The organism is Georhizobium sp. MAB10 (assembly GCF_045012825.1).
GTDB classification, from domain to species: domain Bacteria; phylum Pseudomonadota; class Alphaproteobacteria; order Rhizobiales; family Rhizobiaceae; genus Georhizobium; species Georhizobium profundi.
In genome coordinates this window covers 2,371,872-2,427,111 of the sequence record NZ_CP118314.1, presented here as the reverse complement: position 1 = coordinate 2,427,111, position 55,240 = coordinate 2,371,872, and the positions used below count along the sequence as shown (strand labels likewise).

The 55,240-nt window shown below is 61.7% G+C and carries 59 protein-coding genes and 1 tRNA gene (2 of these 60 only partly in view); 5 read left to right on the top strand and 55 right to left on the bottom strand.

The window, feature by feature from the left end:
* Positions 1-2,690, top strand: the 3' portion of a protein-coding gene (locus PU133_RS11395; protein ID WP_404861790.1) for a vitamin B12-dependent ribonucleotide reductase. It extends 1,144 nt beyond the left edge of the window; 2,690 of the gene's 3,834 nt are visible here — the last part of the coding sequence; its start codon lies beyond the left edge, outside the window; its stop codon occupies positions 2,688-2,690.
* Positions 2,691-2,884: 194 nt separating this feature from the next.
* Positions 2,885-3,796 (top strand): NAD-dependent epimerase/dehydratase family protein, encoded by a 912-nt coding sequence (locus PU133_RS11390; protein WP_404861789.1) that lies wholly within the window; start codon positions 2,885-2,887, stop codon positions 3,794-3,796.
* A gap of 88 nt (positions 3,797-3,884) precedes the next feature.
* On the opposite strand, the gene PU133_RS11385 is transcribed toward PU133_RS11390, so the two are convergent.
* On the bottom strand, positions 3,885-5,057 hold the full coding sequence (locus PU133_RS11385; protein ID WP_404861788.1) for a zinc-dependent alcohol dehydrogenase: 1,173 nt from the start codon (positions 5,055-5,057) through the stop codon (positions 3,885-3,887).
* Between the two features lie 296 nt (positions 5,058-5,353).
* On the opposite strand from PU133_RS11385, the gene PU133_RS11380 reads away from it, so the two are divergent.
* On the top strand, positions 5,354-5,980 hold the full coding sequence (locus PU133_RS11380) for a thermonuclease family protein (RefSeq protein ID WP_404861787.1): 627 nt from the start codon (positions 5,354-5,356) through the stop codon (positions 5,978-5,980).
* Between the two features lie 103 nt (positions 5,981-6,083).
* Here PU133_RS11380 and rplQ read toward each other — a convergent pair whose 3' ends face one another.
* The 31 genes from rplQ to rpsL form a co-directional block, all read right to left on the bottom strand.
* The gene (gene rplQ / locus PU133_RS11375; RefSeq protein WP_126010271.1) at positions 6,084-6,509 is read right to left on the bottom strand and encodes a 50S ribosomal protein L17; all 426 of its coding nucleotides are present in this window, start codon (positions 6,507-6,509) and stop codon (positions 6,084-6,086) included.
* A gap of 53 nt (positions 6,510-6,562) precedes the next feature.
* Positions 6,563-7,573, bottom strand: a complete 1,011-nt coding sequence (locus PU133_RS11370; protein WP_126010270.1) for a DNA-directed RNA polymerase subunit alpha — start codon at positions 7,571-7,573, stop codon at positions 6,563-6,565.
* 105 nt (positions 7,574-7,678) lie between these two features.
* Positions 7,679-8,068 (bottom strand): 30S ribosomal protein S11, encoded by a 390-nt coding sequence (gene rpsK, locus PU133_RS11365; protein WP_126010269.1) that lies wholly within the window; start codon positions 8,066-8,068, stop codon positions 7,679-7,681.
* Between the two features lie 124 nt (positions 8,069-8,192).
* Positions 8,193-8,561: a 30S ribosomal protein S13 gene (rpsM, locus tag PU133_RS11360; protein ID WP_126010268.1), complete on the bottom strand. Its 369-nt coding sequence runs from the start codon at positions 8,559-8,561 to the stop codon at positions 8,193-8,195.
* A gap of 248 nt (positions 8,562-8,809) precedes the next feature.
* Complete coding sequence (locus PU133_RS11355) at positions 8,810-9,460, bottom strand: adenylate kinase (RefSeq protein ID WP_404861786.1); 651 nt, start codon at positions 9,458-9,460, stop codon at positions 8,810-8,812.
* Positions 9,457-10,797: a preprotein translocase subunit SecY gene (secY, locus tag PU133_RS11350; protein WP_404861785.1), complete on the bottom strand. Its 1,341-nt coding sequence runs from the start codon at positions 10,795-10,797 to the stop codon at positions 9,457-9,459. The genes PU133_RS11355 and secY overlap by 4 nt, the downstream gene beginning before the upstream one ends.
* 240 nt (positions 10,798-11,037) lie before the next feature.
* Positions 11,038-11,526 (bottom strand): 50S ribosomal protein L15, encoded by a 489-nt coding sequence (gene rplO / locus PU133_RS11345; protein ID WP_126010265.1) that lies wholly within the window; start codon positions 11,524-11,526, stop codon positions 11,038-11,040.
* A 19-nt stretch (positions 11,527-11,545) separates the two neighbouring features.
* The gene (rpmD, locus tag PU133_RS11340; RefSeq protein WP_126010264.1) at positions 11,546-11,746 is read right to left on the bottom strand and encodes a 50S ribosomal protein L30; all 201 of its coding nucleotides are present in this window, start codon (positions 11,744-11,746) and stop codon (positions 11,546-11,548) included.
* Positions 11,747-11,807: 61 nt separating this feature from the next.
* Positions 11,808-12,380, bottom strand: coding sequence for a 30S ribosomal protein S5 (gene rpsE, locus PU133_RS11335; protein ID WP_126010263.1), 573 nt, complete (start codon positions 12,378-12,380; stop codon positions 11,808-11,810).
* Positions 12,381-12,430: 50 nt separating this feature from the next.
* Positions 12,431-12,793 carry a 50S ribosomal protein L18 gene (rplR, locus tag PU133_RS11330; protein WP_126010262.1) on the bottom strand — a complete coding sequence of 121 codons (363 nt, stop codon included), beginning with the start codon at positions 12,791-12,793 and terminating at the stop codon, positions 12,431-12,433.
* A gap of 12 nt (positions 12,794-12,805) precedes the next feature.
* Positions 12,806-13,339, bottom strand: coding sequence for a 50S ribosomal protein L6 (rplF, locus tag PU133_RS11325; protein WP_126010261.1), 534 nt, complete (start codon positions 13,337-13,339; stop codon positions 12,806-12,808).
* Positions 13,340-13,380: 41 nt separating this feature from the next.
* Positions 13,381-13,779 (bottom strand): 30S ribosomal protein S8, encoded by a 399-nt coding sequence (gene rpsH, locus PU133_RS11320; RefSeq protein WP_126010260.1) that lies wholly within the window; start codon positions 13,777-13,779, stop codon positions 13,381-13,383.
* Between the two features lie 12 nt (positions 13,780-13,791).
* A complete protein-coding gene (gene rpsN, locus PU133_RS11315) occupies positions 13,792-14,097 on the bottom strand; it encodes a 30S ribosomal protein S14 (protein ID WP_126010259.1) in 306 nt (101 codons plus the stop codon).
* A gap of 34 nt (positions 14,098-14,131) precedes the next feature.
* Positions 14,132-14,689, bottom strand: a complete 558-nt coding sequence (rplE, locus tag PU133_RS11310; RefSeq protein WP_404861784.1) for a 50S ribosomal protein L5 — start codon at positions 14,687-14,689, stop codon at positions 14,132-14,134.
* Positions 14,682-14,993, bottom strand: a complete 312-nt coding sequence (rplX, locus tag PU133_RS11305; protein WP_126010257.1) for a 50S ribosomal protein L24 — start codon at positions 14,991-14,993, stop codon at positions 14,682-14,684. Before rplX ends, rplE begins: the two co-directional genes overlap by 8 nt.
* A gap of 12 nt (positions 14,994-15,005) precedes the next feature.
* Positions 15,006-15,374, bottom strand: coding sequence for a 50S ribosomal protein L14 (gene rplN, locus PU133_RS11300; protein WP_126010256.1), 369 nt, complete (start codon positions 15,372-15,374; stop codon positions 15,006-15,008).
* Between the two features lie 118 nt (positions 15,375-15,492).
* Positions 15,493-15,732, bottom strand: coding sequence for a 30S ribosomal protein S17 (gene rpsQ, locus PU133_RS11295; protein WP_404861783.1), 240 nt, complete (start codon positions 15,730-15,732; stop codon positions 15,493-15,495).
* Between the two features lie 13 nt (positions 15,733-15,745).
* Positions 15,746-15,949 carry a 50S ribosomal protein L29 gene (rpmC, locus tag PU133_RS11290; RefSeq protein ID WP_126010254.1) on the bottom strand — a complete coding sequence of 68 codons (204 nt, stop codon included), beginning with the start codon at positions 15,947-15,949 and terminating at the stop codon, positions 15,746-15,748.
* A gap of 11 nt (positions 15,950-15,960) precedes the next feature.
* On the bottom strand, positions 15,961-16,374 hold the full coding sequence (gene rplP, locus PU133_RS11285) for a 50S ribosomal protein L16 (RefSeq protein WP_126010253.1): 414 nt from the start codon (positions 16,372-16,374) through the stop codon (positions 15,961-15,963).
* Positions 16,375-16,410: 36 nt separating this feature from the next.
* On the bottom strand, positions 16,411-17,115 hold the full coding sequence (gene rpsC, locus PU133_RS11280; protein WP_126010252.1) for a 30S ribosomal protein S3: 705 nt from the start codon (positions 17,113-17,115) through the stop codon (positions 16,411-16,413).
* Between the two features lie 2 nt (positions 17,116-17,117).
* The gene (rplV, locus tag PU133_RS11275; RefSeq protein WP_126010251.1) at positions 17,118-17,507 is read right to left on the bottom strand and encodes a 50S ribosomal protein L22; all 390 of its coding nucleotides are present in this window, start codon (positions 17,505-17,507) and stop codon (positions 17,118-17,120) included.
* Between the two features lie 2 nt (positions 17,508-17,509).
* Positions 17,510-17,788, bottom strand: a complete 279-nt coding sequence (gene rpsS / locus PU133_RS11270; protein WP_126010250.1) for a 30S ribosomal protein S19 — start codon at positions 17,786-17,788, stop codon at positions 17,510-17,512.
* Between the two features lie 15 nt (positions 17,789-17,803).
* Positions 17,804-18,640 (bottom strand): 50S ribosomal protein L2, encoded by an 837-nt coding sequence (rplB, locus tag PU133_RS11265; RefSeq protein WP_404861782.1) that lies wholly within the window; start codon positions 18,638-18,640, stop codon positions 17,804-17,806.
* 39 nt (positions 18,641-18,679) lie between these two features.
* On the bottom strand, positions 18,680-18,973 hold the full coding sequence (locus tag PU133_RS11260; RefSeq protein ID WP_126010248.1) for a 50S ribosomal protein L23: 294 nt from the start codon (positions 18,971-18,973) through the stop codon (positions 18,680-18,682).
* Positions 18,970-19,590, bottom strand: a complete 621-nt coding sequence (gene rplD, locus PU133_RS11255) for a 50S ribosomal protein L4 (RefSeq protein WP_126010247.1) — start codon at positions 19,588-19,590, stop codon at positions 18,970-18,972. Before rplD ends, PU133_RS11260 begins: the two co-directional genes overlap by 4 nt.
* Positions 19,590-20,309, bottom strand: a complete 720-nt coding sequence (gene rplC / locus PU133_RS11250) for a 50S ribosomal protein L3 (RefSeq protein ID WP_126010246.1) — start codon at positions 20,307-20,309, stop codon at positions 19,590-19,592. Before rplC ends, rplD begins: the two co-directional genes overlap by 1 nt.
* A gap of 73 nt (positions 20,310-20,382) precedes the next feature.
* On the bottom strand, positions 20,383-20,691 hold the full coding sequence (gene rpsJ / locus PU133_RS11245; protein WP_099868158.1) for a 30S ribosomal protein S10: 309 nt from the start codon (positions 20,689-20,691) through the stop codon (positions 20,383-20,385).
* Positions 20,692-20,762: 71 nt separating this feature from the next.
* Positions 20,763-21,938, bottom strand: coding sequence for an elongation factor Tu (gene tuf, locus PU133_RS11240; RefSeq protein WP_126010234.1), 1,176 nt, complete (start codon positions 21,936-21,938; stop codon positions 20,763-20,765).
* Positions 21,939-22,001: 63 nt separating this feature from the next.
* Positions 22,002-24,092 carry an elongation factor G gene (gene fusA, locus PU133_RS11235; RefSeq protein WP_404861781.1) on the bottom strand — a complete coding sequence of 697 codons (2,091 nt, stop codon included), beginning with the start codon at positions 24,090-24,092 and terminating at the stop codon, positions 22,002-22,004.
* 56 nt (positions 24,093-24,148) lie between these two features.
* Positions 24,149-24,619 (bottom strand): 30S ribosomal protein S7, encoded by a 471-nt coding sequence (gene rpsG / locus PU133_RS11230; RefSeq protein ID WP_126010244.1) that lies wholly within the window; start codon positions 24,617-24,619, stop codon positions 24,149-24,151.
* A gap of 68 nt (positions 24,620-24,687) precedes the next feature.
* Entirely contained in the window at positions 24,688-25,059 is a 372-nt protein-coding gene (rpsL, locus tag PU133_RS11225; protein ID WP_047030256.1) for a 30S ribosomal protein S12, read from the bottom strand.
* A 515-nt stretch (positions 25,060-25,574) separates the two neighbouring features.
* Here rpsL and PU133_RS11220 point away from each other — a divergent pair.
* Positions 25,575-25,868 carry a transcriptional regulator gene (locus PU133_RS11220; RefSeq protein WP_126010243.1) on the top strand — a complete coding sequence of 98 codons (294 nt, stop codon included), beginning with the start codon at positions 25,575-25,577 and terminating at the stop codon, positions 25,866-25,868.
* 100 nt (positions 25,869-25,968) lie between these two features.
* Here the strand turns inward: PU133_RS11220 and rpoC are convergent, their stop codons facing one another.
* The 10 genes from rpoC to tuf (PU133_RS11170) form a co-directional block, all read right to left on the bottom strand.
* Complete coding sequence (gene rpoC / locus PU133_RS11215) at positions 25,969-30,189, bottom strand: DNA-directed RNA polymerase subunit beta' (RefSeq protein ID WP_404861780.1); 4,221 nt, start codon at positions 30,187-30,189, stop codon at positions 25,969-25,971.
* Positions 30,190-30,397: 208 nt separating this feature from the next.
* Positions 30,398-34,540, bottom strand: coding sequence for a DNA-directed RNA polymerase subunit beta (gene rpoB, locus PU133_RS11210; protein WP_404861779.1), 4,143 nt, complete (start codon positions 34,538-34,540; stop codon positions 30,398-30,400).
* A gap of 209 nt (positions 34,541-34,749) precedes the next feature.
* Entirely contained in the window at positions 34,750-35,124 is a 375-nt protein-coding gene (gene rplL / locus PU133_RS11205; protein ID WP_126010240.1) for a 50S ribosomal protein L7/L12, read from the bottom strand.
* 56 nt (positions 35,125-35,180) lie between these two features.
* On the bottom strand, positions 35,181-35,741 hold the full coding sequence (gene rplJ, locus PU133_RS11200) for a 50S ribosomal protein L10 (RefSeq protein WP_404861778.1): 561 nt from the start codon (positions 35,739-35,741) through the stop codon (positions 35,181-35,183).
* 317 nt (positions 35,742-36,058) lie between these two features.
* Entirely contained in the window at positions 36,059-36,757 is a 699-nt protein-coding gene (gene rplA / locus PU133_RS11195) for a 50S ribosomal protein L1 (RefSeq protein ID WP_126010238.1), read from the bottom strand.
* Between the two features lie 4 nt (positions 36,758-36,761).
* Positions 36,762-37,190 carry a 50S ribosomal protein L11 gene (gene rplK / locus PU133_RS11190; protein ID WP_126010237.1) on the bottom strand — a complete coding sequence of 143 codons (429 nt, stop codon included), beginning with the start codon at positions 37,188-37,190 and terminating at the stop codon, positions 36,762-36,764.
* A 154-nt stretch (positions 37,191-37,344) separates the two neighbouring features.
* Entirely contained in the window at positions 37,345-37,875 is a 531-nt protein-coding gene (gene nusG / locus PU133_RS11185; protein ID WP_126010236.1) for a transcription termination/antitermination protein NusG, read from the bottom strand.
* Between the two features lie 26 nt (positions 37,876-37,901).
* Positions 37,902-38,102 (bottom strand): preprotein translocase subunit SecE, encoded by a 201-nt coding sequence (gene secE / locus PU133_RS11180; RefSeq protein WP_404861777.1) that lies wholly within the window; start codon positions 38,100-38,102, stop codon positions 37,902-37,904.
* Between the two features lie 170 nt (positions 38,103-38,272).
* Positions 38,273-38,348, bottom strand: a tRNA-Trp gene (locus PU133_RS11175).
* A gap of 226 nt (positions 38,349-38,574) precedes the next feature.
* On the bottom strand, positions 38,575-39,750 hold the full coding sequence (tuf, locus tag PU133_RS11170) for an elongation factor Tu (RefSeq protein ID WP_404861776.1): 1,176 nt from the start codon (positions 39,748-39,750) through the stop codon (positions 38,575-38,577).
* Positions 39,751-40,386: 636 nt separating this feature from the next.
* Here tuf (PU133_RS11170) and PU133_RS11165 point away from each other — a divergent pair.
* Positions 40,387-40,806 (top strand): hypothetical protein, encoded by a 420-nt coding sequence (locus tag PU133_RS11165; protein ID WP_404861775.1) that lies wholly within the window; start codon positions 40,387-40,389, stop codon positions 40,804-40,806.
* 600 nt (positions 40,807-41,406) lie between these two features.
* Here the strand turns inward: PU133_RS11165 and PU133_RS11160 are convergent.
* From PU133_RS11160 to PU133_RS11100, 13 genes are all read right to left on the bottom strand, one after another.
* On the bottom strand, positions 41,407-42,819 hold the full coding sequence (locus PU133_RS11160) for an FAD-dependent oxidoreductase (protein WP_404861774.1): 1,413 nt from the start codon (positions 42,817-42,819) through the stop codon (positions 41,407-41,409).
* Positions 42,816-43,430, bottom strand: coding sequence for a cysteine hydrolase family protein (locus PU133_RS11155; protein WP_404861773.1), 615 nt, complete (start codon positions 43,428-43,430; stop codon positions 42,816-42,818). Before PU133_RS11155 ends, PU133_RS11160 begins: the two co-directional genes overlap by 4 nt.
* 3 nt (positions 43,431-43,433) lie before the next feature.
* A complete protein-coding gene (locus PU133_RS11150) occupies positions 43,434-45,488 on the bottom strand; it encodes a hydantoinase/oxoprolinase family protein (RefSeq protein WP_404864514.1) in 2,055 nt (684 codons plus the stop codon).
* An 8-nt stretch (positions 45,489-45,496) separates the two neighbouring features.
* A complete protein-coding gene (locus PU133_RS11145; RefSeq protein ID WP_404861772.1) occupies positions 45,497-47,188 on the bottom strand; it encodes a hydantoinase B/oxoprolinase family protein in 1,692 nt (563 codons plus the stop codon).
* Positions 47,185-48,060 carry an oxaloacetate decarboxylase gene (locus tag PU133_RS11140; RefSeq protein WP_404861771.1) on the bottom strand — a complete coding sequence of 292 codons (876 nt, stop codon included), beginning with the start codon at positions 48,058-48,060 and terminating at the stop codon, positions 47,185-47,187. The genes PU133_RS11145 and PU133_RS11140 overlap by 4 nt, the downstream gene beginning before the upstream one ends.
* Positions 48,057-48,572, bottom strand: a complete 516-nt coding sequence (locus PU133_RS11135) for a 3-isopropylmalate dehydratase (protein WP_404861770.1) — start codon at positions 48,570-48,572, stop codon at positions 48,057-48,059. Before PU133_RS11135 ends, PU133_RS11140 begins: the two co-directional genes overlap by 4 nt.
* A gap of 2 nt (positions 48,573-48,574) precedes the next feature.
* The gene (locus PU133_RS11130) at positions 48,575-49,840 is read right to left on the bottom strand and encodes a 3-isopropylmalate dehydratase large subunit (protein ID WP_404861769.1); all 1,266 of its coding nucleotides are present in this window, start codon (positions 49,838-49,840) and stop codon (positions 48,575-48,577) included.
* A 3-nt stretch (positions 49,841-49,843) separates the two neighbouring features.
* On the bottom strand, positions 49,844-50,599 hold the full coding sequence (locus PU133_RS11125) for an ABC transporter ATP-binding protein (protein ID WP_404861768.1): 756 nt from the start codon (positions 50,597-50,599) through the stop codon (positions 49,844-49,846).
* Positions 50,592-51,347, bottom strand: coding sequence for an ABC transporter ATP-binding protein (locus tag PU133_RS11120; RefSeq protein ID WP_126010226.1), 756 nt, complete (start codon positions 51,345-51,347; stop codon positions 50,592-50,594). The genes PU133_RS11125 and PU133_RS11120 overlap by 8 nt, the downstream gene beginning before the upstream one ends.
* The gene (locus PU133_RS11115) at positions 51,340-52,317 is read right to left on the bottom strand and encodes a branched-chain amino acid ABC transporter permease (protein ID WP_126010225.1); all 978 of its coding nucleotides are present in this window, start codon (positions 52,315-52,317) and stop codon (positions 51,340-51,342) included. The genes PU133_RS11120 and PU133_RS11115 overlap by 8 nt, the downstream gene beginning before the upstream one ends.
* Positions 52,318-52,323: 6 nt before the next feature.
* On the bottom strand, positions 52,324-53,196 hold the full coding sequence (locus PU133_RS11110) for a branched-chain amino acid ABC transporter permease (RefSeq protein ID WP_404861767.1): 873 nt from the start codon (positions 53,194-53,196) through the stop codon (positions 52,324-52,326).
* 83 nt (positions 53,197-53,279) lie between these two features.
* The gene (locus PU133_RS11105) at positions 53,280-54,521 is read right to left on the bottom strand and encodes an ABC transporter substrate-binding protein (RefSeq protein WP_404861766.1); all 1,242 of its coding nucleotides are present in this window, start codon (positions 54,519-54,521) and stop codon (positions 53,280-53,282) included.
* A gap of 33 nt (positions 54,522-54,554) precedes the next feature.
* Positions 54,555-55,240: the 3' portion of a GntR family transcriptional regulator gene (locus tag PU133_RS11100; RefSeq protein WP_404861765.1), read on the bottom strand. 196 nt of this gene lie beyond the right edge of the window; only the last 686 of its 882 coding nucleotides appear in the window; its start codon lies beyond the right edge, outside the window — the gene reads right to left on this strand; the stop codon is at positions 54,555-54,557.

Here is a 55,240-nt window from a genome sequence, read left to right as displayed (position 1 = left end):
CGGACTGGGATTCCGAGGCCTATCTGACCGTCTCGGGCCAGAACTCCAACAACTCCGTCTCCATCAAGGACGACTTCCTGCGCGCTGTCGAAAGCGACGGCGACTGGAACCTGACCGCCCGCAAGGACGGCCGCGTGATGAAGACGCTGAAGGCGCGCGATCTGTGGGAAAAAATCGGCGAAGCCGCCTGGGCGTCCGCCGATCCGGGCCTGCACTTCAACACGACCATGAACGACTGGCACACCTGCGTGTCGGCCGGTGCGATCCGGGCGTCGAACCCGTGCTCGGAATACATGTTCCTGGACGACACGGCCTGCAACCTCGCCTCGCTGAACCTGTTGCAGTTCAAGGACGCGCAGACCAAGAACATCGACATCGAAGCCTATGAGCACGCCGTGCGGCTCTGGACGATGGTGCTCGAAATCTCGGTCATGATGGCGCAGTTCCCCTCGCGCCAGATCGCCGAGCTCTCCTACAAGTACCGCACGCTCGGCCTCGGCTACGCCAATATCGGCGGCCTGCTGATGACCTCGGGCATTCCTTACGACTCCAAGGAAGGCCGCGCGATCTGCGGCGCGCTGACCGCCATCATGACCGGCGTCGCCTATGCCACTTCGGCCGAAATGGCTGGCGAGCTTGGCCCCTTCCCGGGCTACAAGCCCAACCGCGAGCACATGCTGCGCGTCATGCGCAACCATCGCCGTGCCGCCCGTGGCGAGAGCACCGGCTATGAGAAGCTGTCGGTCAATCCAGTGGCGCTGATCCATGGCGACTGCCCGGACCAGACGCTCGTCACCCATGCGATCGCCGCTTGGGACAAGGCCGTCGAGCTTGGCGAGAAGAACGGCTACCGCAATGCCCAGTCGACCGTGATCGCGCCCACCGGCACGATCGGCCTCGTCATGGATTGCGACACGACCGGCATCGAGCCCGATTTCGCGCTGGTCAAGTTCAAGAAGCTCGCCGGCGGCGGCTACTTCAAGATCATCAACCGCGCCGTGCCGGAAGCGCTGCGCACGCTCGGCTATTCCGAAAGCCAAATCGCCGAGATCGAGGCCTATGCGGTCGGCCACGGCAATTTGAACCAGGCGCCGGCCATCAACCCCGGCTCGCTCAAGGCCAAGGGCTTCTCCGACGAGCAGGTCGAAGCGCTGAACGTCGCACTGAAGAGCGCCTTCGACATCAAGTTTGCCTTCAACCAATGGACGCTCGGTGCTGATTTCCTGAAGGAAAAGCTTGGTGTCACCGATGAGCAGATGAACGATTTCGAGTTCTCGCTGCTTGCCCATCTCGGCTACACCAAGAAGGAAATCGAAGCCGCCAACATCCATGTCTGCGGTGCGATGACGCTGGAAGGCGCGCCGTTCCTGAAAGATGAGCACCTGCCCGTCTTCGATTGCGCCAACCCCTGCGGCAAGATCGGCAAGCGCTATCTGTCGGTGGAAAGCCACATCCTGATGATGGCAGCGGCCCAGCCCTTCATCTCGGGTGCCATCTCCAAGACGATCAACATGCCGAACGAGGCGACCGTCGAGGATTGCAAGAACGCCTACATGCTCTCCTGGAAGCTCGCGCTGAAGGCGAACGCCCTTTACCGCGATGGCTCCAAGCTTTCCCAGCCGCTCAACGCCTCGCTGATCGAGGACGATGCGGACGAGGATGCCGATGAGGCGATCGAAGCGCTGATCGCCCAGCCGGCAGCAGCCCAAGCCGTCACCATCACGGAAAAGGTCGTCGAGCGCGTCATCGAGCGGCTCTACCGCGACCGCGAGAAGCTGCCGAACCGCCGCAAGGGCTACACCCAGAAAGCCGTCGTCGGCGGCCACAAGGTGTATCTGCGCACCGGCGAATTCGACGATGGCCGCTTGGGCGAGATCTTCATCGACATGCACAAGGAAGGCGCTGCCTTCCGCGCGATGATGAACAACTTCGCCATCGCCATCTCGCTCGGCCTGCAATACGGCGTGCCACTGGAAGAATATGTGGAGGCCTTCACCTTCACCAAGTTCGAGCCGGCCGGCATGGTGCAGGGCAACGACGCGATCAAGAACGCCACGTCGATCCTAGACTACGTGTTCCGCGAACTCGCCGTCTCCTATCTGTCGCGCCACGACCTCGCCCATGTGGATACGTCCGATTTCGGCAACACCGCACTCGGCAAGGGCGTGAAGGAAGGCAAGGCGCAGGCGATCTCGTCCGGCCTCACCCGCGGCCACAAGCTCACCATCGTGCAGCCGGAAACGCTGCGTCCGACCGGCGAGCCGAAAGGCGAAGCAACGGGCCCAGCCCCGGCACGCGTCGCCGCACCCACGGCGTCGATCTCCAACGTCACGGCCTTCTCGGGCACCAAGCAGCCGGCACCGCTCGCTGCCTCCCGCTCGACCGTGACGATGACCTCAGGCGCCGGCGCCGCAACCGCCTTCAAGCGCGATTTCGACGAGGCTCCGGAAGACCTCAATGCCGGCGTCATCGACAACGACGCCGCAACCGAGCTCTTCTCCGACAAGGCCGCCGAAGAAGCAGCCCGCGCCAAGGCCGACGCCAAGAAGGTCGAAGCCGACCGCCGCGCCAAATCGCTGATGCAAGGCTACACGGGCAACTCCTGCCCCGAATGCCAGAACTTCACGATGGTCCGGAACGGCACCTGCGAGAAGTGCGACACCTGCGGCGCAACGAGCGGCTGCAGCTGATTGGGCGCCGTGAAAAAGTCAGATCGGATACAAACGTTAGCCCGGCCGAAAGGTCGGGCTAACGCGTATCTGGGCGAAGCCCATTTCGTACGTCTCGTCCGATCGCCCTAGCCTTCGAAACACCCTCGCCCTACGTCAGCAGGCGATAAGCGGAGTTCAGGTCCATTCCCCACACCCCACCCAAAAGGCCCCAAATGAGCAAACGGATCGTTTTCACCGGCGGTAGCGGCAAGGCCGGGCGGCATGCCGTGGCCTATTTGAAGGCGCAGGGCCATACGGTGCTCAATGTCGATCTGAAGCCGCTCGACATCGAAGGCGTCAACACGCTGGAGGCCGACCTGACGGACAGCGGTCAGGTCTTCAATGCGCTTTCGATGCATTTCGGGTTTGACGACTTCGAGACCGGCAAGGGGCCGGCGCCGGTCGATGCCGTGGTGCATTTCGCGGCCATTCCGCGGGTGCTGCTGCAGCCGGACAACGAGACGTTCAAGGCGAACGTCACCTCGACCTACAATGTCATCGAAGCGGCCACCAAACTCGGCATTCGCAAGATCATCATCGCGTCCAGCGAAACCACCTACGGCGTCTGCTTTGCCGAGGGCGACAAGGACTACAAGCAGTTTCCGCTGGACGAGGACTACGACATCGATCCGATGGACAGCTACGGCCTGTCGAAGCTGGTGAACGAAAAGACCGGCAGGGCTTTTGCCGAACGCACGGGCGCCGACATCTACGCGCTGCGCATCGGCAACGTGATCGAACCGGAAGATTATGCCCGCTTCCCGGCCTTCCTCGCCGATCCGCTGTCGCGCAAGCGCAATGCCTGGAGCTACATCGACGCCCGCGATCTCGGCCAGATCGTGAATCTGTGCATCGCCAAGGATGGTCTGGGCTTCCAGGTGTTCAACGCCGTGAACGACGAGATCACGGCCAATGAACAGAGTGCAGAATTCCTCGCCAAATGGGCGCCGAACACGCCGATTACGCAGCCGATGGACGGGTTTGAAGCCCCCATCTCGAACGCGAAGATCCGAAAAGTGCTTGGCTTCAAGGAACAGCACAATTGGCGCCAATACGTGCCGGGCGCCGAACGGCAAGCCCACTAGGCTCACAACGCGGCAAGCCGCAGAAGGACGCCATGCTCGTGGCTCCATCTGCGGCTTGCGCGCCCCGACATTGACGGGTGCAGCGACCTTAAGGCCGCATCACCACCTTCACGCATCCGTCGGTTTTGTCCCGGAACGCCTTGTACATGTCCGGTCCTTCTTCCAGCGTTGCGTGATGCGTGATGACGAAGCTCGGGTCGATCTCGCCCTCCACCACCTTCTGCAGCAGCGGCTCGAGATAGCGGTGCGTGTGCGTCTGGCCCATCTTGAAGGTCAGCGCCTTGTTCATGGCCGGACCAAAGGGCAGATGATCCACCATCCCCACATAGACGCCCGGGATCGACAGCGTACCGCCCTTGCGGCATGAGAAGATCATCTCGCGCAGCACATGCGGCCGGTCGGTGCCGAGCATCAGCGCTGCCTTTGCCTTGTCCAGCATGGAATCGGCGCTGGCGCCCGCATCCGCTTCGGTGCCGACGCAGTCGATGCAGCTGTCAGGCCCGCGCCCGTCGGTCATCTCCATCAGCGCGTCGTAGACATTCACATCCTTGAAATCGAGCGTCTCCGCCTTGCCGTGCGAGCGCGCCATCTCCAGACGCTCCGGCACGGTGTCGATGGCGATGACCCGTCCGGCGCCGAGCATCCAGGCGCTCTGGATGGCGAACTGGCCAACCGGGCCGCAGCCCCAGATCGCGACCGTGTCGCCCGGCTCGATCTGCGCATTTTCAGCCGCCATGTAGCCGGTCGGGAAAATGTCGGAGAGGAACAGCACCTGATCGTCCGGCAGCCCGTCCGGCACCTTGATCGGACCGACATCGGCGAACGGCACGCGCAGAAATTCCGCCTGGCCGCCGGAATAGCCGCCGAGCATGTGCGAATAGCCGAAAAGACCGGAGGGCGAGTGGCCCATCACCTTGCGCGCCATCTCGGCGTTTCGGTTGGAGCGATCGCAGAGCGAGAACAGCTGCTTCTTGCAGAAGTAGCACTGCCCGCACGCCATGTTGAACGGCACGACGACCCGATCGCCCACCTGGAACTTCTTGACCGAGCGGCCGACCTCGATCACCTCGCCCATGGTCTCGTGGCCAAGAACGTCGCCCGATTCCATCGTCGGCATGTAGCCGTCCATCAGGTGGAGATCCGATCCACAGATCGCACAGGACGTCACCTTGATGATGATGTCGCCATCGTCTTCGATCGTCGGATCGTCCACCGAATCGCAGCGAATGTCGCCCTTGCCGTGCCAGCACAGTGCTCTCATCTGATCGTCCCTTCCTATCCATTGCTGGCCCCCGAACAGAGCGCTGCGACCGATGTTCCATTGGCCGGTCGATGGACGGGGACGCCGGCGGGCTCATCCACAGCGAGATCCCTGCATTTGCGGGCTGCCGACGCATTTTCATGGCGGCGTTAATCCCCGGGCAAGCGCTGCGGGCGACACTCACCTCCTTCCATTGCTTGGCGAGGTGTGACATGGCGCGGCGGAATTTTGGCAAAAGACGCAAGACCGCGAAGCGGTCGTTGGGCGGCCAGCTGCTTGCCAGGCTCGGTCAGAGCATGCAGCTTGGTATCGTCGCGCTTGCCGTCGTCGGTGGACACCATCTGCTGACCAGCGAGACCGGCGAGAAGCTCGTGACCGAGCTGGTGACGAAGCCGGCAAGCGAGGTCATCGCCCATGTTGAGACGGCACGCAGGCCCGCTTCGACCCAGCCTGGAATCCAGGCTACGACCTCGGCCAAGCCAAACCCGCCTATGCCGGTCCCTTCCGTTGACCGTCAGGCAACGACCGCTGCGATCGACAGGGACGCCGTTCGTCCCCCTGCCCCGATCCCGGCCGCCGTGCAGATCACCATGTGCGGCTCTGGGGCCCGCATCAACTGCGTGGTCGATGGCGACACGATCTGGCTTGGCGGACAAAACATCCGCATCGCCGATATCGACACGCCGGAAATCTTCAGCCCGCAATGCGCGGCCGAGCGCGAACGGGGCGAGCGGGCGGCCCGGCGCCTGCAGCAGCTCGTCAATGCCGGCCCGATAGAGCTGCGGAGAGGACTTCGCGACGAGGACCGCTATGGCCGCAAGCTGCGCACGCTGCATCGCGGCGGCCGCTCGCTCGGAGATATACTTGTCGCCGAAGGTCTCGCCCGCAAATGGGATGGCGCGAGGCGCGGCTGGTGCGCCTGATCCGCCCGTGACACCCGGCTGAATTTCATCGGTCCGAAGAAAAACCCCGCCCTTCGGTGAAGGACGGGGTTTCTGATAGTCCGGATAACGGAAGCGGCGTGGGTTACGCGGCTTCTGCTTCCCGCTCTTCGGCTTCGACGCGGGCGCGGTCTGCTGCACCCTTGGCGTCGACGTCGCGTTCCACGAACTCGATGACCGCGAGCGGAGCGTTGTCACCGGCGCGGAAGCCAGCCTTCATGATACGCAGATAGCCGCCGTGACGGTCTGCGTAACGCGAAGCGATCGCGTCGAACAGCTTGCGCACTGCGTCCTGGTCCTTGATCTGCGAGAGCGCCTGGCGGCGCGCATGCAGGTCACCGCGCTTGCCGAGCGTAACGAGCTTCTCGACGATCGGGCGGATTTCCTTGGCCTTCGGCAGAGTCGTGACGATCTGCTCATGGACGATCAGGGACACGGCCATGTTGGCGAACATCGCCTTGCGGTGGCTTGCGGTCCGGTTGAGCTTGCGGCCTGCATTGCGATGGCGCATGAGCCTTCTCCTTCAGGGGCGGATGGCACTTCGGCTCATCCGCAGTCTAGGGGTTAATACTGGTCTTCGTAGCGCTTGGCGAGATCGTCGATATTTTCCGGCGGCCAGGCGGGCACTTCCATGCCGAGATGCAGACCCATGGAGGCCAGCACTTCCTTGATTTCGTTCAGCGACTTGCGGCCGAAGTTCGGCGTACGGAGCATCTCCGCTTCGGTCTTCTGGATGAGATCGCCGATATAGACGATGTTGTCGTTCTTCAGGCAGTTCGCCGAACGGACCGAAAGTTCCAGCTCGTCGACCTTCTTGAGGAGCGCCGGGTTGAAAGCAAGTTCGGTGACGGCTTCTTCCTCGGTTTCCTTCTGCGGCTCGTCGAAATTGACGAAGACGCCAAGCTGGTCCTGGATGATGCGAGCGGCAAAAGCCACTGCGTCTTCACCCGTGACCGAACCGTCGGTTTCGATGGTCATGGTCAGCTTGTCGTAGTCGAGAACCTGGCCCTCGCGGGTGTTTTCGACCTTGTACGAAACCTTCTTGACCGGCGAATAGAGGCTGTCGACCGGGATGAGGCCGATCGGCGCGTCTTCGGCGCGGTTGCGGTCGGCAGGCACATAGCCCTTGCCGTTGGCGACCGTGAACTCCATGCGGATCTCCGCGCCCTCGTCGAGGGTGCAGATGACGTGCTCAGGGTTCAGGATTTCGACGTCGCCGACGGTCTGGATGTCACCAGCCTTCACGACACCGGGGCCCTGCTTGCGCACGACCATACGCTTGGTCTCGTCGCCATCCATCTTGATGGCGATTTCCTTGATGTTCAGGACGATGTCGGTGACATCTTCGCGAACGCCCGGGATAGAGGAGAATTCATGCAGCACGCCGTCGATCTGGACTGCCGTGACAGCAGCGCCGCGCAGCGACGACAGAAGCACGCGACGAAGCGCGTTGCCAAGCGTGAGGCCGAAGCCACGCTCGAGCGGCTCGGCGACAAGCGTCGCCTTGGTGCGACCCGAGGAGGAGAACTCCACCTTGTTCGGCTTGATCAGTTCCTGCCAGTTTTTCTGGATCATGGTTTTTCCTTTCGCATCCCGCCACCATCCAATCGTGGCGGGCAAGACGAAGAGCCGCAGAGGACCCGGGCCATCCCGGATCGTGCGGCATCGAAGAAGAGATGCTTAGACGCGGCGCTTCTTGCGCGGGCGGCAGCCATTGTGCGGGATCGGCGTCACATCGCGGATCGACGTGATCGTGAAACCGGCAGCCTGCAGCGCGCGCAGAGCCGACTCACGGCCCGAACCGGGGCCGCAGACTTCGACTTCCAGCGAACGCATTCCGTGTTCCTGCGCCTTCTTGGCGCAATCTTCCGCAGCCATCTGGGCAGCGAACGGCGTCGACTTACGCGAGCCCTTGAAGCCCTTGGCACCAGCAGACGACCAGGCAATAGCATTGCCCTGCGCGTCGGTGATGGTGATCATGGTGTTGTTGAACGTCGAGTTTACGTGAGCAACGCCCGACGAGATGTTCTTGCGTTCGCGACGGCGGACGCGTGCGGCTTCCTTGGCCATGGTCTTCCTTTCAGTCGATCTCTACGCCGCCGTAATACCAGCGGCTCCACCTTGGGGACGGGTAACGATCCGGAGCTGACAGAACGGCAAGCCGCCTCGCCGCCCCGGACGCCAATCCCGAAACTTACTTCTTCTTGCCGGCAATCGCCTTTGCCGGACCCTTGCGGGTGCGGGCATTGGTGTGCGTGCGCTGGCCGCGGACCGGAAGGCCACGACGGTGACGCAGGCCGCGGTAGCAGCCGAGGTCCATGAGACGCTTGATGTTCATCGAGGTCTCGCGGCGCAGGTCACCTTCGACCTGGTAGTCGCGGTCGATTGCCTCGCGGATCGCGAGAACTTCAGCGTCAGAAAGCTGGTTCACGCGGCGCTCTGCCGGAATGTTGTTCTTGGACACGATCTCGGCAGCCAGCTTCGGGCCGATGCCGTGAATGTACTGAAGCGCGATGATGACGCGCTTGTTGGTCGGAATGTTTACGCCTGCAATGCGGGCCATACCCAATTCTCCATGTTGCCCGGAGCGATCCGGTGCCGGCCAAGCCGGCTGTAAAGATTATCCGCGTCCGGTGGAGGCCGGCCCATGCGGATCATGAACTCATCTTCAAAAGGCCAAACGCTCGTCCATCCGGACGAGAGAATCCGACAATCGTGAAGGGATGCGGTGCCGTAGTCGAAAACGGAACCGGCGTCAACCGCCCGGCGCGATTCTCTTTGCAAGAACCGGGCCGAGCAGTCTGGTTTGGATCAGACGTTCGCGAGGATCGCTTCTATCTGGGCAGTCACGTCGTCCATCGGTGCCATACCATCCAGGGACTTCAGCTTGCCCTTGCAGTGGTAGTAGCCGATCAGCGGCGACGTTTCCTTGTAATAAGCCTGGAGGCGCGTCTGAACCGTTTCGGCCTTGTCGTCCGGTCGACGCTTGAACTCCGTCGAGCCGCACTTGTCGCAGACGCCCGGGTTTTTTGGCTGATGGTTCGTGTCGTGATAGCCCGCGCCGCAATTGGCGCAAGTGTAGCGTCCGGCAATGCGGTCAACCAGAAGCTCGTCGTCGACCCGCATCTCGATCACGACAGAAAGATCCAGCCCCTTTGCCGCCAGCATCTGCTCGACGGCATCGGCCTGCACCAGGGTCCGCGGATAACCGTCGAGGATGAAACCCTTGCGGCAATCGTCCTGATCGATCCGGTCGGACACGATCGCATTCACGATGTCGTCGGATACGAGCTTGCCCGCATCCATGACCGCTTTGGCGCGCTTGCCGACTTCAGTCTGGGCGGCGACCGCTGCACGCAGCATGTCGCCAGTTGAAAGTTGGGGAATGCCGTACTTCTCGACCAGCCGTTGAGCTTGTGTCCCCTTGCCCGCTCCCGGCGGTCCTAGAAGTATTAATCTCATCTCTTGCGCTTGCCTCCCCGCAGCTTGGACTTCTTGATGAGCCCCTCATATTGCTGCGCGATGAGATGCCCCTGAACCTGCGCTACCGTGTCGAGCGTCACATTGACGACGATCAGCAGCGATGTACCCCCGAGATAGAACGGAACGCCCGTCCGTGCGATTAGAAATTCGGGTAAGAGACAGACGACGACAAGATAGATAGCGCCGACGACAGTGATGCGAGTCAGCACGTAGTCGATGTAGTCCGCCGTACGCTCACCAGGACGGATGCCCGGGATGAAGCCGCCGTGCTTCTTCAAATTGTCCGCCGTATCCTTCGGATTGAAGACGACAGCCGTGTAGAAGAAGGCGAAGAACGCGATCATTGCAGCGTAGAGCAGCATGTAGAGCGGCTGGCCGTGGCCGAGCGTCGCCAGGATGGTCGTCGCCCATGGCGGCATCGTCGTCGTGTCGGAGAAGCCCGCAACCGTCGCCGGCAGAAGCAGGAGCGACGATGCGAAGATCGGCGGGATGACGCCGGCGGTATTGAGCTTCAGCGGCAGGTGCGACGTGTCGCCCTGGAACATCCGGTTGCCCACCTGGCGCTTCGGATACTGGATCAGAAGGCGGCGCTGCGCACGCTCGACGAAGACGATGAGCGCGATGCAGGCGATGGCGATCAGGATGACGGCGATGATGATGCCCGTCGACAGGGCGCCCGTGCGGCCGAGTTCCAGCGTGCCAGCGATTGCCGTCGGCATGGCGGCGACGATGCCCGCGAAAATGATCAGCGAAATGCCGTTGCCAATGCCGCGTGCCGTGATCTGCTCGCCGAGCCACATCAGGAACATCGTGCCGCCGACAAGCGTGATGACGGTCGAAATGCGGAAGAACCAGCCGGGATCGACGACAATCCCTGCCCCCGACTCAAGCCCGACGGCGATGCCGTAGGCCTGCAGCGTGCCGAGCAGCACGGTACCGTAGCGCGTGTACTGGTTGATGACCTTGCGGCCCTGCTCGCCCTCCTTCTTCAGCTGCTCGAGCGACGGCACGACCGACGTCATGAGCTGCATGATGATGGAGGCGGAAATGTACGGCATGATGCCGAGCGCAAAGATCGCCATGCGTTCGACAGCTCCGCCGGCGAACATGTTGAACAGCCCGAGCACGCCGCCCGCCTGCTGCTGGAAGGCCTGCGCGAAAGCGTCAGGATCCAGGCCCGGCAGCGGAATGAACGTCCCAAGCCGATAGACGAGAAGCGCACCAAGCGTGAACCAGATGCGCTTCTTCAAATCCTCGGCCTTGGCGAAGGCTGCGAAATTGAGATTGGAGGCGAGTTGTTCGGCTGCAGATGCCATGCAAATCTCCGCATGGTCGGCTTGTTTGAAAACCGCGCCGTAGTGCCGGCTGCGGAAAGCACGACCGTTCCACTTGATCGAAAGACCCGTTTATAGACGTACCCATGCCAGGTGAAGGTCGGCAATGAGCGCCGTCAAGGCCTCCGAGCGTCCCATTTGCCGCATGGCGCGAGAGCGCTAGTGGCGGTCGTCATATGGGATGATGGCCGCCCGATTGTAAGAACCGGGCGGCCGATCAAATCACTTGGTGTCGGCGTCGTTTTCAGCAGCGGCGCTCAGGAGCTTGACCGAACCGCCAGCCTTTTCGATCTTTTCGATCGCAGACTTGGAGGCACCGGCAACTTCGAGCGTCAGCTTGGCATTCAGGTCGCCATCGGACAGGACGCGAACGCCATCCTTGGAGCGACGGATGATGCCTGCGGCCTTCAGAGCTTCGACATCGACAGTCTTGCCGGCGTCGAGCTTCTTGGCGTCGACTGCGGCCTGGATACGGCCGAGCGAGACGACATTGAAGTCTTTGGCGAAGATGTTCGTGAAGCCGCGCTTCGGCAGACGACGATAGATCGGCATCTGGCCGCCTTCGAAGCCGTTGATGGCGACGCCCGAACGGGATTTCTGACCCTTGACACCACGGCCAGCGGTCTTGCCGCTGCCCGAGCCGATGCCGCGACCGACGCGCTTGCGCGGCTTGGTGGCGCCATCAACGTCATGCAATTCATTCAGTTTCATGATCTTCCTGCTCCCCGTCTCAGTTTTCTTCGACGACGCGAACGAGGTGAGAGACCGTCCGGATCATGCCACGTACCGACGGAGTGTCGACGAGCGTGCGGCGGCGGTGCATCTTGTTCAGGCCCAGGCCGATCAGCGTTGCACGCTGCTCTGCCGGACGGCGGATGGGGCTGCCGATCTGTTCGATCGTGATCGTCTTGCCCGACTGTGTCTCAGCCATGATGATGGCTCCCTTCAAAGATGGCCGGACGCTCTCCTGAGCGTCGACGGCTCAACCCAACTTATTCCTCGACGGCAGCCGTGCTGCCCGAAGCTTCGGCGCGGCGCGCCTGAAGCGTCGCGAACTTGATGCCACGCTGTGCAGCGATGTCCTTTGGGTGCATCTGCTTCTTCAGCGCGTCGAAGGTGGCGCGAACCATGTTGTACGGGTTCGACGAACCGGTCGACTTGGCGACGACGTCATGCATGCCGAGCGTTTCGAAAACGGCGCGCATCGGACCACCGGCGATGATACCCGTACCGGGCTTTGCTGCACGCAGCAGAACCTTGCCGGCGCCGTGGCGGCCATGCACGTCATGGTGCAGGGTACGGCCCGAACGCAGCGGTACGAAGATAAGATCGCGCTTGGCGCTCTCGGTTGCCTTGCGGATGGCTTCCGGCACTTCGCGTGCCTTGCCATGACCGAAGCCTACGCGGCCCTTCTGGTCGCCGACGACGACGAGGGCTGCGAAACCGAAACGACGGCCGCCCTTGACGACCTTGGCGACGCGGTTGATGTGGACGAGCTTGTCGACGAATTCGCTATCGCGCTCTTCATCGCGACCGCGGTTTTCGCGGCGTGCTTCTCTTGCCATTGTCCTTGTCCTTATTTTTTTGCGGTTTCAATCGGCAGATTGAGTTGAGATTAGAAGCTGAGACCGCCTTCGCGGGCAGCTTCGGCGAGGGCCTTGATGCGGCCGTGGTAAATGAACGAGCCACGGTCGAACACGACTTCCGTGACGCCGGCCTTGGTGGCGCGCTCCGCGAGGAGCTTGCCGACAGCGGCAGCAGCCGCCGTATCCGCACCCGTCTTCAGCGAAGTACGCAGATCCGTATCCAGCGTCGATGCCGATGCGAGGGTGTGACCCTTCGTATCGTCGATCAGCTGGGCATAGATGTTCTTCGACGAACGGTGAACCGACAGCCGCGGACGGCCGTTGGACACCTTCTTCAGCTGGCGGCGGACGCGTGAGGCACGACGCGTAAGGGTTTCTTTCTTGGTAGCCATCTTGGCAGTTCCTTACTTCTTCTTGCCTTCCTTGCGGACGATGCGCTCTTCCGCGTACTTCACGCCCTTGCCCTTGTAGGGCTCCGGCGAGCGGAATTCACGGATCTCCGCGGCGACTTGACCGACGCGCTGCTTGTCGATGCCGCTGATGATGATTTCCGTCGGCTTCGGGCAGGCGATCGAGATGCCTTCGGGCGTCTGATAGATGACGTCATGGCTGTAGCCAAGCGCCAACTGCAGATTCTTGCCCTGCATGGTGGCGCGATAGCCGACGCCGTTGATCTCGAGCTTGCGCTCGTAGCCCTTGGAGACGCCCAGCATGATGTTTTCGACCATCGTGCGGGACATGCCCCACTTCGAACGGGCGTTCTTGCTGTCGTCCATCGGAGTGACGACGACTGCGCCATCTTCCATCTTCACCAGCACTTCGTCGTTTGCAACGAAGCTGAGCTCGCCCTTGGGGCCCTTGGCCTTGACCGTCTGGCCTTCCACCGAGGCAGTGACGCCCGAGGGAACCTGAACGGGTTTCTTACCGATACGAGACATTGTTCAACCTGTCTTTCTCGTGTGGGGTACCTGGCGGCGTCTTAGAAGACGCTGCACAGGACCTCGCCACCGACGTTCTGTTCGCGTGCCTGATGGTCCGCCATCACGCCCTTCGGGGTCGAAAGAATGGTGATGCCGAGGCCGTTTGCGACCTGCGGGATCGACTTGACCGAAACGTAGACGCGACGGCCGGGCTTCGACACGCGAGCGATTTCGCGAATGACGGAACCGCCCTCGTGATACTTCAGCTCGATGGTGATTTCAGACTTGCCGTTGCCGAAGTCGGTCTCGGAATAGCCACGGATGTAGCCTTCCGACTCAAGGACGTCGAGCACGCGTGCGCGCAGCTTCGAAGCCGGCGTCGAGACGCTGGTCTTCTTGCGGCTGGCGCCGTTGCGGATACGGGTGAGCATATCGCCCAGGGGATCTGTCATGGCCATGTGCTCGTCTCCTTACCAGCTCGACTTCACAATGCCCGGCACCTTGCCGAGATTGCCGAGCTCGCGCAGCGCGATACGCGACATGCCGAGCTTGCGATAAAAGGCGCGCGGACGACCCGACACTTCGCACCGGTTACGAATGCGCGTCTTGGAACCGTTACGCGGCAGTTCGGCGAGCTTGAGGGTCGCACGGAAGCGGTCCTCGATCGGCAGTTCCTGGTTCTTCACGATCGCCTTGAGGGCCGCGCGCTTCTTGGCGTCCCGGGCCACCAGCTGACGCCGGCGCTTGTTCTTTTCGACTGCGCTGACTTTCGCCATTTCGCTTATCCTTCTTTACGCTTGCCGTTACGGACTATTGGCGGAACGGGAAGTTGAACTCTTTGAGAAGAGCCCGTGCTTCGTCGTCGTTCTTTGCCGTCGTGCAAACGATGATATCCATGCCCCACATCTGATCGACCTTGTCGTAGTTGATCTCGGGGAACACGATGTGTTCCTTGATGCCCATGGCGAAGTTGCCACGGCTGTCAAAGCTCTTCGGGTTCAGGCCGCGAAAGTCGCGAACGCGCGGCAGAGCCACGGTCACGAGGCGGTCCAGAAACTCATACATGCGGGTGCCGCGCAGCGTCACCTTGGCGCCGATCGGCATGCCTTCGCGGACCTTGAAGCCAGCGATGGACGTGCGTGCGCGGGTGATGACCGGCTTCTGACCTGCGATTGCCGCGAGATCGGCAGCAGCGACCGAAGGCTTCTTGGAATCGCCCGTCGCTTCACCGACGCCCATATTGATCACGATCTTGTCCAGACGCGGGATCATCATGTCGTTCGCGTAAGAGAACTGCTCGCGCAGTGCGGCGCGGATGCGCTCGTTGTAATCGGTCTTGAGCCGCGGCTCGTACTTTGCCTCAGCCATTGATCGTATCTCCGGAACGCTTGGCGACACGAACCTTCTTGTCGCCGTCAATCTTGAAACCAACACGGGTCGCCTTGCCGTCCTTCGGATCGGCAAGCGCCAGGTTCGACAGGTGGATCGAGGCTTCCTTGGTGATGATGCCTGCTTCCTGCGTCTGGGTCTGGCGTTGGTGGCGCTTCACCATGTTGATGCCGCGCACGATTGCGCGATCGTCTTTCGGCATCACCTGGAGGACTTCGCCGGTGCGGCCCTTGTCCTTGCCGGTGATCACAACGACGCTGTCGCCTTTACGGATCTTTTGCATCGTGGTCTCTCCTTAAAGCACTTCAGGCGCCAGCGAGATGATCTTCATGTGGCTCTTGGCGCGAAGCTCGCGCGGAACAGGGCCGAAGATACGCGTGCCGATGGGCTCTTTCTTGTTGTCGATAAGAACGGCTGCGTTCTTGTCGAAGCGGATGACGGAACCGTCCGAACGACGGATATCCTTGGCCGTGCGAACCACGACCGCCTTCATGACATCGCCTTTCTTGACGCGCCCGCGCGGAATTGCTTCTTTTACCGAGACGACGATGATGTCGCCGATAGAAGCATATTTCCGCTTCGAGCCGCCCAGCACCTTGATGCACATGACACGACGAGCGCCGGAATTATCGGCGACGTCGAGGTTTGTTTGCATCTGAATCATGTCAGACCGCCTTTTCCTTCAATCGGCGAGGAGGCCGTGCCACCCTCGCCTTCTGGCATTGTTGTTATTCGTGCTGGCGCGCTTCTGACGCGCCTTGCGGCAATCGTCAAGCCGACGATTATTCCGCAGCGTTGGAAACGACGGTCCAGCGCTTGTCTTTGGAGATCGGCGCGCACTCCTGGATGGAGACGAAGTCGCCGGTCTTGAACTGGTTGGTCTCGTCATGCGCCTTGTACTTCTTGGACCGGCGAACGGTCTTCTGAAGCAAGGGATGCGCGAAGCGACGCTCCACGAGGACCACGACGGTCTTCTCGTTCTTGTCGCTGACGACGGTGCCCTGCAGAATGCGTTTCGGCATTGTTCTTGGTCCTTTAGGCCTTGGCTTCTGCCGCCAGCTTCTGGCGGGCAATTGTCTTGATGCGTGCGATGTCGCGACGGATCTCGCGAACGCGCGAGGTCTTTTCAAGCTGGCCGGTAGCCCGCTGGAAGCGCAGGTTGAACTGCTCCTTCTTCAGCTTGGCAAGTTCGTCGTTCAACTGGTCGGCGCTCAGCGCACGGACGTCTGTCGATTTCATTGTCCGTCTCCTTAATCGGCGATGCGCTGTACGAAGCGCGTCTTGACCGACAGCTTGGCGGCGCCGAGGCGAAGAGCCTCACGCGCGATTTCTTCCGAAACGCCATCGATCTCGAACATGATACGGCCTGGCTTGACCTTGCAGGCCCAGTAGTCGACCGATCCCTTACCCTTACCCATGCGGACTTCCGTGGGCTTGGAGGTGACCGGCACATCCGGGAACACCCGGATCCAGACGCGACCAGCACGCTTCATGTGACGGGTGATCGCGCGGCGAGCCGCTTCGATCTGACGCGCATTGACGCGGTCCGGTTCTTGCGCCTTCAGGCCGAAAGAACCGAAATTCAGGTCAGAGCCGCCCTTGGCCACGCCCTTGATGCGGCCCTTGAACTGCTTGCGGTACTTCGTACGCTTTGGCTGCAACATAGTCTTATTCTCCGAATTCTCGAACCGCGCTTATGATCACGCGTTCTCGCGGCGGCGCTGGCCACCCTGATTATCGCCTTCCAACGCGCGACGCTCCGAAGCCATCGGGTCATGCTCGAGGATCTCGCCCTTGAAGATCCAGACCTTGATGCCGCAGATGCCGTAAGCCGTGTGAGCCTCGGCCGTGCCGTAGTCGATATCGGCGCGCAGCGTATGCAGCGGCACGCGGCCTTCACGGTACCATTCGGTGCGCGCGATTTCCGCGCCGCCCAAACGACCGGCCGACGTGATACGGATACCTTCGGCGCCAAGACGCATGGCAGACTGAACGGCGCGCTTCATGGCGCGACGGAATGCCACACGACGCTCGAGCTGCTGAGCGATCGACTGAGCGACCAGCGTCGCATCGGTCTCAGGCTTGCGCACTTCGACGATGTTGAGGTGCGTTTCCGAGTTGGTCATCTGCGAGAGGCGCTTGCGCAGCTTCTCGATGTCCGCGCCCTTCTTGCCGATGATGAGGCCCGGACGCGCAGCATGGATCGTGACCCGGCACTTCTTGTGCGGACGCTCGATCACCACCTTCGAAATCGCAGCCTGCTTCAGCTCATCCATGATGAACTTGCGGATCTTCAGATCCTCATGAAGCAGCTTGGAGTATTCGGCGTTGTCGGCGAACCAGCGGCTGTCCCAGGTACGGTTGATGCCGAGGCGAAAGCCGATCGGATTGATTTTCTGACCCATACTTAAGCAGCCTTCCCGGTTTCTTCGACTTCGCGCACCACGATGGTCAGGTGCGAGAACGGCTTCTCGATGCGGCTCGCGCGGCCACGGCCACGAGCGTGGAAACGCTTCATTGTGATCGACTTGCCGACATGAGCTTCCGCGACGATCAGCTGGTCGACGTCGAGGTCGTGGTTGTTTTCGGCGTTTGCGATGGCAGACTGAAGCGTCTTGCGGACGGTTTCAGCGATGCGCTTGCGCGAAAACTCGAGATCGGCCAGAGCCCGCTCGACCTTCTTGCCGCGGATCATGGCCGCAACGAGATTGAGCTTCTGGGGACTGACGCGGATCGTGCGCGCAACTGCCTGCGCCTCGTTATCCTTGAGCCGGCGTTCGGCTTTGGCCTTGCCCATTGTTACTTCCTCTTCGCCTTCTTGTCCGCGCCGTGACCGTAGTAGGTCCGCGTCGGAGCGAATTCGCCGAACTTGTGTCCGACCATGTCTTCCGAAACTGATACCGGAATGTGCTTCGCGCCATTGTAGACACCGAAGGTCAGACCGACGAACTGCGGCAGGATCGTGGAGCGACGGCTCCAGATCTTGATCACTTCGCTGCGTCCGCCTTCGCGCACCTTCTCAGCCTTCTTGAGAAGATAGCCGTCAACAAACGGACCTTTCCAAACTGAACGAGCCAATTGAGACTTCCTCTCTTACTTCTTGCGCTGGTGGCGCGAGCGCATGATGAACTTGTCGGTCGACTTGTTCGACCGCGTACGCTTGCCCTTGGTCGGCTTGCCCCAGGGCGAAACCGGGTGACGACCACCCGAGGTCCGGCCTTCACCACCACCATGCGGGTGGTCGACGGGGTTCATGACGACGCCGCGGACATGCGGACGCTTGCCGCGCCAGCGGGTGCGACCAGCCTTGCCATCGTTGATGTTGCCATGGTCCGGGTTCGAGACCGCGCCGACGGTGCCGAGGCACAGGCCCGACACGAGGCGCTGCTCGCCAGAGTTCAGGCGAAGGATCGCCATCCCCTGGTCGCGGCCCACGAGCTGAACGTAGGTGCCTGCCGAACGGGCGATCTGACCACCCTTCTCCGGCTTCATCTCCACATTGTGGACGATGGTGCCGACCGGCATGTTCTGAAGCGGCATGGCGTTGCCAGGCTTCACGTCCACAGCCTTGTTCGACGAGACGACCCTGTCGCCGACAGCCAGGCGCTGCGGAGCCAGGATGTAGCTCAGCTCGCCGTCATCGTACTTGATGAGTGCGATGAATGCCGTGCGGTTCGGGTCGTATTCGAGACGCTCGACCGTTGCCGATACGTCGAACTTGCGACGCTTGAAATCGACCATGCGGTACGAACGCTTGTGACCACCGCCCTGGTAGCGCGCAGTGATGCGGCCGGCGTTGTTACGGCCGCCCTTCTGCGAAAGGCCTTCCGTCAGCGTCTTGACCGGCTTGCCCTTGTAGAGGGCGGAGCGATCGACGATGACGAGCTGGCGCGTGCTCGGCGTGATCGGATTGAAACTCTTCAATGCCATTTTCTTGTTTCCTTACGGTTCCGGTCGCTCAGGCGCGCCTCAGAGGCCCGTCGATACGTCGAGGGTCTGACCCTCGGCGAGCGTGACGATTGCCTTCTTGACGTCGCTCTGGCGGCCCTTGATGCCACGGAACCGCTTGACCTTGCCCTTGCGAAGCAGCGTGTTCACCGCCTTGACCTTGACGCCGAACAGCGCCTCGATCGCAGCCTTGATCTCCGGCTTGGTAGCCTTCTTTGCGACATTGAACACGACCTGGTTGTTGTCCGAGGCCATCGTTGCCTTTTCGGTGATCGCCGGTGAAACGATCACGTCGTAGTGACGAAGATCAGTCATTTGAACCGCTCCTCAAGCGCTTCGACAGCCGACTTGGACAAGACGAGCTTGCCGCGACGCAGGATGTCGTAAACATTGATGCCCTGTACCGGCAGAATATCCACGTTCGGGATGTTCTTGGCCGCAAGGCGGAAATTGCTGTCCAGGTCGGCGCCGCCGATCAGGAGTGCGTTCGTCAGGCCGAGCTTGCCGAAAGACTCCAGGAGGCCCTTCGTCTTTGCTTCCTTCGCGACGAAATCGTCGATGACGATCAGGTCTTCCGAACGAAGCTTAGCCGACAGCGCATGCTTCAGGCCGAGCGCACGAACCTTCTTGGGAAGGTCATGGCCGTGGCTGCGAACAACCGGGCCGTGAGCCTTGCCGCCGCCGCGGAACTGCGGAGCGCGTGCCGAGTGGTGACGTGCGCGGCCGGTGCCCTTCTGGCGGTACATCTTGGCGCCGGTGCGGGAAACTTCCGAACGGCCGAGCGCCTTGTGAGTGCCGGCCTGCTTCTTGGCAAGCTGCCAGCGAACGACGCGCTGCAGGAGATCGGCGCGGGGCTCCAGGCCGAAAACGGCGTCCGAGAGCGAAACCGTGCCGGCCGAGCTGCCGTCAAGAGTGGTGACGTTGAGATCCATTACTCGGCTCCCTCATTCGTAGCTTCAGCGGTCGCACCATTCGACGCCGAACGCAGTGCTGCCGGACGCGGAGCCGCTTCCGGGATCGGCGACTTGATGGCATCGCGAACGAGGATCCAGGCACCCTTGGAGCCGGGAACGGCGCCCTTGATGAGGATCAGGCCGCGGTCGACATCCGTCGAGACGACTTCGAGGTTCTGGGTCGTGACGCGCGTCTGGCCCATGTGACCAGCCATGCGCTTGCCCTTCCAGACGCGGCCCGGATCCTGGTTGGAACCGGTCGAACCGTGCGAACGGTGCGAGACCGAAACGCCGTGAGTTGCACGCAGACCACCGAAGTTGTGGCGCTTCATGGCACCGGCGAAGCCCTTACCGATCGTGGTACCGGTCACGTCGACCAGCTGGCCGGCAACGAAGTGCTCGGCCGTCAACTCGGCGCCGATATCGATCAGATTGTCTTCGCTGACGCGGAACTCGGCCAGCTTTGCCTTCGGCTCGACATTTGCAGCGGCAAAATGGCCGCGCAGTGCCTTCGTCGTGTTCTTGACCTTCTTGAGGCCGACGCCAAGCTGGACGGCTGCATAGCCATTCTTCTCGACGGTCCGCTGAGCAACGACCTGGCAATTGTCGAGCTTGAGGACTGTTACCGGGATGTGGTCGCCGGCGTCGTTGTAGACCCGGGTCATCCCTACCTTTTGTGCAATCACACCTGAACGCATCGGTTCATTCCTTTTAGAGGAGTCGTTCGTTCATCCGGCGCTCTCAGGCGCCTTGGATGGTCCAGACCGACTCTTAAAGCTTGATTTCGACGTCGACGCCGGCAGCCAGGTCGAGCTTCATCAGCGCATCGACCGTCTGGGGGGTCGGGTCGACGATGTCGAGAAGACGCTTGTGGGTACGCATCTCGAATTGCTCGCGGCTCTTCTTGTCGATGTGCGGCGACCGGTTGACCGTAAACTTCTCGATCCGCGTCGGAAGCGGAACGGGACCACGGACATTGGCACCCGTGCGCTTGGCGGTCGAAACGATCTCACGCGTGGAGGCATCGAGAATCCGATGATCGAACGCCTTGAGGCGGATACGGATATTCTGGCCGTTCATTCGAATTCATCCTTGTTTGAAGTAAGGGCGCGCCGCCCGAAGCCGGCGCGCCATAAGGGTCAGACCAGCTGTTATTCCGTGATCGCGGCGACGATGCCGGCGCCGACGGTACGGCCGCCTTCGCGGATAGCGAAGCGCAGACGCTCTTCCATCGCGATCGGCACGATCAGCTCGACGTCAACGGTCACGTTGTCGCCAGGCATCACCATCTCCGTGCCTTCCGGCAGCGTCACGATGCCCGTCACGTCCGTCGTGCGGAAGTAGAACTGCGGACGGTAGTTCGTGAAGAACGGCGTGTGACGGCCACCCTCTTCCTTCGTCAGGATGTAGGCTTCGGCCTTGAACTTCTTGTGCGGCTTGACCGAACCCGGCTTGCACAGAACCTGACCACGCTCGACGCCTTCACGGTCCACACCGCGAAGCAGCGCGCCGATGTTGTCGCCGGCCTGGCCCTGGTCGAGCAGCTTGCGGAACATTTCAACGCCCGTGCAGGTCGTCTTCTTGGTGTCGCGGATACCGACGATCTCGATTTCCTCGCCAACCTTGACGACGCCACGCTCGACGCGGCCGGTCACGACCGTGCCACGGCCCGAGATCGAGAACACGTCTTCGATCGGCATCAGGAACGGCTGGTCGATCGGGCGCTCAGGCGTCGGGATGTACTTGTCGACTTCAGCCAGCAGCGCACGAACGGCGTTCTCGCCGATTTCCTTGTTGCTGTCTTCGAGAGCGGCAAGCGCGGAGCCCTTGACGATCGGAATGTCGTCGCCCGGATAGTCGTACGAGGAAAGCAGCTCACGAACTTCGAGCTCGACGAGCTCGAGAAGCTCTTCGTCGTCAACCTGGTCGACCTTGTTCAGGAACACGACGATTGCCGGAACACCGACCTGGCGGGCGAGCAGGATGTGCTCGCGCGTCTGCGGCATCGGGCCGTCAGCAGCCGAAACGACGAGGATCGCGCCGTCCATCTGGGCAGCACCGGTGATCATGTTCTTCACGTAGTCGGCGTGGCCGGGGCAGTCAACGTGGGCGTAGTGACGGGCTTCCGTCTCGTATTCCACGTGGGCCGTCGAGATCGTGATCCCGCGAGCCTTCTCTTCCGGCGCGCCGTCGATCTGGTCGTATGCGCGGTACTCGCCGAAGAACTTCGTGATCGCAGCCGTCAAAGACGTCTTGCCGTGGTCGACGTGACCGATCGTGCCGATGTTCACATGCGGCTTGTTACGTTCAAACTTGCCTTTAGCCATTGGAGGCTCTCCATTCTACTGTCGTCCCGCGGGACGGAATTAGTCTCTTGGGAAGTCCGCGCCTTACGCGAACTTCGCCTGGATTTCCTGAGCGACGTTCGAAGGAACCGGCGCATAGTGATCGAACAGCATCGTGTACTGTGCGCGTCCCTGGCTCATGGAGCGCAGGTTGTCGACGTACTTGAACATGTTGGCGAGCGGCACATGCGCGTTGATGACGATGGCAACGCCGCGCTGTTCCTGGCCCTGGATCTGGCCACGACGCGAGTTCAGATCGCCGATCACGTCACCGACGTAATCTTCCGGCGTCACGACTTCGACCTTCATGATCGGCTCGAGCAGCTGGGCACCAGCCTTCTGCGCACCTTCGCGGAATGCACCGCGCGCTGCGATTTCGAAGGCGAGAACCGAGGAGTCGACGTCGTGGAAGGCGCCGTCGATCAAAGTTGCTTTGACCGAGAGCATCGGGAAGCCGGCAAGCGGACCAGCCGACATGACGCTCTGAATGCCCTTCTGAACGCCCGGGATGTATTCCTTCGGAACAGCACCACCGACGATCTTGGATTCGAAGACGAAATCCTCGGAGTCCGGGTTGGGTTCAAACACCAGCTTGACGCGAGCGAACTGGCCCGTACCGCCCGACTGCTTCTTGTGCGTGTAATCGACTTCTGCGGTCTTCGTGATGGTTTCACGATAGGCGACCTGCGGAGCGCCGACATTGGCCTCGACCTTGAACTCGCGCTTCATGCGATCGACGATGATGTCGAGGTGAAGCTCGCCCATGCCGGCGATGATCGTCTGGCCGGACTCTTCGTCGGTCTTGACGCGGAAGGAAGGATCCTCGGCGGCCAGACGGTTGAGCGCGAGGCCCATCTTTTCCTGGTCGGCCTTGGTCTTCGGCTCGATCGCGATCTGAATGACCGGGTCCGGGAATTCCATGCGCTCCAGGATGACCGGGGCCAGCGGATCGCAAAGCGTGTCGCCGGTGGTCGTTTCCTTCAGGCCAGCAAGAGCGACGATGTCACCAGCATAGGCGACGTCGACGTCTTCACGTGAGTTGGAGTGCATCTGCAGCATGCGGCCGATGCGCTCGCGCTTTTCCTTGACCGTGTTCAGAAGCGACGTGCCCTTCTCGAGCTTGCCCGAGTAGAGACGGCAGAACGTCAGCGAGCCGACGAACGGGTCGTTCATGATCTTGAAAGCGAGCAGAGCGACCGGCTCGTCATCGGCAGCCTTGCGCTTCGTGGCTTCTTCCGTCTTGACGTCGATGCCCTTGATGGCCGGGATGTCGATCGGGGACGGCAGGAAGTCGACGACGGCGTCGAGCAGCGGCTGAACGCCCTTGTTCTTGAAGGCAGAGCCGCAGAACATCGGGAAGAACTTCACGTCGATCGTGCCACGACGGATGAGCTGACGGATCTTATCGTTGTCCGGCATTTCGCCTTCCAGATAAGCTTCCATGGCTTCTTCGTCGATTTCGACGACCGTTTCGATCATCTTCTCGCGGTACTCTTCGGCACGCTCCTTGAGATCGTCCGGGATCTCGACGACGTCCCACTGGGCGCCGAGCGACTCGTCGCGCCATACGAGAGCGTTCATCTCGATCAGGTCGACGACGCCCTTGAACTCGTTCTCGGCGCCGATCGGAAGCTGAACGACGACCGGGATCGCGCCGAGACGCGACTTGACCATCTCGACCGAGCGGTAGAAGTCCGCGCCGATCTTGTCCATCTTGTTGCAGAAGATCATCCGCGGGACTTCGTACTTGTCGGCCTGACGCCAGACAGTCTCGGTCTGCGGCTCTACACCGGCGTTGGCGTCGAGCAGAGCGATCGCACCGTCGAGAACGCGCAGCGAACGCTCGACTTCGATCGTAAAGTCGACGTGGCCGGGCGTGTCGATGATGTTGAAGCGACGCGACTTGCCGTCACGGCCTTTCCAGAAGGTGGTCGTAGCAGCAGACGTGATCGTGATGCCGCGTTCCTGCTCCTGCTCCATCCAGTCCATGGTTGCAGCACCGTCGTGGACTTCTCCGATCTTGTGCGAACGACCCGTGTAATACAGGACGCGCTCAGTCGTCGTCGTCTTGCCGGCGTCGATATGCGCCATGATGCCGAAATTGCGGTAGTCTTCGATTGCGTATTCGCGGGCCATTTGGGCAGCCTTTCAATGCGAAGGCACCGCTTTCGCGGCGCCACTTCCGATTTCAGTTACCAGCGGTAGTGCGAGAACGCGCGGTTGGCGTCAGCCATCTTGTGCGTGTCTTCGCGCTTCTTGACTGCGCTGCCGCGACCGTTTGCTGCGTCCATGAGTTCGCCCGACAGGCGCTCGACCATGGTCGTTTCATTGCGGTTGCGGGCAGCCGAGATCAGCCAGCGGATAGCCAGAGCCTGACGACGCTCGGGACGAACATCGACCGGAACCTGGTAGGTTGCACCACCAACGCGGCGCGACCGGACTTCCACGTGCGGCGCGACATTGTCGAGCGCCTGGTGGAAGATGCCGACCGGCTCCTGGCGGGTCTTCTGCTCGACCACGTCGAATGCGCCATAGACGATCGACTCGGCGGCAGACTTCTTGCCGTGGTACATGATGGCGTTCATGAACTTCGTGATGACCAGATCACCGAACTTCGGATCCGGGTTGATTTCACGCTTCTCTGCCCTGTGACGTCGCGACATATTTCTCGTCTCTCACTGATTGCACGTGACCCGGGCGATGATTGCCTCGAGCCAGCGACAGAATGGTCTTACTTCGGACGCTTGGCGCCGTACTTCGAGCGGCGCTGCTTGCGGTTCTTTACGCCCTGCGTATCGAGCACGCCGCGAATGACGTGGTAGCGAACGCCCGGAAGGTCCTTCACGCGGCCACCGCGGATCATGACCACGGAGTGTTCCTGAAGGTTGTGACCTTCGCCCGGGATGTAGCCGATGACTTCGAAGCCATTGGTCAGGCGGATCTTGGCGACCTTACGCAGAGCCGAGTTTGGCTTCTTAGGGGTCGTGGTATAGACGCGGGTGCAAACGCCGCGCTTCTGCGGGTTCTGCTCCAGAGCCGGAACTTTGTTGCGCTTGACGGGCGCCTGACGCGGCTTGCGGATCAGCTGGTTTACGGTAGGCATTCAACCATCCCTTGAAAAATCTATCTCAAAGCCCGTTTCACGAGGCCCTCACGCCGCAGTATCCGAACATGCGCGAAACGAGCCGTCCCCGATTGAACGGTGGATGGCTCATCAAATGCAGAGGAAACGGTTACCCGTCTCATGCCAACAGCATTGTCGTCGTCTGCGGTATAAAGCCTTGTTTGAGGCGAATTCCAGGACGGGTCGTCCCGAAGATGCCAGCCTCACATCGGCTTTGGTGGCCGGGTGATACTGGCATAAGCCCATTCCGTCAAGGCCTGGCCTTAAGATTTGTCCCTGCCCGCCAACTGAGTTGGTAGACGCTTGGACGAGGCGAAACAATCTTGCCGATTGGCAATATAGTAGAGCCGATTGTTGCGCTGTTGAAAGCGGGGGCGGCGCCGGGCCTATCGCCCGCGTTGACCACAGCGATTCCACGTCCCATTAAGCCAGTCAATCGCCTTCGTGAACGACGGCACCTCGACCAAAAACGACTCGCATTAGGAATCACTTCGATGATCGACACCCCCGCCAATGAGAATGAACCGGAGACGCCGATGATCTTCATCATCGTCGGCCGCGCTTGGCGCGACAAGGATGGCGATCCAACCGAACTGCACGTTTTCCTCCGCGCGCCCGATGACGACAGTGCCGTTCGCGCCACTCTCAACGCGCTCGCCGACGAAGGGTACGAGGAAGCGGATCTCGACCAGATCGGGGTGCTGCACGAAGCCCCGGATGAAGAACCCCACGCCTCTGCCTATCAGGGTGCGCTCGAAGGCGAAGTGGCGATCGTCACTTTAAAATAGGGATCGGATGGGACTTCACCCGTCCACGACACCCGGACCTCAAACGAAAAAAGCCGCCCCGGTCTCCCGGGGCGGCTTTTGTTATTGATACGAGCGCGGATTATTCCGCGGCGGTCGAAGCCGCACGCTCGCGTGCCGTCATGTCGGCCAGCATCGGGTCGGCCGTCTCGGCACCCGACGACTTGCGGCGGGCATCGAGGATCAGGTCGTCGCGCGAAGTCGCGATGCGACGGATCTGGCTCATCTGGCCGCCGGTACCGGCAGGGATGAGACGACCCACGATCACGTTCTCCTTCAGACCCTGCAGCGTGTCGGTCTTGCCGGCAACCGCTGCTTCGGTCAGCACCTTCGTCGTCTCCTGGAAGGAGGCGGCGGAGATGAAGGACGGCGTCTGGAGCGAGGCCTTGGTGATGCCGAGCAGAACGGCTTCGCCGCTGGCCGGCTTCTTGCCCTCTTCTTCCAAGCGCGCATTGACCTGGTTGAGCTCGATCACGTCGACGATGTCGCCAGCGATATAGCTGGAGTCGCCCTGCTCGCTGATCTCGACCTTCTGCAGCATCTGGCGAACGATCACCTCGATGTGCTTGTCGTTGATCAGAACGCCCTGCAGTCGGTAGACTTCCTGAATCTCGTTGACGAGATAGGAAGCCAGTGCCTCGACGCCCTTGATGGCAAGGATGTCGTGCGGAGCGGGATTGCCGTCGAGAATGTAATCGCCCTTCTCGATAAAATCGCCTTCCTGCAGGTGGAAGGGCTTGCCCTTCGGGATCAGGTACTCGACCGGCTCGACACCGTCTTCCGCCGGCTCGATCTGGATGCGACGCTTGTTCTTGTAGTCGCGTCCGAACCGGATCGTGCCGTCGATTTCTGCGATGATGGCGTGATCCTTCGGACGGCGGGCTTCGAAGAGTTCGGCAACACGCGGCAGACCGCCGGTGATATCCTTCGTCTTCGCGCTTTCCATCGGGATACGCGCAAGCACGTCACCCTGGCTCACCTTGCGGCCTGGCTCGACCGAAAGGATCGCGTCCACCGAGAGCAGGAAGCGGGCTTCGCCGCCACGCGACAGCTTGGCGATCTCCCCGTTCTTGTCCTTGATGACGATCGCTGGCTTCAGATCCGAACCGCGCGGGGTCGAACGCCAGTCGATGACCAGACGCTTGGTGATCCCGGTTGCTTCGTCCGTCGATTCCGTGACGGAGAGACCGTCGACCAGATCTTCGAACTCCACCGTACCGGCAACTTCCGTCATCATCGGGCGGGTGTAGGGATCCCACTCGGCGAGACGCTGGCCACGACGAACGGCATCGCCGTCGTCGACGTGGAGCTTCGAGCCGTATGCCACGCGCTGCGATGAACGCTCGTTGCCCTTCGGATCCAGGATCTGGATAGCCATGTTGCGGCCCATGGCGACGAGTTCGTTCTCCGAGTTGCGGAGCACGTTGCGGTTCTTGATCTGCACCTTGCCTTCGTAAGACGCTTCCAGGAACGACTGGTCCACCACGGTTGCCGTACCACCAAGGTGGAACGTACGCATGGTGAGCTGCGTGCCCGGCTCGCCGATCGACTGCGCCGCGATGACGCCGACGGCCTCGCCCTGGTTGACGGGGGTACCGCGCGCCAGGTCACGTCCGTAGCAGACGCCGCAGATGCCGGTCTGAACTTCGCAGGTCAAAGCCGAACGAATGCGGACCGACTGGATGCTGGCCGCTTCGATGGCAATGACGTCGTTCTCGTCGATCAACGTCCCGGCCTTGACGATCAGCTCGCCCGAAACCGGGTGGTTGATGTCGTCGAGCGAGGTACGACCGAGAACGCGTTGACCGAGCGATGCGACCACCTGGCCGGCATCGACGATCGCCGTCATCGTCAGGCCCTTGTCGGTACCGCAGTCCGTCTGGGTGACGATGCAGTCCTGTGCGACGTCGACGAGACGACGGGTCAGGTAGCCCGAGTTCGCCGTCTTCAGAGCCGTATCCGCCAGACCCTTACGGGCGCCGTGCGTCGAGTTGAAGTACTCGTTCACGGTCAGGCCTTCTTTGAAGTTCGAGATGATCGGTGTTTCGATGATCTCGCCCGAAGGCTTGGCCATGAGGCCGCGCATGCCGCCCAGCTGACGCATCTGGTTCGGCGAACCACGCGCGCCGGAGTGGCTCATCATGTAGATGGCGTTCATCGGCTTCTGACGACCGGTCTCCGCGTCGAACTCGACGGCCTTAATGCGGGCCATCATGTCCTCGGCGACCTTCTCGGTCGCCTTGCCCCAGGCGTCGACGACCTTGTTGTACTTCTCCCCCTGCGTGATCAGGCCGTCATTGTACTGCTGCTCGTATTCCTTCACGAGCGTTTCAGTATCGCCGACGATCTTCGCCTTCGTGTCCGGGATGACCATGTCGTCCTTGCCGAACGAAATGCCGGCACGGCAGGCGTGGCCAAAACCCAGCTGCATGATGCGGTCGCAGAAGATGACCGTCTCTTTCTGACCGCAGTGGCGATAGACGGTATCGATCATCTTGGAGATGTTCTTCTTGGTCATCTCCTGGTTGCAGGTGTCGAACGGCACGTTGACGTTCTTCGGCAGCAATTCGCCGATGATCATGCGGCCAGGGGTCGTCTCGTGGATCTGCGAGACCGGTTTGCCGTTCTCGTCGACCGTCTTGAAGCGACCTTTGATCTTGGTGTGCAGCGTCACGACCTTGTTTTCAAGCGCGTGATGCAGCTCGCCCATGTCGGCGAAGACCATGCCCTCGCCCGGCTCGTTCTGGTTCTGGATCGACAGATAGTAGAGGCCGAGAACCATGTCCTGCGACGGCACGATAATCGGTGCGCCGGATGCAGGGTGCAGGATGTTGTTGGTCGACATCATCAGCACGCGTGCTTCCAGCTGCGCTTCGAGCGACAGCGGAACGTGCACGGCCATCTGGTCACCGTCGAAGTCGGCGTTGAACGCCGTGCAGACGAGCGGGTGCAGCTGGATCGCCTTGCCCTCGACGAGCGTGGGTTCGAACGCCTGGATGCCGAGACGGTGGAGCGTCGGTGCGCGGTTCAGGAGAACCGGATGCTCGCGGATGACCTCGTCCAGGATATCCCAGACTTCCGGCTTTTCCTTTTCGACGAGCTTCTTCGCCTGCTTGACGGTCGAGGAGTAACCCTTGGCGTCGAGACGGGCGTAGATGAACGGCTTGAACAGCTCGAGCGCCATCTTCTTCGGCAGGCCGCACTGGTGCAGCTTCAGTTCCGGACCGGTCACGATGACCGAACGGCCCGAATAGTCGACGCGCTTGCCGAGCAGGTTCTGGCGGAACCGGCCCTGCTTGCCCTTGAGCATGTCGGAAAGCGACTTCAGCGGACGCTTGTTGGCACCCGTGATGACGCGGCCGCGACGGCCGTTGTCGAACAGTGCATCGACCGACTCCTGAAGCATGCGCTTCTCGTTGCGGATGATGATGCCCGGCGCGCGCAGTTCGATCAGGCGCTTCAGACGATTGTTGCGGTTGATCACGCGGCGGTAGAGGTCGTTCAGGTCCGACGTCGCGAAGCGACCGCCGTCCAGAGGAACCAGCGGACGCAGGTCCGGCGGGATCACCGGAACCACCTTCATGATCATCCATTCCGGACGATTGCCGGATTCCATGAAGTTCTCGACGATCTTGAGGCGCTTCATCAGCTTCTTCGACTTCAGTTCCGAAGTCGTCGTTGCCAGTTCTTCGCGCAGATCGCCCGCGATCTTCTCCAGCTCCATGCCGGCCAGAAGCTCATAGATGGCCTCGGCGCCGATCATGGCGGTGAAGGAATCCTCGCCGAATTCGTCCACGGCAATCATGTACTCTTCTTCAGACAGCAGCTGGTGCTCCTGAAGCGAGGTCAGGCCGGGCTCCGTCACGATGTAGTTCTCGAAGTACAGGACGCGCTCGATATCCTTGAGCGTCATGTCGAGCAGCGTGCCGATACGGCTCGGCAGCGACTTCAGGAACCAGATGTGGGCGACGGGCGCTGCAAGTTCGATGTGGCCCATGCGCTCGCGACGAACGCGCGAGAGCGTGACTTCCACGCCGCACTTTTCGCAGATGATGCCCTTGTACTTCATGCGCTTGTACTTGCCGCACAGGCACTCATAGTCCTTGATCGGACCAAAGATGCGCGCGCAGAAGAGACCGTCGCGCTCCGGCTTGAACGTACGGTAGTTGATGGTTTCCGGCTTCTTGATCTCGCCGAACGACCAGGAGAGAATCTTCTCCGGGCTGGCGATGGAAATTCGAATGCTATCGAATACCTGCGCCGGGGCCTGGGGATTGAAAAGATTCATGACCTCATGGTTCATGCCTGTCTCCTTTGCGGGGCCCTGCCCCGTCATATGCGGTCCGTGGAGGCCGTCGCCCCGTCTCCGCTTCGAAAATCCTGGCCGGTAGAAGCTACCGGCTGAAACCGCGATGCACGCGCCGCGACCCTCAAAGGCGCTGCGCGTGCATGCTCCCCACTATCGAGGAACGGATGCGCCACCTTGCATGCGGCGCATCCCGTTTGTCCGCTTACTCCGCTGCGTCAGGCAGCTGCTCCATGTCGGCGTTGTCGTCGATCTTGGTGTTCTCGAGTTCGACGTTGAGACCCAGCGAGCGCATTTCCTTGACGAGAACGTTGAAGCTCTCCGGAATGCCGGCCTCGAAGGTATCATCACCACGCACGATCGCTTCGTAGACCTTGGTACGGCCAGCCACGTCGTCCGACTTCACGGTCAGCATTTCCTGCAGCGTGTAGGCGGCGCCATAGGCTTCGAGTGCCCAGACCTCCATCTCGCCGAAGCGCTGACCGCCGAACTGCGCCTTGCCGCCCAGCGGCTGCTGGGTAACGAGCGAGTACGGGCCGATCGAACGGGCGTGGATCTTGTCGTCCACCAGGTGGTTCAGCTTCAGCATGTAGATGTAGCCGACCGTAACCTGACGATCGAACTGCTCGCCGGTACGGCCATCATACAGCGTCGACTGACCCGAGACGTTGAGCCCTGCCTTTTCCAGCATGACATTGACGTCGGCTTCGTGCGCACCGTCGAACACCGGCGTGGCGATCGATACGCCACGACGCGTCTGCTCCGCCACGCGGACGATCGACTCATCGTCGAAGTCCTTGATCGGCTCACCCTTGACGCCGCCACCGATGACATCATCGACAGTGGCGCGAAGCTCGGAGATGTCGCCGGACTGCTTGTAGGCATCCAGCATGTTTCCGATCTTCTTGCCGAGCGACGCGCATGCCCAGCCGAGATGCGTCTCGAGGATCTGACCGACGTTCATGCGCGAAGGCACGCCGAGCGGGTTCAGCACGATGTCGACATGCGTACCGTCTTCGAGGAACGGCATGTCCTCGATCGGCATGATGCGCGACACGACACCCTTGTTGCCGTGACGGCCGGCCATCTTGTCGCCCGGCTGCATCTTGCTCTTCACCGCCACGAAGACCTTGACCATCTTCATGACGCCTGGGGGCATCTCGTCGCCGCGCTGAACCTTCTCGACCTTGTCCATGAAACGCTGCTCAAGGCGCGACTTGGACTCGTCGTACTGCGCGCGCAACTGCTCGATACCACCCTGGACCTTCTCGTCCTCGACGGCGAACAGCCACCACTGCGAACGCGGATAGTCGCCCATGACGGCCGCGTCGAGCTTGGTGCCCTTCTTGAAGGTCTTAGGACCGGCAACAGCCACGTGGCCCGACAGCATGTCGGTCAGACGACCGTAGACGTTACGGTCGAGGATCGCCTGCTCGTCGTCGCGGTCCTTGGCCAGACGTTCGATTTCCTCGCGCTCGATCGCCATCGCACGTTCGTCTTTCTCGACGCCGTGGCGGTTGAACACGCGGACTTCGACGACGGTGCCGTGCGCGCCCGGAGGCATGCGCATGGACGTGTCGCGGACGTCGGATGCCTTTTCACCGAAGATGGCGCGCAGAAGCTTCTCTTCCGGCGTCATCGGGCTCTCGCCCTTCGGCGTGATCTTGCCGACGAGGATGTCGCCAGGATGCACTTCGGCGCCCACATAGACGATGCCGGCTTCGTCGAGGTTCTTCAGCGCCTCTTCCGAAACGTTCGGAATGTCACGCGTGATTTCTTCCGGTCCGAGCTTCGTGTCGCGCGCCATCACTTCGAATTCGTCGATGTGGATGGAGGTGAACACGTCTTCCGAGACGATGCGCTCGGAAAGCAGGATGGAGTCCTCGTAGTTGTAGCCGTTCCAGGGCATGAACGCGACGAGCACGTTCCGGCCGAGCGCCAGATCGCCGAGATCCGTCGACGGACCGTCAGCGATGATGTCGCCGGCTTCGATCCGGTCACCCACGGTCACCAGCGGACGCTGGTTGACGCAGGTGTTCTGGTTCGAACGCTGGAACTTCTGCAGGCGGTAGATGTCGACGCCGGATTTTGCGGCATCGGTCTCTTCCGTAGCGCGAATAACGATACGCGTTGCATCGACCTGGTCGACGACACCCGAACGACGCGCCGCGATGGCAGCGCCGGAGTCGCGAGCGACGACCGATTCCATGCCCGTGCCGACGAACGGGGCATCGGCCCGGAGCAACGGCACAGCCTGACGCTGCATGTTTGAACCCATGAGCGCGCGGTTGGCGTCGTCGTTCTCAAGGAACGGGATGAGCGCCGCCGCTACCGAAACAAGCTGCTTCGGCGAAACGTCCATGAGGTCGATGGTTTCGCGCGGCGCCATCATCACTTCGCCGGAGTGGCGGCAAATGACGAATTCGTCGACGAACTGACCGTCTTCGCTGAGCTCGGCGTTCGCCTGGGCCACGTAGTGCTTGGACTCTTCCATGGCCGAAAGATAAACGACGTCGCGCGTCACCTTGCCGTCCACGATCTTGCGGTACGGGCTTTCGATGAAGCCGTACTTGTTGACGCGGGCGAACGAGGCGAGCGAGTTGATCAGACCGATGTTCGGGCCTTCCGGCGTTTCGATCGGGCAGATACGGCCATAGTGCGTCGGGTGAACGTCGCGGACTTCGAAGCCTGCGCGCTCACGCGTCAGACCACCCGGTCCCAGTGCCGAAAGACGGCGCTTGTGCGTGATTTCCGACAGCGGGTTCACCTGGTCCATGAACTGCGACAGCTGCGAGGATCCGAAGAACTCGCGAACAGCAGCAGCGGCCGGCTTGGCGTTGATCAGGTCCTGCGGCATGACCGTGTCGATCTCGATCGACGACATGCGTTCCTTGATCGCGCGCTCCATGCGCAGAAGGCCCAGGCGATACTGGTTCTCCATGAGCTCGCCGACCGAACGCACACGGCGGTTGCCGAGGTTGTCGATGTCGTCGATCTCGCCCTTGCCGTCACGCAGTTCGACGAGCGTCTTCACGACGGCAAGGATATCGTCCTTCCGCAGCGTGCGAACGGTGTCTGCAGCATCGAGGTCGAGGCGCATGTTCATCTTGACGCGGCCAACGGCCGACAGATCATAGCGCTCGCTGTCGAAGAACAGCGAGTTGAACATGGCTTCCGCCGTTTCCATTGTGGGTGGCTCGCCCGGACGCATCACGCGGTAGATGTCGAACAGCGAGTCCTGACGGTTCTCGTTCTTGTCTGCGGCAAGTGTGTTGCGGATGTAAGCGCCGACATTGATGTGGTCGATGTCGAGAACCGGGATGGAGTCGAAACCCGCTTCCAGGAGAACCGGTAGCGTCTTCTCGTCGATTTCGTCGCCTGCTTCGAGGAAGACTTCACCCGTCGTCGGGTTGACCATGTCCTCGGCAAGATAGGCGCCATAGAGGTCGTCGTCGGTCGCCTTGATCGCCTTGACGCCCTTTTCTTGCATCTGCTTGAGCACACGCGGGGTCAGCTTGCGGCCGGCTTCGGCCACGACTTCGCCCGTATCGGCGTCGATCAGGTCCGTGATCGCCTTGGTGCCCTTGAGCGCGTTCGGCTGGAACGGAATGCGCCAGCCTTCGCCGTCACGGGCGTAGTGCGACTTCGTGTAGAACGTCTCGAGGATTTCCTCGGCATCCATGCCGAGCGCCATCAGGAGCGACGTCGCCGGAATCTTGCGGCGGCGGTCGATGCGCGCATGCACGATGTCCTTGGCATCGAACTCGATGTCGAGCCAGGAGCCACGATACGGAATGACGCGGGCTGCGAAGAGCAGCTTGCCCGACGAGTGCGACTTGCCCTTGTCGTGGTCGAAGAAGACGCCCGGCGAACGGTGCATCTGCGAGACGATCACGCGCTCGGTACCGTTGACGATGAACGTGCCGTTCATGGTCATCAGCGGCATGTCGCCCATGTAGACGGACTGTTCCTTGATGTCCTTGATCGACTTCGCGCCCGTATCCTCGTCGATATCGAACACGATGAGGCGCAGCGTCACCTTGAGCGGCGCTGCGTAGGTCAGATCGCGCTGACGGCACTCTTCGACGTCGAATTTCGGCGCTTCGAATTCGTAGGAGACGAATTCGAGCATCGAGGTGCCGGCGAAGTCCTGGATCGGGAACACCGACTTGAAGACGGCCTGAAGGCCCTCTTCCGGGCGACCGCCTTCCGGCTCGTCGACCATGAGGAACTGGTCGTAGGATGCCTTCTGAACCTCGATGAGGTTCGGCATTTCTGCGACTTCTGGAATTTTACCGAAGAACTTGCGTACGCGCCTACGACCGTTGAATGAAATGGTCTGAGCCATCGTCGCTCCTTGTCAAAAATCTTGCATCTGGGCCTGCATGTGACGGATGACCGCTGGCCAGTCGGCTCCGTCGGGGGCGCGCTCTCCATCCAGTCGAGAGCGAGGAACCCATTATCGAAAGACCGCACCGTCCGGTCTCCGGATAATCTGTTCCGAACGACAGATGGACCCGCGCCGAATGGCGCGGATCCGTCAGACCACGAATGATCTTACTTGAGCTCGACTTTCGCGCCTGCGTCTTCGAGCTTCTTCTTGATGTCCTCGGCTTCGCCCTTGGAAATTGCTTCCTTGACAGCCTTCGGTGCAGCTTCGACGAGGTCCTTGGCTTCTTTGAGGCCGAGACCCGTGATTGCACGGACTTCCTTGATGACGTTGATCTTGTTAGCGCCGGCTTCGGCCAGGATCACGTCGAATTCAGTCTTCTCTTCAGCGGCTTCAGCCGGTGCACCGCCGCCAGCAGCAGCAACAGCAACAGGAGCAGCAGCCGAAACGCCCCACTTTTCCTCGAGCATCTTGGAAAGCTCAGCAGCTTCCAGGACGGTGAGGTTGGAGAGGTCTTCAACGATCTTGGAGAGATCAGCCATTGTCATAGTCCTTTTATTCGGTTCGAACTTTAAGAGTTAAACAGCGAAGTTCCGCCTTATGCGGCTTCGTCCTTCTTGGCATAAGCGCCGAATACGCGTGCGAGCTGACCCGCAGGCGCGTTGACGACCTGAGCGATGCGCGTTGCCGGGGTCTGGATCATTCCAACCAGCTTTGCACGCAGCTCGTCGAGCGATGGCAGGGTCGCAAGCGACTTCACACCTTCGGCATCGAGATTGGTCGAGCCCATCGCACCACCGAGAACAACGAGCTTGTCGTTACCCTTGGCGAAGTCGACGGCGACTTTCGGAGCGGCAATCGGATCATCGCTGTAGGCGATGAGCGTCTGGCCGGTGAAGAGATCTGCGATCCCTTCGGACTCCGTGCCCTGAAGAGCGATCTTGGCCAGGCGGTTCTTCGCGACCTTGACCGTTCCGCCGGCTGAGCGCATGCGCGACCGGAGGTCGTTCATCTGCGCAACCGTCAGACCGGAGTAGTGGGCCACAACAACCGAACCGGAAGCCTTGAAGACTTCGTTCAGCTCTGTGACGAATTCGCGTTTTTCCGCTCTATCCACTGTCTTTCTCCAGCAGACCGGACTGGCATTCGCGCCAACCACAGTCGGTTTGCCTTTGCCGCAAGGGGACCGTTCGTCAGAAAGATCTCCAAGCGACGCTTGAGGATCCTGCCCCCTTACACGTCGCCGGGACCGGCGGGCGCAAGGCAATCGAGGTTCGAACCGCAAGAAACGGCATCAAAGCCGCCAAATCCGGGTCTTACCCGTCTCATGCAGGCCGTGTGGGATTAAGGTTGCCCACCTGCAATCTCGGACAGGAATGCCGGGAACCGAAATCCCCGGCAACTTCCGGCCCGAAGGCCGGAAATCGGTTCATGCCGCCTGCCCCTTGAGGCAGGCCGCGAAAATCTGCGCGCGCCTTAGGCGGCGGAAAGGGTCGACGGGTCGATCTTGACGCCAGGGCCCATGGTCGAGGAAATCGCCACGCGCTTGACGTAGTTGCCCTTGGCACCCGACGGCTTTGCCTTGATGACCGCATCGGCGAAGGCGCGGATGTTCTCTTCGATCGCCTTCGCATCGAAGGAAACCTTGCCAACGCCGGCATGCACGATGCCAGCCTTCTCGACGCGGAACTCGACGGCGCCGCCTTTGGAAGCCTTGACGGCAGCAGTGACGTCCGGCGTGACGGTGCCGACACGCGGGTTCGGCATCAGGCCGCGCGGGCCGAGCACCTTACCGAGACGGCCGACGAGGCCCATCATGTCCGGCGTCGCGATGCAGCGGTCGAAATCGATCTGACCGCCCTGCACTGCTTCGACCAGGTCTTCGGCGCCGACGATGTCGGCACCGGCTGCCTTGGCCTCTTCAGCCTTGTCACCACGTGCGAACACGGCAACGCGAACCGTACGGCCCGTGCCGTTCGGCAGGTTGACCACGCCACGGACCATCTGGTCGGCGTGGCGCGGGTCGACGCCGAGGTTCATGGCGACTTCGATCGTTTCATCGAACTTCGTGGCGGAACGCTCGCGGATCATGCTGACGGCCTCGGAGAGGTCGTAGAGCTTGTTGCGATCGATGCCTTCACGGCTCTTTTCTACGCGCTTTGCAATCTTGGCCATGATCTTATTCCGTCACTTCCAGGCCCATGGAGCGGGCAGAGCCCTCGACCATGCGCATTGCGCCTTCGACGTCGGCAGCGTTCAGATCCTTCATCTTCGCTTCAGCGATGGTGCGGATCTTGTCGCGCGAGATCTTGCCAGCAACTTCCTTGCCCGGAGTCTTCGAGCCGGACTTCAGCTTGGCTTCTTTCTTGAGGAAGTAGCTGACGGGCGGCTGCTTCATCTGGAAGTTGAACGACTTGTCCTGGAAATAGGTGATGACGACCGGGATCGGCATGCCCTTTTCCATTTCCTGCGTGGCGGCATTGAACGCCTTGCAGAATTCCATGATGTTGATGCCACGCTGACCAAGTGCAGGACCGATCGGCGGCGACGGATTTGCCGACCCCGCGGATACCTGCAACTTGAGCTGGCCTGCAACTTTCTTAGCCATTACTCTCTGCCTTTTCCAATTATAGACCGGAAATCCGGCCTCAATGTGCCGGCGAACCGGCGGCTGCGTTTGCGTGGTGCGATCCGACCCCGGATTGGCTCACCCGGAAGATCTCCCACGCTGGTGACCGGCCCCTGAGGGACCGATCCAGCAATCAGGTCTTTTCAACCTGACTGTATTCGAGCTCGACCGGCGTTGCGCGGCCGAAGATCGACACTTCCACCTTCAGGCGCGAACGCTCTTCGTCGACATCCTGAACGATGCCGTTGAACGAGGCGAACGGACCGTCCGATACGCGGATCTGCTCGCCGATCTCGAACGAGATCGAAGGCTTCGGCCGCTCCACGCCATCCTGAACCTGAGAAAGGATGCGCTCAGCTTCAGAGTCTGGGATCGGCACCGGCTTCGAATCGGAACCAAGGAACCCGGAGACCTTTGGCGTGTTCTTGATCAGGTGATAGGCCTCGTCGGTCAGATCAGCCCGCACCAGAACGTAGCCTGGGAAGAACTTGCGCTCTGCATCCACTTTACGGCCGCGACGGACTTCGACGACCTTCTCGGTCGGCACGAGGATTTTCTCAAAGAGATGCGACAGGCCTTTCTGGCGCGCCTTCTCCTCGATCGACTCGGCGACCTTCTTCTCGAAATTCGAGTATGCGTGGACGATATACCAGCGCGCTGACATTCAAATTCTCCCGAGGGCAGCTACGGTTAGGCGCCGATGTTCAGAATAAGCCCGATGACCCATCCCAACGCCTGATCGGCGGCAAAGAAGAAGATCGAAGCCACAAACACCATGATAAGAACCATGATCGTGGAGATCAGCGTCTCGCGACGGCTTGGCCAGGTAACCTTCGCCGTTTCGGCGCGGACCTGCTGGATGAACGTGATCGGATTGGTTCTCGAAGCCATGAACTGCCCATACGATTACGGCACGCAAAGCGACAAGGCGGCTCCGCGCACCGTTGATCTAGAGGTTCTACATAAAGACCGATTCCCAAATTCACAAGAGGAAATCCGTCCGGCGCGTCAAAATAGCAAACCGGCCGGGCCGCCAGAGGCGCCGGCCGACCAGCCAGAAATGGCAGGGGCAGAGGGGCTCGAACCCCCGACCTGCGGTTTTGGAGACCGCCGCTCTACCAACTGAGCTATACCCCTAAACGATCGCTCGCTTGAGCGCTTCGCCGTGCCGCTGATCTAACTTGGAGCGACCAACGCGGCAAGATGAAAATGCTTCGGCGGAGCGAATTGTCCCCGCCAAAGCTTGTTTGGACGCGTTATTCCGTGATCGCAGCGACGATGCCGGCGCCGCCCTGGAACGCGCTTGCGCGCGTTCCAGCAACCTGATGGCCGTCGGCAGCTTTCGGCATCGTCATCGCTGCAATCACTCCGTGATCGCGGCGACGATGCCGGCGCCGACGGTACGGCCGCCTTCGCGGATGGCGAAGCGCAGGCGCTCTTCCATCGCGATCGGCACGATCAGCTCGACGTCAACGGTCACGTTGTCGCCAGGCATCACCATCTCCGTGCCTTCCGGCAGCGTCACGATGCCCGTCACGTCCGTCGTGCGGAAGTAGAACTGCGGACGGTAGTTCGTGAAGAACGGCGTGTGACGGCCACCCTCTTCCTTCGTCAGGATGTAGGCTTCGGCCTTGAACTTCTTGTGCGGCTTGACCGAACCCGGCTTGCACAGAACCTGACCACGCTCGACGCCTTCACGGTCCACACCGCGAAGCAGCGCGCCGATGTTGTCGCCGGCCTGGCCCTGGTCGAGCAGCTTGCGGAACATTTCAACGCCCGTGCAGGTCGTCTTCTTGGTGTCGCGGATACCGACGATCTCGATTTCCTCGCCAACCTTGACGACGCCACGCTCGACGCGGCCGGTCACGACCGTGCCACGACCCGAGATCGAGAACACGTCTTCGATCGGCATCAGGAACGGCTGGTCGATCGGGCGCTCAGGCGTCGGGATGTACTTGTCGACTTCAGCCAGCAGCGCACGAACGGCGTTCTCGCCGATTTCCTTGTTGCTGTCTTCGAGAGCGGCAAGCGCGGAGCCCTTGACGATCGGAATGTCGTCGCCCGGATAGTCGTACGAGGAGAGCAGCTCACGAACTTCGAGCTCGACGAGCTCGAGAAGCTCGGCGTCGTCGACCTGGTCGACCTTGTTCAGGAACACGACGATCGCCGGAACACCGACCTGGCGGGCGAGCAGGATGTGCTCGCGCGTCTGCGGCATCGGGCCGTCGGCAGCCGAAACGACGAGGATCGCGCCGTCCATCTGGGCCGCACCGGTGATCATGTTCTTCACGTAGTCGGCGTGGCCGGGGCAGTCGACGTGGGCGTAGTGACGGGCTTCCGTCTCGTATTCCACGTGGGCCGTCGAGATCGTGATCCCGCGAGCCTTCTCTTCCGGTGCGCCGTCGATCTGGTCATAAGCGCGGTACTCGCCGAAGAACTTCGTGATCGCAGCCGTCAAAGACGTCTTGCCGTGGTCGACGTGACCGATCGTGCCGATGTTCACATGCGGCTTGTTACGTTCAAACTTGCCTTTAGCCATGCGGCTTTCCTCAATTTATCAGCTTCGTTGGGATGGGCTGGAGCGCTATTAGGACGAAAATTCCGGAAGTTCAAGCGCGGTTCAACCACGCCCCTCTCCGCACCGTCCGCATGTCCGCTCCGGCGTCTGGCCCTATGTGTCGATCACCGACGCGCAATTCAAGCCGACGGTGCAGCACAGGATCGCTGCTAGAGCGATACGAGGAGAAATAATCGACCGGCTGGAGCGGTTAGCGTGCGTCGATGGCGCCAACTTAGGGCGCCAAACCTTGCTGAACCTCTTGAAATTCCTACGCAGGACCAGACGTGACAACCTTGCTTGTGTCCCGAAGACAGACACGCTCTAAGTCACAGTTCTTGGTCACTCTATGGTAGTATTTGTGGCACCCTTCGGCCAGCTCGTCGCTACACCCCGCTCCAGGTATAAGACCCCGCCTAAAGTGACTCGGCTGGGCTAATATTCCGCAAGCTTTGCTGGCCGCCACTCTGCAGTCTGGGTCTCTCCAGCTGACATATCCTGCGACTCTTCGCACAATAGAGAGCAAAGCAGCGCTTAGGTCATGACCTCAGTTCGGAAGTGATTTACGCCGATGAGGCGGGCTGCGGTCTCACATGGATACCCAACAGAGACGACGAGATGACCGAGCATAGGCTGACCGCCGAACTCATCATCTTGCTTACCGGCCGGGAGGCCGAGGAAGTCGTGCTCGGGTCGGTCTCCGCCTATGCAGGAGGTCCGGACTACAGCGATTCGGCGCAGGCAAACGATCTGGCAATGCAGATGGAGATGGTTCTTGGCCTTAGCTCCTCGATGCCGCTGCTGCATCTGCCCGCCACTTACCGCACGGCGCTCCTCACCGGGAACCCCGACCTGGCGGAACGAATCCATCAGCGGCTCCATAATGCCTATGAAGAGGCGCGCGGTCTCATCGATCTACAACGGGAGGCGGTGTCCTGCATGGTCGACGCGATCCTCCGCGACCGGCCGCTTGAAGGCACTAAGTTTCAAGAAGGCCGTCGAGCAAGTGCGCGGGAAGCTCTCGCCATGAAGATCTAGATCCTGTCAAACCTTCACCTGGAGGTGGCTCCGCTTCTAGAGCCGCTCGCCATTCCAGACGCCGACGTCTGCGTGATCGCAGGCGACCTCTGCCGCGGCGTTGCCACCGGCGTCCGCTGGCTAGCTGAGAACGTCGCGCACGCGACGCGGGCGTTCGAGTAAGTCTTGTCGAACGGCCGGAAAGCGGGGCCATACCGGACGTCCGAGAAGGGGCTTCATTTGTCAAAGAGCAGACGCATCGCCGTCTGAAGAAGCACGGAATCACGCAACCTCGGCAGATCTGCCCGCATCTGAGTTCGGCTTACCGCGCGGCGCGATCATGCACCACGACGCAACATGGGAAGAGTTCGTTGCAAATCCGAGAGATTTTGCGACCCCAATGTTGTCCTTCGCATCTTCAGCGTCTCAGGCCGAAGGCTGACAGCAGCTTGAAGCCAAACGATTGAGTGGCCGGTCGTAGAGGTTGCGAGCAGGCTTCTATCGGGGTCAAGCGCCGCAGAAGGCGAATTGCCATTCTGCGGATCTCACTCGAGCATGGGATCGTGAAGCGACGCGAGCGCTTTGCTCCCTCACCAATCACACCTTTCAGAAGCCCAAATTTTACGAACTTGAAGCCAGTAGTGCCACCTGCGCCGCGCCGCGGCCGGCGATGTAGCCGAGGGCGATAGCGGTCAAGAGGCCGTTGCCGGAGAGGTAACCGGACACGTCAGGGCCAGATACGCCACAGGCGGCTCCACCGCCGGCGAACAGATTGGCGAATGGCATGCCTGAAACCGAAAGCACGCGGGCTGAGGAATCGACCATCAATCCGCCTTGCGTATGGAAAAGCGCGCCGGTGACCTTCACCGCAAAATAAGGGGCTTCCAGCGCCGGCTTGGTCGAAAAATCTCGGCCGTGGGTGTCATCGGCTGTCCCGTCTTGAAAGGCGGCTACGGCTTCGAATGTATCCGAAAGTGCGCCGGCTTCGACGCCGATCACGCGTGCCAGACCCGTAATATCTGCCGCCTGCCGGATTGCACCGGCCTCCATCGCATCGCGATAATCCGGGAAGGACTGCGCGAAGTTATGGATGCGCTGGTCGTAGATGTTCCAGGCCATAGCGCCCGGCTGTGCGCGCACGTGGACGGCCTGCTCCGAATAGCCCCCATGCTCGTTGGAGAAGCGGCGGCCCTCTGCGTTGACCTGAACTCCGCCCTCCATCATCAGCGCCCAGGAAATCAGGATCTGATGCGGGTAAGCGAGCGAGCCGTGGCCCTGATAGCTGGAGAGATCTCGAATGTCTGCGCCCAACGTCTGCCCCCAGAGCACCGCATCGCCCTGATTGCCGGTGTGTCCGTAATAGGGAGCCCCTTCCATTTCGGGGATATGGCGCGCCACCATCTCGGCGTTGCCGCCAAAGCCATTGCATGCGAGCACCAGAGCATTGCATGCAAGGTGCTCTTCCTGACCGTCGGCTCGCTCGATGCGGAGCCCGCAAATGCGATCGCCTTCGACAAAGAGTCCGGTGACATGCGCCCCGGTTGCGACCATCACGCCCGCGGCGTCAGCGGCTGTTGCGAGCCGCTGGAGCAGCGCGGCGCCCGTCTTTTCCGGTACCGCATGCATGCGGTGGCGAGAGTGCCCGGGATAAAGGAAGTCGTCGAGCACGATCCATTCGAGGCCATGGCTGTCACCCAGCCATTCCAGCGCCGGACCGATCGCTCTTGAAACCGTCTCGACAAGGCCGGCGTCGGCTCGGTTCTTCGTCTTGGACTGAATGTCGGCCGCGAAGCGATCGGGCGTGTCGTCGTCAATCCCGATGGCGCGCTGGAAGCGCGTTGCCGGTGCCGGGATGAAGCCCGAGGACATGGAGGTCGATCCGCTGGGCTTGGCGTCGCGCTCAAGCACCAGCACGTCCGCGCCTGCTTCGGCTGCGCGCATGGCGGCCACCAAGCCGCAGGCTCCAGCGCCGATGACCGCCACATCGATCGCGGCGTCCGCTTGCAGCTCGGCTGCCGGCAGGACAGCGCTCATGCGCCGGTCACCATCGCCAGAGCGTCTGCGACCGTGATTGCCTTGGTGACGGTCGAGAGATCGTAGATGGCATTGTCATGGGTCGCCTGCGAGAAGGCCCCGCAGCCGTCGGACAGAACGAAGGTGCGGAAGTCGCGAACATGTGCGTCCCGGACCGTCGATGCCACGCCGCCATTGGTCACGATGCCGCAGACGAAGAGCGTGTCGATCCCGGCCTTCTTCAGCACGAACTCCATCCGCGACTGGAAGAACGCCGAATAGGCGACCTTCTCAACGACGAAGTCAGCGGGCTGGAGCGTATCGACGAGACGATGTCCCCAGCAGCCCGGCTCGAAATCCCCTTTTGCAAGGAACGGGCGCAGTTCCTTCAGGTGCGGCGAGATCATGGGCTCACCGCCGCGACCCGGCACGAGCGTAAACTGCGTCGAGACGACAAAGCCGCCGCGAGCCCGAAGCGCCTCGGCCAGCGGCCGAAGACGTTCGGGCAGTGCTGCGATCATCTCCGCCGTCTGCCCGGCCCGCCCATAGGCGCCATCGGGATGGACGAAGTCATTCTGGAGATCGACGATCAGAAGCGCTGTTCGCGCCAAATCAACAGAGCCTCCATCCATGGCTCAGCCCGCCATCCTGTCGATGACGACATTGCCGAACGCGTCGACGGTGCCCTTGAGCCCCGGATCGATGAAGATCGTGGTGTCCGCCTGTTCGAGGATCGCCGGGCCTTCGACTCGCGCGCCGACGGGCAACGCATGACGGTCATAGAGCACGGCATCATGCCAGGCGCCGTCGGCATAGATGCGCCTCGATCCGGTACGACATTGTTCTGCAGTCCGGTCCGTCACCGGCGCGAAGGCGCCCATGTCGAAGGCCGGCCTGCGCCCGATGACGGCGATGCGGTAGTTCATAACGCGCATCGGAATACCGTCCAGCAGACGACCAAAGGTTGTCCGGTACGCGTCTTCGAAGGCAGTTCGCACGCCGTCTCCAGTCAGACCGGCGACGGGAATGTCGAGCGGCACCGAAACCGTATGCGTCTGGCCGAGATAGAGCATGTCGAGCTCGTAGATCCGGTCCACGCGTTCGAAAGCGACGCCCGCCTGATCGAGAAGCAAGGCCGTCTCATCGGCAACGCGCACCATCTCTTCGCCCAAGGCACCTGCGTCGAGGCCGTCGAGAAGGCGGTTCACGGTCTGCACACGGTCATGGCGCATGTCGGCGACCACGCATCCAAGTGCGGATGTGACGCCGGGGAAGCGCGGGACGAGCGCGGATTTGAGCCCCACTTCTTTGATGAGCGCGCCTGTGTGCAGCGAACCACCGCCGCCGAAGGGCATGGCGGAAAACTCGGCCGGGTCGTGACCGCGCTCGATCGAGACGAGCCGGATCGCTCCTGCCATCTTTGCATTGGCGATCTTGAGGATCGCCTCGGCGGCGTCTTCAACGGTAATCCGGAGAGGGTCGGCAACATGGGTGGCGATTGCACGGCGCGAAGCCTCGACGTCGAGTCGCGCAAGCTTGCCACCGATGGGACGCTCGGCATTGATGCGCCCGAGCACCACGTTCGCGTCCGTCACCGTTGGGCGGTCGTTACCGAGCCCGTAGCACACCGGTCCGGGATCGGAGCCCGCCGATTCCGGCCCGACCTGCAGAATGCCGCCATTGTCGATGCCTGCGATCGACCCGCCGCCGGCACCAATGGTGGAGATTTCGATCATCGGCGTGCGCACGACGAGCCCGAAGTCGATCGACGTCTGCGCCGACAACGCGCTTTCGCCAGCCGCCACAAGCGACACGTCGAAGGAGGTGCCGCCCATGTCGCAGGTTATCACATTGGCAAAGCCTGCCGCCTGCGCGATCGCCTGCGCGGCCATGACGCCGGCCGCCGGGCCGGAGAGCGCGGTGCGCACAGGGAAGCGCTTGGCGGTATCGATCGCCATCACACCGCCATTCGACTGCACGATCAGAATGTCGCCGGCAAAGCCGCGCTCCTTTAGCGTCTTTTCCAGGCGGTCGAGATAGGACGACACCACCGGCTGCAGATAGGCGTTGAGCGCAGCGGTCGAAAGCCGCTCGAACTCACGGATTTCCGGCACGATCTCAGTCGCCGCCGTGACATACCCGTTCGGCCAGACGGCGCGCACGGTCTCGACAGCCTGGCGCTCGTTGGCGTCATTGGCATAGCCGTTGACGAAGAAGACGCAGACGGCTTCGCAGCCAGCGGCCTTCAGCGCCTCGGCCTGCTGGCGGACTTCATCGTCGTTGACCGCCTCGCGCACGGTTCCGTCCGCGAGCACGCGCTCGGAAACCTCGACGCGATCCTCGCGGCTGATGACGGGCTGGTACTGGCCCCACAAGCCCCAGGTCGTCGGACGGTCGCGGCGGCGCATCTCGAGGATGTCGCGGAAGCCGCGCGTGGTGATGATGCCCGTGCGCGCACCCTTACGTTCCAGAAGCGCGTTGGTGCCGACAGTGGTGCCGTGAACGACGGTCGCGATTTCGGAGAAGTCCGGCACGATGCGCGCGATGCCTTCGGCGAAACCGCGCGACTGGTCGCCACGCGTCGACGGAATCTTCGTCGTCTGCACGGTGTGCGCAATCTGGTCGTAAACGAAAATATCGGTGAAGGTACCGCCGACATCGACGCCGATCACGTAGCGCTTCGAACTCATGCCACCCATCAGGCCGCGTCCTTCTTGTTCGACTGGAAACCGTAATCGCGTTCGGCCGCTTCCTCGCTGACGAAACCGAGTGCCACGTCACGTTCGATGGCTGCCCGATCGCGCTCCGCCGGATCGCCGTAACCGCCGCCGCCCGGCGTCTCGAGCCTGACCTTCTGGCCGCGCTTCAGCTTGATGCCGACCATCTTGGACGCCATGGGCGGGGTCTTCTCGCCATCGGTCTGCTCGTAGCTGAAGCGATTGAGCGCCGCATCGCCGCCGCCGACGACGCCTTTCGGCGCAAAGCGACCGCGCTCGCCGAACAGGAAAACGTCGGCTTCTTCCTCCAGGAGTTCCAGCTCATAAACGGCGCCGAGTCCACCGCGGCTCTTGCCGGCTCCGCCGGAATCTTGGCGCAGCCCCCATTGCGTGAACATGACGGGATAGGCCGCCTCAAGGATCTCGAGCGGCGGGATCGTTGCCGTCGAAATCGGCGCATTGCCGTGGTTCAGCCCATCACCTTCCGGATGGCCACCATGGCCGCCACCGAAGAACGAGAACATGACCCAGCGTTTCTTGTCCGGACCACGATAGCCGGCGAGCGACAGTGCGTTGATCGTGCCGTAAGCGCAGCCATTGGACCGCTCAGGCGCAATGGTCGCGATTGCCTGAAAGACCACGTCGATCAGGCGCAGGATCGTTTCGGTGTAGCCGCCGACGGGCTTCGGCGCGCGGACCGAAAGCAGGCTGTCCTCGGGGATCACGAACTCGACCGGCTCGAGCACGCCGGCATTGGCCGGTACATCGCCGAAAATATGCTTGAGCGCCACATAGCAGGCGGCAATGGTGGTGGCGCGCGAGATGTTGACGGGGCCGGCGCAGGCTGGAGACGAGCGCGAGAAATCCATCACCATGCGTTCGCCTTCGATCCTGAGATCGAGCGCGATGCGCAGTGGTTCGTCGACAATGCCGTCATTATCGAGAAAATCCTCAGCCGAGACGGTGCCCTGCGGAAGTGCCTTGATCTCTGCCCGCATGAGTTGGGCTGCGCGCGCCTTCAGTTCTCCGAGCGCCGCCTCGACTGTGCCGTCGCCATAGTCGGCAAGAAGCTCCTCCATGCGCTTGACGCCGAGATCGAGCGCGTTGATCTGGCCGTTGAGATCGCCGAACAGCGAGTTGGGCAGGCGTGAATTCGACGACAGGATATCGATCACGTCCTGACGCAGTTCGCCACGGTCGTAGAGCTTGACCGGCGGGATCAGCATCCCCTCCTGGAAGCTTTCCGTCGCGACCGGATTGTAGTTGCCCGGCACGTTGCCGCCCACATCGTGCCAATGGCCGACCGAGGCGAGGTAGCAGAATACCTTGCCATCGCGGAATAAGGGACGCACCAACCTGAAATCGGACAAATGCGTGCCGCCGGCATAGGGGTCGTTGAAGATCCAGACGTCGCCGTCCTTGGGGCCACCGGATTTCGCTGACTTCTCGATGACCGCCTTTACCGCAAAGGCCATGACACCGACGAAGATGGGCAGTCCGGACTTTCCCTGTACCAGAGTGTCTCCGGTGACCGCATCATAGATGCCGTGCGAGGCATCGTGGGCCTCGGCGATGATGGGGTTGAACGCAGAGCGGAACAGCGTCGCATCCATCTCGTCGGCGATCTGTTCAAGCCGTCCCTTGAGGATGGCGAGAAGAACGGGATCGATCATGGTTCGAACCTCTTTTCGTCATAGGCTGCACCCGCAGCCAGCATTTCGTCGGTTCCCACAACGGCATTGATGCCGGCGAAGTCGTACATGTGCTGCTTGAACGGCGCGTTGGATCCGTGCGCCAGCAAGCTCTCGAAATAGGCGCGCATCGTGCGTGCCACCGCGCGGGTAAGCCCGCCGGGGAAGATGACGAGCGAAAAGCCGATTGCTTCCAGGTCGTTGGCTGTCAGCGTCGGCGTCTTTCCGCCTTCGACCATGTTCGCCATCAGCGGAACGCGTGAGCCAAGGGTGGACACGATGGACTCCATCTCGTCGACCGACCTTGGCGCCTCCACGAACACGACATCGGCACCCGCTTCCGCATAGGCCGCGCCGCGGTCGAGCCCAGCCTGGAACCCATCGACACCGATCGCGTCGGTGCGCGCGATAACGACAAAATGCTCGTCCTGACGTGCATCGGCCGCAGCCTTGATCTTGCCGACCATCTCGCCGGTGGACACCAGCGATTTGCCGTTCAGATGCCCGCACCGCTTGGGCATCGTCTGGTCCTCAATCTGGATTGCGGCAGCGCCCATGCGTTCGAACATGCGCACCGTGCGCTGCACATTCAGTGCATTGCCGAAGCCTGTGTCGCCATCGACGATCAGCGGCAGCGAAACCCGCTCGCAGATGGCGCCGACCGCATCGGCCACCTCACTGACCGAAACGAGCCCGATATCGGGTCGACCAAAACGGGTGTAGGCGAGCGAAGCGCCCGACAGATAGATCGCCTCGGCACCGCACTGTTCAGCGACGAGCGCTGACAATCCATCATAGATGCCTGGAGCGACGACGATGCGCTGCTCTGCGAGGCGCGCTTTGAGGCGCGTCATGTTGCAGTCTCCTTCGGGCTGGCGCTTGCGGCGAACCGCTTTTCGAGATGAGGAACGAGGCCGCCATCGGCGATCATGTCCAGGAGGAAATCGGGCAGCGGCTCGAGCGCGATCCGCCCGGTTTGCGTGACAAGAGCTGCGCCGTCGATATCGATTTCGACCGGGTCGCCGGGACGAAGCATGGAGGTGTCTCCAGCCGAGACGAACACTGGAAGGCCGAGATTGATCGCGTTGCGATAAAAGATGCCGGCGAAGGATCGCGCAACGACTGCGCCAATGCCGAGATGGCGGAGTGCCTGCGCGGCTTGCTCCCTGGACGATCCCATACCGAAATTCTTGCCAGCGACGACGATGTCGCCCGGCTGCACGGATGACGCGAAGTCCGGGTCCACAGCCTCGAGGCAATGGGCGGCGAGCGCCTCGATGCCGCCGCCCATGTACTGGCCGGGGGCAAGCGCGTCGGTGTCGATGTCATCGCCTAAAACGAAGGCACGGTGACTGGGGAAAACCATCGTCATGCTCCGATATCGCGCGGATCGACGATCCGCCCCGCGAGAGCGGATGCGGCGACCGTATAGGGTGAGCCGAGATAGACCTTCGATGAATGTGCGCCCATGCGGCCGCGGAAATTGCGCGCCGTTGTCGAGATGCAGGTCACGTCCTCGCCGAGACGCGCGGAGCCATAGCCGGCGCAGATACCGCACGCATTCGGCAGCACTTTTGCGCCGGCATCTTCGAGCACTTTCATGATGCCTTCGTCGGCGGCGCGATCCTGATCGCGCTTCGAGGACGGTGCGACGAGAAGCTCGACGCCCTTTGCAAGCGTGCGCCCGCGAATGATCTCGGCTGCCGCCTTGAGGTCGGCATATTTCGCCCCGGTACAGGCTCCGATATAGGCGACGTCGATGTCCGTCGGCTCATATGCATCGATGGGGGCCGAATTGGCGGGAGAATGGGGCGCGGCAACCTGGGGCACGAGTGTCTCCGCATCGAACTGGTGAAACTCGTCCGGAACCGCATCAAGATCCGGTTGCCAGTGCGCCGGATCGGGCAAATCAATCGCGCCATGCTCGGCTAGCCACGCCATCGTCGTTTGATCAGGAGCAATCAGACCCGCCTGGGCCCCCAGTTCGGCGGCCATATTGGAGAGCGTCATCCGCTCCTGCATGCCGAGCCCGCGGACAGTTTCGCCGGCATATTCGATGGCCTGATAGCGTCCGCCATCCATGCCGAGCCGGCCACACATCGCAAGCAGCATGTCCTTGGCCATCAAGCGCGGCCCGAGCGTTCCGGACCACTCGATGCGGATCGTCTCCGGCACCTTGATCCAGATCTCGCCGGTTGCCAGCACACCTGCCATCTCTGTCGCGCCGATACCGAACATGTAGGCACCGAAGGCGCCACCGGTCGGCGAGTGGCTGTCACCGCCGACGACGAACATGCCGGGCTTCAGATGCCCTCTCTCAGGTAGCACGACGTGGCAAATGCCTTCGCCATCATAGAAGGTCACGCCCTTCTCGGCTGCCCAGCGGCGGGTCAGTTGCAGGATTGCAGCGCCCTCTTCCGTGTCGCCAGGCACGTAATGGTCGGAGACGAGGACAACCTTGTCCTTGTCATAAAGGCCGACACCAAGACGCTTGAGGATCGGCTCGACCCGGCGCGGCCCGCCGGAATCGTGGATCATGGCGAGATCGACCCGAGCGGTCACCACATCGCCCACTTCGACATGGCTGCGTCCGGATGCACGCGCAATGATCTTCTGTGCAAGACTTTGAGGCATCTCTCAGATTCCCAGATAGGACCGCTGGAGGTCGGGATCGTCCATCAGTTCTTGGGCCGATCCGGAAAGGCTGATCGCGCCATTCTCGAGCACGAATCCGTGATCCGCGATTTCAAGCGACTGAACGACGTTCTGCTCCACGAGCAGGATTGTCAGACCCTCATCGTTCAGGCGCTTGATGAGGTTGAACATCTCCTCGACCAGAAGCGGAGACAGTCCAAGAGACGGTTCGTCGAGGATGAGCAATCTCGGCTCCGCCATCATGCCTCGGCCGATCGCCAGCATCTGTTGTTCGCCACCCGAAAGCGTGCCTGCTTTTTGGGAAAAACGCTCCTTGAGCCGCGGGAAGACGCCGACCACCTTGTCGATATTGGCGTCACGATTGGCGCGTCCCCGGCGATAGCTGCCAAGCACGAGGTTCTCGTGGACCGTCATGTTCGGGAAGATCAAGCGCCCTTCCGGCACAAGGCTGAGCCCTGCATCCACTGCAGCCTCCGCCCGTCCGCCGGGGAGCTTGCTGCCCTTGAAGACGACGTCACCGGACCAGGGTTTGATCAGCCCTGAAACAACCGCATTGAATGTCGTCTTGCCCACACCGTTCGACCCGAGCAGCGCGACGATCTGCCCTTTGCGGATCTCGATATCGATGCCGCGCAGGACCTCTACTGCGCCATAGCCGGCTCGAAGCCCCTTGACGCTGAGAACAGTCTCGGTCGAGGCCGTTGGCAACGGCCGTTCAACGATTGCAGCGTCAGGCATGAGCCGGCTCCTTCTTTGCCTGGGCGCTGAGCCGCGCGGCCATGCCTGGGCCGAGATAGGCTTCGATGACGGCCTTGTCCGCCGCGACCGCGCGCGGCGGTCCCTCGGCAATCAGCCGTCCCTGGTTAAGCACCCAGGTGTATTCGGAAAGCTGCATCACGGCCTGCATGACGTGCTCGATCAGCAAGATGGTCACGCCGCTGTCGCGCACCGCGCGAATGACGGGGATGACGTCGCGGATCTCGCTCGGATTGAGACCGGCAAGGACTTCGTCGAAAAGAACGAGCTTTGGATCTGTTGCGAGCGCACGAGCGACTTCGAGCCGCTTGCGACCAGCAACCGTGAGGCTTGCTGCATCCATATCGAGCCTGTCGCCAAGCCCGACCTTTTCGGCCACTTCGGCGGCGCGATCCAGCGCATCCCGGCGCGAGGCATGGCGAAGATGCGCGCCGACAGCAATGTTCTCACGCACGGTCTGGCCGGCGAAGGGCTGGACGATCTGGAACGTGCGCACCATGCCGGCCTGCGCGATATCGCTCGGCTTGGCACCCATGATGTTCTTGCCGTCGAACTGGACCGTGCCACCGTCAGGACGATGAAAACCTGTAATCAGCGCGAAGAACGTCGTCTTGCCGGCGCCATTGGGTCCGATGAGCGAGACGAGGCTGCCCTGCTTGACTGAGAGCGACACGCCATCGACGGCTTTCAACCCGCCGAAGGATTTGGTGATCCCGTTGACCTCAAGCATCGGCTGCCCTCCGCGATCCGAAAAGTCCACCGATGCGACCGAAGATGCTGATCAGGCCGCGCGGCAGGAACATGACGACGAGAATGAGCAGCAGGCCATAGATCGCAAGCGCGATCCCCGGCACGTCGCCGACAAAGTGACGCGTCGTCTCGGCAAGAAGATGGGTGACGGCAGCACCGATGAGCGGGCCGAACAGTGTCCCCATGCCGCCGATGATCGGCACCAGCAGGGACTCGATCGACACGGCTGAACCATACGCAATCGCGGGGTCGAGATAGAGGTAGAACTGGGCATAGAAGACGCCCGCGAGGCCGGAGAAGAAACCGGACAGGGCCGCCGCCTTCATCTTGGTCGCGAAGACATCGACCCCGAGCGCGCGTGCCGCGTCTTCATTGTCGCGTACGGCCTGCAGCCATGCGCCGAAGCGCGAGCGTCCGAGCCACCACACGGTCAGGAAGCAGGCAAGGCAAAGGGCCCAGATCAGCCAGAAATAGCCGACATTGTTGGCAAACTGCATGTTGGCCGGATCGCGGCTGAGCGGGATCAGAATGCCGACCCCTCCCCCCGTGAACGAGACGGAATTCGACAGGATGCGCAGCACCTCGGCAAAAGCGAGCGTCACCAGCGCGAAATAGGAGCCGCGTAGACCGTAACGGAAGCTCGCAAAGCCGATGAAGAGCGCAACGCCCATGGCGAGCAGCCCGCCGATGAAGAGCCCGATCCAGGGATTGATGCCGTATTGCAGCTGCAGGACGGCGACGGAATAGGCGCCCGTACCGAAGAAGGCTGCATGGCCGAAGGAGAACTGGCCGCCATAGCCACCGAGGATGTTCCAGGCTTGGCCCAGCAGCGCGACATAGAGGATCAGAATGACGGTGTTGAGCGTAGATTCACGCGCGATCCAGAAAGGCGCCGTGCCGATGATAGCGAAGACGATGAGGAGCGTCAGGAGTTGGTTGCGATTGATCATGCCGCCTTACGCCTTGTGTCCGAGAAGCCCGGTGGGGCGGAAGAGAAGGATGAGGATGAAGATGGCGAAGATACCGAACTGGCCGAGGCTATCCCCCAGGAAGAGACCACCCATCGCTTCGACGACGCCGATGATGAGACCACCGATCATGGCCCCGACGAAGGATCCCATGCCGCCGAGCACCACTGTCGTGAAGGCGATCAGCACGAAGCCGTAACCGACCTGCGGGTTCACGTAGTAGCTCGGCATCAAAAGGCAGGCGGCGACGCCGAGGCAGGCGATGCCGATGCCGAAGCTCATGGCGAAGACATGGTCGACATTGATGCCGACGAGGCGCGCGCCCTTGCGCTCCTTGGCAAGTGCACGGATGGCTCGACCGAGGTCGGTCTTGGACATGAAGGCCCAAAGAAGACCGGCCGTGATGAGGGCGCCGAAGAAGGCGATCACCTTCGGCAACGGAAGAAAGGCACCGGCGAATTCCACCACTTCGAAGGAATACGGCGTGTCCACCGTCCGTGTGTCGGAGCGGAAGAAATAGAGCGACATGTTCTCGATGATAATCGAGAGCCCGAGCGTCACCAGAAGGATGTTTTCGTCTCGACCGTGGCTCGCCTTCCCGATAATGCCGCGCTGCAGGCCGTAACCGATCACGAACATCGCCGGCGGCACGATCAGGAGCGCCCAGTAGGGATCGATCCCGAAGATCTGGTTCAGGAAGAAAACGCCGAAGAGTGCCAGCATCAAAAGTGCGCCATGCGCGAAATTGATGATGTGGAGAACGCCGTAGATCAGCGTCAGGCCGAGCGCGACGAGCGCGTAGAGCGCACCCGTCGTGAGGCCGTTGATCAGCGACGGAATGAGAATGACCGGATCGACCATGACACCTTTCCAGTGCGTGGAGGATGAGCGGGAGATGGTCGCGGGACGGCGCTGCCGCCCCGCTATTATCGGCGAATTGGCGTTTAGCCAGCCGAAGGCATCGGGAAGACCGCTTCTGCCGAGGCGAACTCGGCCGGCAGAACGACCTCGATCTTGCCGTTCTGCACCTGCGTGTTCACCGCCTGCGCGCCCTGGTTTTGGCCGTTGACGATCTCCGTGGGGCCATAGGGCATGCCATGATTGTCCCAGGTCGAGCCGTTCAGCGCCTCGATGACCGCTTCTTTTTCAGTCGAGCCCGCACGCTCGATCGCGTCCGCCAGGAAGGCGACTGCGTTGTAAGCGCAGAACACTTCGTAGGTATAGAAGAGGTTCTTGGCCTCGGCAGCTGCACGGCGCTGCAGTGCCACTTCCGAGTTCGGATCGTACCAGTGGTTGCAATCCATGATGAACTCTGCCGCTTCCGGGAATTCCTGGACAAACTGCACGTTGGAGGCTGCGCCGCCCAGAACTGAATAGATGCCCTTGGCCTCGATGCGCTGCTGGCGAAGCGTACGCGCGAGGAGCACGTACTCGTTGTAGTAGTTCGCCGGGATGATGAGATCGGGCTGCAACGAACGCAGCTGCAGTGCAATGTTGGTGAAGTCGCGCGTCGGATTGGCGTGCCGGATGACGGACAGGACTTCGATGCCGATCTTCGGCAGCTCCTCACTCATCAGATTGGCGGTGCCGGTGCCGAAGAGCGATTCTTCGTGAATGATGACCGCCGTCTTTGCGGGGCTGTTTGCCGCCTTGTTGATCTCGTCCAGGCGGGCGACGGCAGACTGCGCCACGGCGCCGTAACCGGGCGCGAAGCGGAAAGTGTTCGTCAGGCCGCGATTGACGATATCGTCGGCGACGCCGACGTCCACCACATGCGGCGTGTTCGTCTTGGCGGCTTCCTGCGTGGTGGCGAGCGAAATGGCAGAAGAAAAGCCCGCAACGATGCCGGCTGCGCCGCCTTCGATGAGGCGCGCGGTCTCCGATGCGCCGAGTTCCGGCCGGCCCTGGCTGTCGGCCAGCATCGCTTCGAGCTGCGCGCCGCCAAGCGACTGGATGCCACCTGCCGCATTGATGTCGGCGATGGCCATTTCGGCGCCCGCGCGACACTGGGTGCCCGAAAAGGCAATGAACCCGGTAACGGGATGCACGAGGCCGATGCGGACCGGGTCAGGTGCCTGCGCGCGCAGCACGGCCGGAAACCCCGTGACGCCGGCGGCAAGGGCCGCTGCGCCCGATCCCGCAATGAAGGTGCGGCGCTTGATGCTGAATGGTGTCGTCTTGGTCATTGTTGTTGTCCTCTCTGGCAGGTTTGCTTCTCTTCAGCCCCGGTTGTTTTTATTGTTTGGGGCGATCTCGGGCGGCATGCTTGGCGTCTCCGACTGCCAATGCATGCCTTCGCGCTTGTGAACGCGCTTCAAGTTCATTTCGAACTGATACTTGTCGGGCCGGTAAAGCACGCGGATGTATTCGACCGGCCGGGCGCGCGTGTCTCGCACGACACGCTTGACATCGATGAGCGGCGATCCGGCATGGATCGAAAGCGCGCTTGCGATATCCGGCTCGGCCAGCGCAGCTGACACCGTCTGGCGCGCATCCGCCACCTTCACGCCGGAGCGCTCCAGAAGGGTAAGCAGCGCGAAATTTCCCATCTCGTCGCGATCAAACGAGCGCCCGATATCCTCGGGAACGAATGTCAGGAGGTGCGACATCGGCTCGCCGTCGAGATAGCGCACGCGCACCGTCCGCTGCACGGTCGTGCCCGCCGGAATTGACAGCGCCTGCGCCACATCGGGACTGGCAGGCACATAGTCGAATTCCAGGACCGCGACATCGGTCGCAACGCCCATCAGCGATATGTTCTCGAACCACCCCTCGACCGACGTCTTCAGCGTCGGCGGGGGCGGCGTATCGGATACGCGGGTCCCACGGCCACGCTCGCGCACGACCAGACCCGCATCGGCCAGTTCATTGAGAGCGCGCTTGGCGGTGATCCGGGAGACATTGA

What these genes read in the sequence shown, in the direction of transcription:
- PU133_RS11380 (WP_404861787.1), top strand. Translation starts at nt 5,354, where the DNA reads ATGCAGCTTGGTATCGTCGCGCTTGCCGTCGTCGGTGGACACCATCTG.
- rplC (WP_126010246.1), bottom strand. Translation starts at nt 20,309, where the DNA reads ATGCGTTCAGGTGTGATTGCACAAAAGGTAGGGATGACCCGGGTCTAC.
- rpsN (WP_126010259.1), bottom strand. Translation starts at nt 14,097, where the DNA reads ATGGCGAAAGTCAGCGCAGTCGAAAAGAACAAGCGCCGGCGTCAGCTG.
- rplE (WP_404861784.1), bottom strand. Translation starts at nt 14,689, where the DNA reads ATGGCTGAGGCAAAGTACGAGCCGCGGCTCAAGACCGATTACAACGAG.
- PU133_RS11370 (WP_126010270.1), bottom strand. Translation starts at nt 7,573, where the DNA reads ATGATCCAGAAAAACTGGCAGGAACTGATCAAGCCGAACAAGGTGGAG.
- PU133_RS11355 (WP_404861786.1), bottom strand. Translation starts at nt 9,460, where the DNA reads ATGAGATTAATACTTCTAGGACCGCCGGGAGCGGGCAAGGGGACACAA.
- PU133_RS11220 (WP_126010243.1), top strand. Translation starts at nt 25,575, where the DNA reads ATGATCGACACCCCCGCCAATGAGAATGAACCGGAGACGCCGATGATC.
- rpsK (WP_126010269.1), bottom strand. Translation starts at nt 8,068, where the DNA reads ATGGCCAAGGAAGCCGCACGCGTCCGCCGTCGCGAACGCAAGAACATC.
- rplO (WP_126010265.1), bottom strand. Translation starts at nt 11,526, where the DNA reads ATGAAACTGAATGAATTGCATGACGTTGATGGCGCCACCAAGCCGCGC.
- rpsC (WP_126010252.1), bottom strand. Translation starts at nt 17,115, where the DNA reads ATGGGTCAGAAAATCAATCCGATCGGCTTTCGCCTCGGCATCAACCGT.
- tuf (WP_126010234.1), bottom strand. Translation starts at nt 21,938, where the DNA reads ATGGCTAAAGGCAAGTTTGAACGTAACAAGCCGCATGTGAACATCGGC.
- rplA (WP_126010238.1), bottom strand. Translation starts at nt 36,757, where the DNA reads ATGGCCAAGATTGCAAAGCGCGTAGAAAAGAGCCGTGAAGGCATCGAT.
- rplF (WP_126010261.1), bottom strand. Translation starts at nt 13,339, where the DNA reads ATGTCTCGTATCGGTAAGAAACCCGTTCAGGTTCCCTCGGGCGTCACT.
- rplL (WP_126010240.1), bottom strand. Translation starts at nt 35,124, where the DNA reads ATGGCTGATCTCTCCAAGATCGTTGAAGACCTCTCCAACCTCACCGTC.
- rplP (WP_126010253.1), bottom strand. Translation starts at nt 16,374, where the DNA reads ATGTTGCAGCCAAAGCGTACGAAGTACCGCAAGCAGTTCAAGGGCCGC.
- PU133_RS11145 (WP_404861772.1), bottom strand. Translation starts at nt 47,188, where the DNA reads ATGATCGATCCCGTTCTTCTCGCCATCCTCAAGGGACGGCTTGAACAG.
- PU133_RS11155 (WP_404861773.1), bottom strand. Translation starts at nt 43,430, where the DNA reads ATGGATGGAGGCTCTGTTGATTTGGCGCGAACAGCGCTTCTGATCGTC.
- rpsJ (WP_099868158.1), bottom strand. Translation starts at nt 20,691, where the DNA reads ATGAACGGCCAGAATATCCGTATCCGCCTCAAGGCGTTCGATCATCGG.
- nusG (WP_126010236.1), bottom strand. Translation starts at nt 37,875, where the DNA reads ATGTCAGCGCGCTGGTATATCGTCCACGCATACTCGAATTTCGAGAAG.
- tuf (WP_404861776.1), bottom strand. Translation starts at nt 39,750, where the DNA reads ATGGCTAAAGGCAAGTTTGAACGTAACAAGCCGCATGTGAACATCGGC.
- PU133_RS11140 (WP_404861771.1), bottom strand. Translation starts at nt 48,060, where the DNA reads ATGACGCGCCTCAAAGCGCGCCTCGCAGAGCAGCGCATCGTCGTCGCT.
- secE (WP_404861777.1), bottom strand. Translation starts at nt 38,102, where the DNA reads ATGGCTTCGAGAACCAATCCGATCACGTTCATCCAGCAGGTCCGCGCC.
- rpmD (WP_126010264.1), bottom strand. Translation starts at nt 11,746, where the DNA reads ATGGCTGAGACACAGTCGGGCAAGACGATCACGATCGAACAGATCGGC.
- secY (WP_404861785.1), bottom strand. Translation starts at nt 10,797, where the DNA reads ATGGCATCTGCAGCCGAACAACTCGCCTCCAATCTCAATTTCGCAGCC.
- PU133_RS11105 (WP_404861766.1), bottom strand. Translation starts at nt 54,521, where the DNA reads ATGACCAAGACGACACCATTCAGCATCAAGCGCCGCACCTTCATTGCG.
- rpsL (WP_047030256.1), bottom strand. Translation starts at nt 25,059, where the DNA reads ATGCCTACCGTAAACCAGCTGATCCGCAAGCCGCGTCAGGCGCCCGTC.
- PU133_RS11120 (WP_126010226.1), bottom strand. Translation starts at nt 51,347, where the DNA reads ATGCTTGAGGTCAACGGGATCACCAAATCCTTCGGCGGGTTGAAAGCC.
- PU133_RS11110 (WP_404861767.1), bottom strand. Translation starts at nt 53,196, where the DNA reads ATGGTCGATCCGGTCATTCTCATTCCGTCGCTGATCAACGGCCTCACG.
- rplQ (WP_126010271.1), bottom strand. Translation starts at nt 6,509, where the DNA reads ATGCGCCATCGCAATGCAGGCCGCAAGCTCAACCGGACCGCAAGCCAC.
- PU133_RS11130 (WP_404861769.1), bottom strand. Translation starts at nt 49,840, where the DNA reads ATGCCTCAAAGTCTTGCACAGAAGATCATTGCGCGTGCATCCGGACGC.
- rpsQ (WP_404861783.1), bottom strand. Translation starts at nt 15,732, where the DNA reads ATGCCGAAACGCATTCTGCAGGGCACCGTCGTCAGCGACAAGAACGAG.
- PU133_RS11390 (WP_404861789.1), top strand. Translation starts at nt 2,885, where the DNA reads ATGAGCAAACGGATCGTTTTCACCGGCGGTAGCGGCAAGGCCGGGCGG.
- PU133_RS11165 (WP_404861775.1), top strand. Translation starts at nt 40,387, where the DNA reads ATGACCGAGCATAGGCTGACCGCCGAACTCATCATCTTGCTTACCGGC.
- rpmC (WP_126010254.1), bottom strand. Translation starts at nt 15,949, where the DNA reads ATGAAATCGACAGACGTCCGTGCGCTGAGCGCCGACCAGTTGAACGAC.
- PU133_RS11260 (WP_126010248.1), bottom strand. Translation starts at nt 18,973, where the DNA reads ATGACTGATCTTCGTCACTACGACGTGATCGTTTCACCGGCGATCACC.
- PU133_RS11135 (WP_404861770.1), bottom strand. Translation starts at nt 48,572, where the DNA reads ATGGTTTTCCCCAGTCACCGTGCCTTCGTTTTAGGCGATGACATCGAC.
- PU133_RS11385 (WP_404861788.1), bottom strand. Translation starts at nt 5,057, where the DNA reads ATGAGAGCACTGTGCTGGCACGGCAAGGGCGACATTCGCTGCGATTCG.
- rplV (WP_126010251.1), bottom strand. Translation starts at nt 17,507, where the DNA reads ATGGGCAAGGCCAAAGCCGAACGCCGGCTCAAGGATAACGAGGCGCAG.
- rpsG (WP_126010244.1), bottom strand. Translation starts at nt 24,619, where the DNA reads ATGTCGCGACGTCACAGGGCAGAGAAGCGTGAAATCAACCCGGATCCG.
- PU133_RS11115 (WP_126010225.1), bottom strand. Translation starts at nt 52,317, where the DNA reads ATGATCAATCGCAACCAACTCCTGACGCTCCTCATCGTCTTCGCTATC.
- rplX (WP_126010257.1), bottom strand. Translation starts at nt 14,993, where the DNA reads ATGCAAAAGATCCGTAAAGGCGACAGCGTCGTTGTGATCACCGGCAAG.
- rplN (WP_126010256.1), bottom strand. Translation starts at nt 15,374, where the DNA reads ATGATTCAGATGCAAACAAACCTCGACGTCGCCGATAATTCCGGCGCT.
- rpoC (WP_404861780.1), bottom strand. Translation starts at nt 30,189, where the DNA reads ATGAACCATGAGGTCATGAATCTTTTCAATCCCCAGGCCCCGGCGCAG.
- rplB (WP_404861782.1), bottom strand. Translation starts at nt 18,640, where the DNA reads ATGGCATTGAAGAGTTTCAATCCGATCACGCCGAGCACGCGCCAGCTC.
- fusA (WP_404861781.1), bottom strand. Translation starts at nt 24,092, where the DNA reads ATGGCCCGCGAATACGCAATCGAAGACTACCGCAATTTCGGCATCATG.
- PU133_RS11160 (WP_404861774.1), bottom strand. Translation starts at nt 42,819, where the DNA reads ATGAGCGCTGTCCTGCCGGCAGCCGAGCTGCAAGCGGACGCCGCGATC.
- rpsH (WP_126010260.1), bottom strand. Translation starts at nt 13,779, where the DNA reads ATGGCCATGACAGATCCCCTGGGCGATATGCTCACCCGTATCCGCAAC.
- rplK (WP_126010237.1), bottom strand. Translation starts at nt 37,190, where the DNA reads ATGGCTAAGAAAGTTGCAGGCCAGCTCAAGTTGCAGGTATCCGCGGGG.
- PU133_RS11125 (WP_404861768.1), bottom strand. Translation starts at nt 50,599, where the DNA reads ATGCCTGACGCTGCAATCGTTGAACGGCCGTTGCCAACGGCCTCGACC.
- rplD (WP_126010247.1), bottom strand. Translation starts at nt 19,590, where the DNA reads ATGGATCTCAACGTCACCACTCTTGACGGCAGCTCGGCCGGCACGGTT.
- PU133_RS11150 (WP_404864514.1), bottom strand. Translation starts at nt 45,488, where the DNA reads ATGAGTTCGAAGCGCTACGTGATCGGCGTCGATGTCGGCGGTACCTTC.
- rplR (WP_126010262.1), bottom strand. Translation starts at nt 12,793, where the DNA reads ATGGCTACCAAGAAAGAAACCCTTACGCGTCGTGCCTCACGCGTCCGC.
- rpsE (WP_126010263.1), bottom strand. Translation starts at nt 12,380, where the DNA reads ATGGCAAGAGAAGCACGCCGCGAAAACCGCGGTCGCGATGAAGAGCGC.
- rpoB (WP_404861779.1), bottom strand. Translation starts at nt 34,540, where the DNA reads ATGGCTCAGACCATTTCATTCAACGGTCGTAGGCGCGTACGCAAGTTC.
- rpsM (WP_126010268.1), bottom strand. Translation starts at nt 8,561, where the DNA reads ATGGCCCGCATTGCAGGCGTAAACATTCCGACCAACAAGCGCGTCATC.